Source organism: Pseudomonas sp. B26(2017), assembly GCF_002113045.1.
Lineage (GTDB): Bacteria > Pseudomonadota > Gammaproteobacteria > Pseudomonadales > Pseudomonadaceae > Aquipseudomonas.
Map to the genome: position 1 here is coordinate 1 of NZ_NEJJ01000022.1, position 57,671 is coordinate 57,671.

Genomic DNA, 57,671 nt, shown 5'->3' on the forward strand with positions numbered 1-57,671 from the left:
ACCGGAACATACGCTTATCCTTAAGCAAAGAGGAAAAGAGCGCGATGTCCAAACCGTCCGTGGTTCGTGCTCGCGAGAATTGGCGGGCACGCTATCAAGAGCGCTTTGCGGGTAATGTAGGCAGTTTCTTCAAATGGAGTGGGAAAGGTCGCTTATGCGCGATGCCCTGCTCAACAACGCTCCTTGAATGCAGGGCACAGGGCACAAAAAAGCCGACATCACTGTCGGCTTTTTTGGATCACTGTTTCGGCGCGGGCGCCGGTGCAGTGGCCGGTGCAGCAGGTGCCGGGGCTGGCGCTGCGCTGCCCGGTTCGGTCGGTTTCGGCAGCGGGTCGTCGAACAGGTTCAGCCGTTCGCGCAACTCGTGGGCCGGCACCGGTTGCTGATCCGCCGGCAAGGCGTTCGGGTCGACCGGGGTGGCCGGAGCCCCGCCGTTCTGACCTTGGTCTGCCGGTTTTGCGGTATCGGCACCTTGCGCACCTTCGATGGCCGCCTGGGCTTTTTTGGTCAACACCACGATGTCGATGCGGCGGTTGACCGGGTTGAACGGGTTCTCCTTGTCAAACAGCGCCGACGAGGCGTAACCCACCACGCGAGCCACTTGAGCGTCCGGATAACTGCCTGCCACCAGTGCCCGCCGCGCGGCGTTGGCACGGTTGGCCGAAAGCTCCCAGTTGCCGAAGTCGCCGTTGCCCACGTAAGGCTTGGCATCGGTGTGGCCGCTGATGCTGATTTTGTTCGGCACCGCTTTGATGGTGTCGGCCATGGCCAGCAGGATGTCTTCGAAGTATGGCTTCAGGCGTGCAGAACCGGAGTCGAACATCGGCCGGTTCTCGGCGTCCATGATCTGGATGCGCAAGCCGTTCGGCGTGATTTCGAACAGGATCTGGTCCTTGAATTTCTGCAACTGCGGGTTCTCGTCGACCTTGTTCTGCAGTTCTTGCAGCAGCAGCTCCAGGCGTTCCTTCTCGACCTGCTCGGCCATGCCTTCGACCTGATCGGTGTCGACCGTGACCTTGTCCGGTTGCGGCTGAGACTTCACTTCAGGGTTGAGGGTGTTTTCCGGCGCCAGGGTCGGCGTGCCGCCCAGATCGATGATGTACGGCGTACCGCTCTCGGAAAAACCGACCGGGTCCTTGAAGTAACCGGCGATGGCGATCTTCTGCTCCGGGGTCGCGGTGGACAGCAGCCACAACACCAGGAAGAACGCCATCATCGCCGTCGCGAAGTCGGCGAAGGCAATCTTCCATGCCCCGCCGTGATGCCCGCCGGCAATGCGCTTGACGCGCTTGACGATTATTGGCTGGTTATTTTCCATGGCTTAACGACCGCGAACGGCTTGTTCCAGCTCGGCAAAGCTTGGACGGTGAGCCGGGTACAGAACCTTGCGACCGAATTCGACAGCCAGCGACGGCGGCATGCCGGAGGCCGAAGCCACCAGCGAGGCCTTGATGGCTTCATAAACGTTCAGCTCTTCCTTGGCATCGTGCGCCAGCGAGTGCGCCAGCGGGCCGAAGAAGCCGTACGCCGCGAGGATACCGAAGAAGGTACCGACCAGTGCCGCACCTACGTGCAGACCGATGGACTTCTGATCGCCGTCACCCAGAGACGCCATGGTCACCACGATACCCAGTACCGCCGCGACGATACCGAAACCCGGCATGCCGTCGGCAATGCCGTTGACGGCGTGCGATGGGTGCTCCAGTTCTTCTTTCAGGCTGTAAAGCTCCATGTCGAACAGGCCTTCCAGCTCGTGGGGAGCCATGTTGCCGGAGGACATGATGCGCAGGTAATCGCAGATGAACGCGGTCATGCGTTCGTCTTTCAGTACCGCCGGGTACTTGGCAAAAATCGGGCTCGCGGCGGCGTCTTCGATGTCGCCTTCGATGGCCATCATGCCTTCACGGCGGCTCTTGTTGAGGATCTCGTAGATCAGGCCGAGCACTTCCAGATAGAACGTGTGGCTGAAACGCGAACTGAACATGCTCAGGGACTTCTTGAGCACGTGCATCGTCATGTAACCGGGGTTGGCCTGCAGGAATGCACCGAGTGCCGCACCGCCGATGATCATCACCTCGAAGGGCTGGATCAGGGCGGCAATCTTGCCGTGGGAGAGCACGTATCCGCCGAGCACGCTCGCGAATACGACGATGATGCCGATAATTTTAGCCATAGGTAGAAAGGTACTTGTTTAAGTCGGGTTCAAGGTCATATTCGGAAGTTAAAAAATCTCTTCTTCTACTTATCGGCAAAACTGCGCCAGACTATAGCCAGTTCAGGCGAAAAGCCAATTTAGCCCATGCCGGGCGCGTCTACAGTCAGTGAAGATCTCGTCCAGACATGGCTAATGAAACGAACGTCCCACACGTGAAACCGACCACACTCGATGGCTGGGTGAAGTTGCTCGACAGCGTTCGCCTGCCAGTACCGCAAGACGCCCATGACCGAGTCTGCCGGGCGATTCGAGATGACCGCCGCTCGCTGCGCGACATCGCCGACCTGATGCAGGACAGCCCGGCGCTGGCCTTGAGCATCATCCGCGAAGCCAACCGCCACACCCATGGCAACATGACCGCGCCGGCGGAAAACCTTGAAGTGGCGATCAATCGCCTCGGCCTTGGCCGCACCGAGGAACTGCTGGCGCGCCTGCCCGCCGAACCTGCCGCGCAAATTCCCCAGGCCCTGCGCCAGCTGCAGATGATCAGCCAGCACGCCACGCAACAGGCCAACGGCTTTTTTGCCAGCCGCCTGGCGCGACTTTGGCAGGACATTCATTGGGGCAGCCTGCTGTTTCTGTCGCCGCTCTGGCCGTTGGCGCTGACCTTTCCCAAATTGCTTGAAGAGTGGGAAGTGCGGGTTATCCACAAAGGCGAATCAGCGCGCGTCGTGGAAAAGCAGCTGTTCGGTGTGCGCCTGCTGAAAATCGGCGAAGCGCTGGTGGAAGCCTGGCGTCTGCCGATCTGGGTGCAGCAAGGCTATCGACTGCTGCTGAACGAGCAGCGCGAACTGGTCAAGGTCCTGCGCATTGCCCGCGACGTCGATCATCCGCTGCGCCAGCAAAACCGCCTCGATGACGATCCGACCCTGCGCCGCTGGCTCAATCAACCGGCCAACACCGTGTTGCTGGCCAACGGCCTGGCCCTCTCGGCGCAACAAGCCTGGGACAGTCCGCACAGCGAGCGCTGGCAATACCTGACCAGCCTCTACCTGCAAATCTCGATGGACGAGGTGCAACAGCAGCTGCACCAACAGGCTGCCGTCAGCGCTCGCCTTCATTCCATGCCGGACCTGTGGCACCCGGCGGTTTCGCTGTTGTGGCCATGGGGAACCCGTCGGCTGCCCGCCGGAATGCTCCCGGCGGCGGCGCCGTCCGCTGAAGATCTGACCCAGTGGCGCCGGCAGTGCGCCGAACTGCTGGCCGTGCCAAGCCGTTTCACCAACGCCATGAGCCTGACCGTCGCCGCCCGTGACGCGCTGGTCGCCAGCGGCATGCGCCGGGTGATGATCCTGATGGCCGACCGCAGCCACGCTAATCTGCGCGTCCATCAAACCTCGGGGTTGCCGAAGGAAGCCGCTGCGCTCAATTTCGTCGTCAGCCAGAGTTCGGTGCTGCAACGCCTGCTCGCGCAGCAGGCGCAAGTGCGGATCACCCCAGACAACAACGCCCAGTTTTCCGCCCTGCTCCCACCTTCACTGCGCACGCTGTTTCGTGGCGAGCATCTGTTCCTGCGCTCGCTGGTGAACAACGGCCGGGTGATCATGATCGTGGTCGCCGACCAGGGTGGCGGGCCGTTCGCCGACATCACCGTACAAGCCTTCGGCAAAACCGCGCAGTGCATCGAGAAAGCCCTGCACAGTTTTAGCCAGCGCGGCCAATGACAGCTACAATCCACCCCCTTTGTGCTCTGGAGACCTCACATGTCTGATTTCTCTGGCCTGGCCCTGGTGATCGAGCCGAGCGACCTGCTGCCGCGCCTCGAATCCCGCTATCTGATTCTGGTGGATCTGACCAGTGCCGCCCGCTACGCCGAGGGACATATTCCCGGCGCACGTTTTGTCGATCCGAAACGCACTCAGCTGGGTCAGGCGCCGGCTCCGGGCCTGTTGCCGAGCAAAGAAAAACTCGAAGAACTGTTCGGTGAGCTCGGCCATCGCAAGGATGCGGTCTACGTGGTCTATGACGACGAAGGCGGCGGCTGGGCCGGGCGTTTCATCTGGCTGCTCGACGTGATCGGTCACGACAAATACCACTATCTCGACGGCGGTCTGCCGGCGTGGCTGGCGGAAGGTTCGCCGATGTCGATCCAGATTCCTCCGGCGGCGGGCGGCCCGGTTGCCCTGACCCTGCACGAGGAACCGACCGCCACCCGCGAATACCTGCAAAGCCGTCTCGGCGCTGCCGACCTGGCGATCTGGGACGCCCGCGGGCCGCTGGAATACTCCGGCGAGAAAGTCCTCGCGGCCAAGGGTGGACACATCCCCGGCGCGGTCAATTTCGAATGGACGGCGGGCATGGATCAGGCGCGCCAGTTGCGCATCCGTACCGACATGCCGCAGATCCTGGAAAACCTCGGGATCACCAAGGACAAAGAAATCATTACCCACTGCCAGACCCATCACCGGTCCGGTTTCACTTATCTGGTGGCCAAGGCCCTCGGTTATCCGCGGGTCAAGGGCTACGCCGGTTCCTGGGGCGAATGGGGCAACCACCCCGATACCCCCGTCGAGCTTTAAGGATTTTTAAGGACAGTCATGAAAGAGCGTTTGTTTATCATCAGCCAGTACCTGCTGCCGCATCACCTGCTGTCGCGCCTGGCCGGCTGCGTCGCCGAGTGCCGTGTGCGCTGGTTCAAAAATGCCTTCACCACCTGGTTCGCCAAGCGTTATCAAGTGGACATGTCCCAGGCGCTGGTTGAAGACGTAACCGCTTACGAGCACTTCAACGCCTTCTTCACCCGTGCCCTGAAAGACGGCGCACGTCCGCTGGACCAGACCCCGGGCGCGATCCTCAGCCCGGCCGACGGCGCGATCAGCCAGCTCGGCCCGATCGAGCACGGCCGCATCTTCCAGGCCAAGGGCCACAGCTTCAGCGTGCTGGAGCTGCTGGGTGGCGATGCGGCGAATGCTGCGCCGTTCATGGGGGGTGAATTCGCGACTGTTTACCTGTCGCCGAAGGACTACCACCGCGTGCACATGCCGCTGGCCGGCACTCTGCGCGAAATGGTCTACATCCCGGGCCGGATCTTCTCGGTCAACCAGACCACCGCGGAAAACGTCCCTGAGCTGTTCGCCCGCAACGAACGCGTGGCGTGCATCTTCGACACCGAGCGCGGGCCTATGGCCGTGGTGCTGGTGGGCGCGATGATCGTGGCCTCGATCGAAACCGTGTGGGCCGGTCTGGTCACGCCACCGAAGCGCGAACTGAAAACCTTCCGCTACGACGAAGCTGCCCGTGCGCCAATCCATCTGGAAAAAGGTGCAGAACTGGGGCGCTTCAAGCTGGGTTCGACCGCGATCGTGCTGTTCGGGCCGGATCAGGTGAAATGGGTTGAAGAAATCAAGGCCGGCTCGCCGGTACAGATGGGTCAGGCCCTGGCACTGTCCAACGCCTGAATCCGTTGATCCGCCCTTTCACACGTCTGCGAAGGGGCGGACACAGCCTGAGTGGCGTCGTTACTCCATTTGCCCACGGAAGCCGATCGGCCCTTCGTTGGCGCAGGTATGGCTGCCGCCGAGGTTGTTCCCTCCGTCACTGGACGTGACGTTCAACGCGATAACGTTCTGGTTATCCCGCCCGCCGATCACCCACTTGCCACAAGCCTGGTAGTGCCTGCCGAAAATGGCACCAGGCCAGCAGGCCAGCGGTAAAAAAGCCTGACAATCGCCTGCGAAACAGGCCACAACTGCTAGAGTTTTTGGCATTGCCCTATTCGCCGCCGGAGCTTGCCACGGCATGAGTGAGCCACGATCACGACCCCAACTGAGCGCCCCGACGCCCACGCAGTTGCGCCTGTCCTTCTGTGAAGCCACCCCGCGCGACCTCAAACGCTGGATCGCCAACCTGCCCAAGGCCAACATCGGCGAAACCGCGCGTCTGCTGTATCAAGGCCTCGGCGAACTCAATCAACTGCTGACGCCCAGCGACAACCGCCTGCATCTGCTGGAACTGTTGCGGCCCGAGGTTTATTTCGTCTGCCAGCACCTGGAGCGGCACTTTCTGCATCAGGCGATCATGCTCGATGAGCGCTCGCGCAAGATCAGCAATCTATGCCAGGCCCTGCAAAGCCAACTGGCCATCGGTTACAAACAAATCATTCTGCGGATCGCGCCCAAGTACTCGCGGGATCGCGCAGCCCTGGTGAGCGAAGCGCTGCAACGCGCGGCTCATGCACTGAAAGCGCAACTGGTTCGAGCCACGCAGCTGTACAGCGCCGCGCCGGAACAGCTGTGGTTCGAGTTGCATCAATTGTTTCGCTGCGCCTGCGAGCTGCAACTGCAACATCGCCGGGTGCGCGACGACCTTGCCAGCCTGACCGGCGAGTTGAGCGTCGAGCAGACCTACCTCGCCGCCCTGTTGCTGGGCAGCGCCCGTTGTAATCAATTGCGACAGAACCAGATCGCACGCCTGGCCCAAGTAGTGGAACCGTGGAGTGCCTGGCTGAAACTGCACCCCGCCAATCAGGGCGAGGGGCTGTTCGCGGTTTCGGCCGAGATCGACGCCGGCCCGCGTTACCGCTCCCAGTTTCGCAGCGAGCAACAGGCCCTCCTGCTCGGCTTCGATCCGCAACCGCTGGTGAATGCCATCGAAGCCCACCTGCTGCATCAGGATGCGACCACGCCGCTGCCCGTACCGGCCGGTCTGACCCTCGACACCCTGCAACATTTGCACGCTACCTGGGGCGAAGCCGCCGAACGCAGCTTCCAGCGCACCGTCGGCCAGGGCAACCTGACCGTATGCGTCGGCATGAGCGCCCTGCACTTCTACCTCGGCGGCGAACGCACCTTCAGCGAACTGCTCAAGCACCCCGGCGCCCGTGCGGCGAATTTCAGCCGCGCGGTGGTTCAGGGCGAAAAGGACAGCTGGAGCCAAGCCTTCGATGCCGCGCCGCAGAGCACGTCCGATGAATTGTTGCCCTACGAGGAAATCCGCTATGAACCACTGATCGACGATGAAGGCGACACTGACAGCCCGCCGCATTACCCGACCTACGCCTTGCCCGTCATCAATCACAGCCCCGGTGGTTATTGCCTGGCCTGGCCAAAGGACGTACCGGCCGAATTGCAGGCCGGGGAAATGGTCGGGATTCAGGACAGCCTCAATCAGGGCTGGAGCATTGCCGTGGTGCGCTGGATCCGCCAGGTGCGCGGCGCCGGCACGCAAATGGGCATCGAACTGGTAGCTCCGCATGCCCGGCCATGCGGGTTGCAACTGGTGCGTTCGCGGGATGATCACAGCCAGTATCTGCGCGGTTTGCTGTTGCCGGAGATCAGCGCAATCGACTTGCCGGCGACGCTACTGGCGCCGCGACTGCCGTTTCAGGAGGGCAATAAAGTGCTGATCAACACCCAGGGCGAAGAGCACCGCGCCGGACTGGATCGGCGGGTGGCCAGCACTCACAGTTTCAATCAGTTTGCCTATCGCTCGCTGGAGGGCGCGCAGAATGGCGGGGGCGAAGAGGATTTCGACTCGTTGTGGAAATCCCTTTGAGCCAGGATCGCAACCGAGGGCTGCGATCCCGTGCCCGGGTCAGAGCTGCCCGTCGCGATCCCGGAAACCCAGCAGGTACAGCACGCCATCCAGACCGAGGGTCGAGATCGCCTGCTTCGCCGACTGCTTGACCAGCGGCTTGGCGCGGAACGCCACGCCCAGACCGGCGATGGCCAGCATCGGCAGGTCGTTGGCGCCGTCACCCACGGCGATGGTCTGCTCCAGGCGCAAACCTTCTTTTTCAGCCAGCTGCTTCAGCAGATCGGCCTTGCGCTGGGCATCGACGATCGGCTCGATGGCCACGCCGGTGCACTTGCCGTCGACCACTTCCAGTTCATTGGCGAACACGTAGTCGATGCCTAGTTTGGCCTGCAGTTGCTTGGCGAAGTAGGTGAAGCCGCCCGACAGGATCGCGGTCTTGTAACCCAGGCGCTTGAGTTCGGCGAACAGGGTTTCGGCGCCTTCGGTCAGGCGCAGGGAGGCGCCGATCGAATCCAGCACGCTGACATCCAGGCCCTTGAGCAATGCCAGACGCTCCTTGAAGCTGGCGCGGAAATCCAGCTCGCCGGCCATCGCCCGCTCGGTGATTGCCGAAACCTGGTCGCCGACGCCGGCGGCTTTGGCCAGCTCGTCGATGACTTCGGCTTCGATCAGGGTCGAGTCCATGTCGAACACCGCCAGACGACGGTTGCGACGGAACAGCGAATCTTCCTGGAAGGCGATGTCGACGTTCAGCTCCTGGGCCACGCTGAGGAATTCGGCGCGCAAGGCCTGCGGGTCGGCCGCTTCGCCGCGCACGGAAAACTCGATGCAACCCTTGCCCTTGTCCGCCGGAGTGTCCAATGGCATGCGACCCGACAGACGGTCGATATGGTCGATGTTCAGGCCGTATTTGGCGGTGATCGAGCTCACGGCCTGCAACTGGCCGGCGGTGACCTTGCGGGTCAGCAGGGTAACGATGTGGCGTTTCTTGCCCTGATTGCCCACCCATTGCTGGTAATCCTCTTCGGATACCGGGGTGAAGCGCACCTGCTGGTCGAGCTCATAGCCCTTGAACAGGATGTCCTTGAGCACCGACTTGCCTTGCAAGGAGTCGGGAATTTCCACCAGGATGCCGAACGACAGCATGTCGTGGATCACCGCCTGACCGATGTCGAGGATATTCACACCACCCTGCGCCAGTACACCGGTAATGGCCGCCGTCAGACCCGGACGGTCGACTCCCGTGATGTTAATCAGGACGATTTCGCGCAACGCGCACCCCCGCAACTGGAAAAAAACCGCATTCTACCCACTTTCAGTGACCATCGGGCACCGCCAGCGCTTTGCCGGTCTAGGGCCTGTCGCTATACTGCGCGTCAACTTCACGGACAAAAGAGCCGAGCTCAGTGAACCGGCCCACGCCAGTTAAAACCGATAACTTCTTTCTGCTGATCTTCCGTGCACTGCGCCACCGCCGTGTACCGATTGCATTGCGCATTGCCAGCCATAACGTGATCCTGGTCGCCCTGGCCCTGGTGATCTATGCCTGCGTGATGGGCCTGCAGTTCAAGCAGGCCATGCACGAGCAGGCCGATGCGCTGGGCGAAAGCCTGACCACGCAGACCGCCACCTCCGCGACCGAGCTGCTGGTGTCCAACGACATCCTCAGCCTCAACGTGCTGCTCAACAACCTGACCAAGAACAAGCTGGTGGCCCACGCCGCCATCTACAGCGTGGACAACCGCATCCTCGCCGAGTCCGGTCAGCGGCCCAAGCACGGCCTGCTGGGCGAAGCCGAGGGCATGTACGAGAGCAAGATCACCTTTCAGGACGTGACCGCCGGGCAACTGCGCATCAGCCTGGACATGGATCAGTTCCAGCAGCCGATGACCATCAGCCTGCAAAGCATGGGCATCCTGAGTGCGATTCTGCTGGCACTGTCCCTGGCCCTGAGCCTGCGTCTGGGCCGGCACCTCTCCACGCCGCTGCTGCAACTGCGCGTGTGGCTGCGGCGGATCGACGAATACACGCCGGGAATCGAGCGTCAGGACGAGATCGGCGATCTTGCCCGCCAGTTACACGCCAGCTATGCCCCGGAGCCGGCCGAACCGGAGCCCGAACCGGAACCCGAGTTCGACGACGAGCCGGAATTCGAAGTGCGCAACCTGCGTGATCCGAGTTTCGACGAAAGCCGCCCGATGGCCGCGCACAAGCCTGCCCCACGCCATGTGGTCAGCACCGTTGAAGACGACGATGACGAAGATCCGTTCGCCGACCTGCGTGACGAGTCGCTGAGCGAAACCGCACAACCGGCCGTGCGCCGACCGAACCCGAGCGTGCCGCAACATACGGCGGTGCTGGCGGTGCAACTGGGCTCGCAGGAACAACTGCGCCGCTTGCCGCGTGCGCGCCTGGAAGAGTTGCAGGATCGCTATCGCGACTGTCTGGAACAGGCCGCTTCGCTGTATCAGGGCGAAATCGAAACCCTGAACGATGGCAGCACGCTGATGCTGTTCCACACCGAAGACAGCGGCGACGATTACCTGACCAACGCCATCTGCTGCGGCGAGCTGCTGCGGGCGCTGGGCCACCAGTTGCAGATCGAAGTCGCCGACAGCGGCATCACCCTGCAATTGCAGCTGGGCCTGACTCTTGGTGACGAACTGTTCGGTCTGAGCCAGATTGACCTGCTGTTGACCGACAGCGCTCAAGACGCCCTGGCGCTGTCGCAACACAGCCGCAACCTGCTGCTGGTGGAGCGCAAGATCGGTGACGACGCGCTGATCCGTCAGCGTGCGCGGATCCGGCCGATTGCCAGCCCTGAAGGCGCCTGCTGCGTGGAGCGTTTGATGGAGCCATATCCGTCGATGCTCGAGCGGCAACTGGCGCGGATGCATGAGCGTCGGGCCTGAGGCCTTGATGTAAAGAAGCCCGCAGATGATCACTCGTCTGCGGGCTTTTTTGTGTGTGGCGTTCTGGATTTTTTATGCACTCTCGACAGCCCCTCACCCTACCCTCTCCCTCCAAGCGGTCCGACGTTTCGGGAGGGTTCGGGTGAGGGGCTTTTGATCGTCCACTCAGAGCCCAGACACAACAAAGCCCGCACAAGGCGGGCTTTGTCCTGACTCGTTCCAGCCTTAAAAGCGGAACACTTCCATATCGGTACGAATCGGCGAAGCCATCGGGATCTTCGGCTGCTTCTCGGCTTCCGCCGCCGGTGCTGCCGGCTTCGGTGCCGGTTTGCGTGGCGCTTCGGCAACCGGTGGCTGGTTGGCCAACGGCTTGAGCGCGACCGACAGTTGCTCGGCCAGACGCTGCAGCAGAATGCCTTGCGCCTGAACCTGGGAAGCCGTGCTGCCACTGTGCAGTTCTTGCAAGTGGACGATGCGGTTGTCACGCACCTGGCCACGACGGTCGAGCAGTCGCCACTGCGCGTCAAGAATCGCCGGCTGTTTTGCGCCGGAGTCCAGACGAGTGATGGTCAACAACACTTGAACATCGGGCGTGAAGCCGGTGGTCGCCGGTGCCAGTACCACCCGCTGGCTGTCCAGACGACCGGCAACCTGACGCAGCAGCAATTGATCGATATCCGACGAAAGGCTACCAGCCCAGCGACCATCGACCGAGGCTTGCAGGCTGCCGTCCGGTTGACGCTGCAACAGGGTTTCCCGCTGCAGGTAATCGGCAACGATTACAGGACCCAGCAGAACTGCCATGCCTGAGCTTTGCGCAGGCTGAGCCGGACTTCCGCTGTCCAGCTGATACAGCGACACCGGCTGGTGAACGCTGCAACCCGCCAGGCCAAGAACGCCGGCGAGCAGGAAAATAAGGGGGCGCAGAGAAGTCATCATCCCGTCCAGGTGGCCGCCACAAGGCTGACCACAGTGAAAATACTCAGCAAATATGAAGAACGCTCGGCCACGCCGGCGCTTGGAAAGGCCATATCATCCGTGAATATGCGTTCCGACTCCAGCGCCAAAGCGCCGATCTACGGGTTAAATCGAAGATCGGACGCTCTAGAGAGGCGTTCTCACTCATTTTCTCCGCCGGAGAAATCAGTACGAACGCCCCCTGGCCGCTTAATTGAGGTTTTCGACGAGCAGCGCATCCACCCGCTGGAAGCCACGTGGCAGTTTGTTACCACGGCGACCACGCTCACCTTTGTAGTGTTCGAGGTCGTCGGCCTTCAGCGACAAGGTACGTTTTCCGGCCTGCAGCACCAAGGTGGCGCCTTCCGGAAGAACGGCGATGTCCGTGACATATTCTTCGCGACTGGCCACACGCTCACCGGAAATACCGATGATCTTGTTGCCTTTGCCCTTCCCTAATTGTGGCAGGTCGCTGATCTTGAAGATCAGCAGGCGACCCTCGGTCGTTACCGAGGCCAGCCAGTTGTGCTCGCGGTCGGCCACCGGACGCGGCGCGATCACCTTGGCGTTGTTCGGCAGGCTCAACAGCGCCTTGCCGGCCTTGTTCTTGGCCTGCAGGTCTTCACCTTTCACCACGAAACCGTAGCCGGCGTCAGAGGCGATCACGTACAGCGAGTCCTCTTCCGGCATCAGCACACATTCGAACGTTGCGCCCGGCGGCGGCGTCAGACGGCCGGTCAACGGCTCGCCCTGGCCTCGTGCCGATGGCAGGGTATGGGTGGCTAGCGAGTAACTGCGGCCCGTGGAGTCGATGACCACGGCCGACTGGTTCGAACGTCCCGCTGCCGAGGTCTTGAAGCCGTCGCCAGCCTTGTACGACAGGCCGGTGGCGTCGATATCGTGGCCCTTGGCCGAACGGATCCAGCCTTTTTCCGACAGCACGACGGTGACCTTCTCGTTCGGCAGCAGATCGTGCTCGGTCAGCGCCTTGGCTTCAGCGCGCTCGACGATTGGCGACCGACGGTCATCGCCGTAGGTTTCGGCGTCTTTCAGCAGCTCACTGCGAACCAGCTTCTTCAGCTTGGCTTCACTGCTCAGCAGCGCTTGCAGCTTGGCTTGTTCCTTGAGCAGTTCATCCTGCTCGTCGCGCAGCTTCATCTCTTCCAGTCGCGCCAACTGACGCAGACGGGTATCGAGGATGTAATCGGCCTGGATTTCGCTGAGGGCAAAACGCTCGATCAGTTTGGCTTTCGGCTGATCCTCGGTGCGGATGATGTGAATCACTTCATCCAGATTGAGGTAGGCAATCAGCAAACCGTCCAACAGGTGCAGGCGGCGCTCGACCTTGTCGAGGCGGAATTGCAGCCGGCGACGCACGGTCAGCACGCGGAATTCCAGCCACTCCACCAGCAACGCACGGAGGTTTTTCAGCTGCGGCTTGCCGTCCAGACCGATGATGTTGACATTGACCCGATACGTCGACTCCAGCTCGGTGCTGGCGAACAGGTGCTGCATCAACGCTTCGTGATCGACACGGCTGTTGACCGGGATGATCACGATGCGGCACGGGTTCTCGTGATCGGATTCATCGCGCAGGTCGGCGATCTGCGGTGCTTTCGACGGCTTGGCCTGCATCAGCGCGGCGATCTGCTCCAGCACTTTGGCCCCGGAGACCTGGTGCGGCAGCGCGGTGATGATGATGTCGCCGTCCTCGACGTGGTACACGGCGCGCATGCGCACCGAGCCCTTGCCGGTTTCGTACATTTTCAGCAGGTCGGCGCGCGGAGTGATGATTTCCGCTTCGGTCGGGTAGTCCGGGCCCTGGATGTGTTCGCAAAGCTGTTCGACCGTGGCTTTCGGCTCGTCGAGCAGGCGCACGCACGCGGTGGCGACTTCGCGCAGGTTGTGCGGCGGCACATCGGTGGCCATGCCCACGGCGATACCGGTGGTGCCGTTGAGCAGGATGTTCGGCAAACGTGCCGGCAACACCAGCGGTTCCTGCAGGGTGCCGTCGAAGTTCGGGCCCCAGTCTGCGGTGCCCTGGCCCAGTTCGCTGAGCAGCACTTCGGAATAACGTGACAGCCGCGCTTCGGTGTAACGCATGGCGGCGAAGGATTTCGGATCGTCCGGCGCACCCCAGTTACCCTGGCCGTCCACCAGCGTGTAGCGATAGCTGAACGGCTGGGCCATCAGCACCATCGCTTCGTAGCACGCCGAGTCGCCGTGGGGGTGGAACTTGCCGAGCACGTCGCCGACGGTACGCGCCGACTTCTTGTGCTTGGAATCGGCATCCAGCCCCAGCTCGCTCATGGCGTAGACGATACGCCGCTGTACCGGTTTCAGACCGTCGCCGATATGCGGCAAGGCACGGTCCATGATCACGTACATGGAGTAGTTGAGGTAGGCATTTTCGGTGAAGTCAGCCAGCGACCGGCGTTCTACGCCATCTAAGCTGTCTGCAAGGTTGTCGCTCATGCGGGCCTCATCGGTTCGTTGTCTGGCGCAGCAGCATGGTGCCGCCGCGCTGAGTAAATTCAAGTTTGTTCAGGGCGCTCATGCCGAGCAGCACCTGATCGCCATGCAGGCCGGGCGCCACCAGTGCGCGGACATCCCGCAGCACGATGTCGCCCAGTTGCAGGCGGTCGATCCGGGTGCGATAGCCCTGGCTCAGGCCATTGGCCGTGCTCAGGGTCACACCGAAACCTTCTTCCAGCCGAAGGTTTTTCGCCACTTCGGCCGGGATTGCCACGTCGGTCGCGCCAGTGTCGAGCATGAACTCCACCGGCCGACCGTTGATCAGGCCGCTGGCGACAAAATGTCCCTGGGCGTTGCCGATCAGTTTCACTTCGATAAAGCCGTTACCCTGCTGCGAAGCCACTTCCACATTGGGATTGCGCTGGCGCTCTTCCCACTGGCCGAAGAACCGCGTGGCCAGAAACAGCGCCGCGCACCAGGCCAGAATCATCAACACCCGACCGGCGCGCCTGCCCGGCGGTTGCTGGCTCATGGCTTGGCGCTCCAGCCACCCTCGGGCGCGGCGAATCGCCAGATGATCGGGCGGACCTCGCCATCGGCCCGGGGACCAAAATTGTTGTCGACGCCGATCCAGGCACCTTGAGCATCGACCACAAGCGCCTCTTCCAGCCCGAAGTTCTGCGAATAACGACGATTGGCCTGCAACAACTCGGCCGCATACGACCAGCAAAGCTCGACCTTGGCCGTCAGCGCATCGCGACGACAGATCTGGTACGCGTTGCGCTCAAGGGTAAACAGTTTGCCGTTGAACAGGGACACGTCGGAAAAATCCCGATTGACCGGGCGGGCTTTCGGGAACTGCGGCGGTTGCATTTCCATCCCGCCCTCGCTGAGCAGCACGCAGCGCCCGTCACAATCCCACACCGTCTGCTGACGCTTGATCATCAGCAAGCCACGGCTTTGCCGCTCCGCAGCCAGCCACATCTGATCGCCCGCCGGATTGATCGCCAGGCCTTCGAATATCGCGTTGAACTGCAGCAACATCCCGCTGGCCCGCGCCTCGCGGACCATCATCGGCGAGATTTTCAGCCACGACGACGGCCCCTGAGGCGGCACTTGCAGCACCGCTGCGTGGGCTTCGCTGACAATGTAGCGGTTGCCGGCGCTGTCGCAGGTGATGCCTTCGAAATCCAGATCGCCGCCCCGAATGAACGAAGCCGCCCAGGTGCGCGAGCTGATGCCCCACGGCAAGCCGCTGTCCGGCACTTTCGGCGGATCGATGCGCACGGCCGTGGCCTGCCAGACCCGGTCGCGGATATCGAGACGGTAGATCTGGTCATCGTCGCGATCCGAAACGGTCCACAGATCATTGCCACACAAGGCCAGCCCCGACAGGTTGCCGCCGCGCATGCCTTCGACCGGGTGCTCGGCGAGCACGCGCAGCTCTTGCGCAGGCTCTGCCGACACCGTCATCGAACCCAGCAGCAACGCACCCGCCAAGGCCCAGCCAAACCGCATCAGGCCAGAACCTCGGCGAGGTTGCCCTTGGATTCGAGCCAGGTCTTGCGGTCGCCGGCGCGTTTCTTCGCCAGCAGCATGTCCATTATTTCCGAGGTCTGGGCGAAGTCGTCCCCGAGGGTCAACTGCACCAGGCGCCGAGTGTTCGGGTCCATGGTGGTTTCACGCAGTTGCGGCGGGTTCATTTCACCCAGACCCTTGAATCGGGTGACCTGCGGCTTGCCGCGTTTCTTCTCGGCCACCAGACGGTCGAGGATCCCGTCGCGCTCGGCCTCGTCGAGGGCGTAGTAGATTTCTTTGCCCAGGTCGATGCGGTACAGCGGCGGCATCGCGACGTAGACGTGACCAGCGTCCACCAGCGGGCGGAAATGCTGGACGAACAAGGCGCAGAGCAAGGTCGCGATGTGCAGACCGTCGGAGTCGGCGTCAGCGAGGATGCAGATCTTGCCGTAGCGCAGCTGGCTCATGTCCTCGGCGCCCGGATCGACACCGATGGCCACGGCGATGTTGTGCACTTCCTGGCTGGCCAGCACTTCGCTGCCGTCGACTTCCCAGGTGTTGAGGATCTTGCCGCGCAACGGCAGGATCGCCTGGAATTCCTTGTCCCGCGCTTGCTTGGCCGAACCGCCGGCGGAATCACCTTCCACCAGGAACAGCTCGGAACGCATCGGGTCCTGCCCCGCGCAATCGGCCAGTTTGCCCGGCAGTGCCGGTCCCTGGGTGATGCGCTTGCGCTCGACTTTCTTGCTGGCCTTCAGACGACGGCCGGCGTTGCTGATCGCCAGTTCTGCCAGCGCCAGACCGGTTTCCGGGTTGGCGTTGAGCCACAGGCTGAACGCATCCTTGACCACGCCGGAGACAAATGCCGCCGCTTCACGTGACGACAGACGTTCCTTGGTCTGGCCGGAGAATTGCGGTTCCTGCATCTTCATCGACAGGACGAAAGCGATGCGTTCCCAGACGTCCTCCGGGGCCAGTTTGACGCCACGCGGCAGCAGGCTGCGGAATTCGCAGAACTCGCGCATCGCATCGAGCAGCCCCTGACGCAGACCGTTGACGTGGGTACCGCCCTGCTCCGTCGGAATCAGGTTGACGTAGCTTTCGGTGACCGAAGTACCGCCTTCAGGCAGCCACAGCAGGGCCCACTCGACCGCTTCCTTGGCGCCCGCCAGGTTGCCGCAGAACGGCGCGTCCGGCAGACGCTCGAATTCGCTGACCGCATCCACCAGATAGGAGCGCAGGCCGTCTTCGTAGTGCCACTCGACCTTTTCGCCGGTGCCTTTGTCTTCGAAGCTGATCAGCAGCCCCGGGCAGAGAACGGCCTTGGCCTTGAGCACGTGCTTGAGGCGGCTGATGGAGAATTTCGGCGAATCGAAGTATTTCGGGTCCGGCGCGAAGTACACGCTGGTCCCGGTATTGCGCTTGCCAACGGTGCCGATGACTTGCAGATCGGTGGCCTTGAAGCCATCGGCGAAGGTCATTTCGTATTCGTTGCCGTCACGTTTGACCCGCACCCGCACCTGGGTCGACAAGGCGTTGACCACGGAAATACCCACCCCGTGCAGACCGCCGGAGAACTGGTAGTTCTTGTTGGAAAACTTGCCGCCCGCATGGAGCTTGGTGAGGATCAGTTCGACGCCCGACACGCCCTCTTCCGGGTGAATGTCGACCGGCATGCCACGGCCGTCGTCGCAGACTTCCAGCGAATGGTCGGCGTGGAGGATGACCTGGATCGATTTGGCGTGGCCGGCCAGGGCTTCGTCGACACTGTTGTCGATGACTTCCTGGGCAAGGTGGTTCGGCCGACTGGTGTCGGTGTACATGCCGGGGCGCTTGCGCACCGGGTCGAGGCCCGAGAGGACTTCGATGGCGTCGGCGTTATAGGAGCTAGCGCTGGGAGTGGCCATAGGGTCTCGTCGTCAGTGATTCAATGAAAATGGGGCAAGACTTCACAGTGCGGTGAAATCGACTGCCTGATAGATATCGGCGCCAATCCCGGCAAAGCTGAGCAATGCCGGCAATTGTGTAACAAATCCCTGGAAACTGTGGTCGCCGCCAGCCTGGATGCGCAAGGCACAGGCCCGGTAATACTGCTGGGCAAGGCGATAATCCAGTGTTTCATCGCCGGTCTGCAACCATACCTGATAACGCTGCGGATCCTGTGGCGCCGGCACTTCCAGCTCGGCCAGGGCCGTCACGTAGTCGTGGGTCAGTTCCCAGGTCTCGTCGGTGTACAGGTTTTTCTGGGTGCCCAGGTATCCGTCGAACATCCGGTGCGGACTGACGGCCGGGTTGACCAGCAGGGCTTTCAGGCCATGGCGCTCGGCCAGGTGAGTCGCATAGTAGCCGCCGAGCGAACTTCCCACCAGCAACGGCCGGCCGAGTTCGGCAATTGCCTGTTCCAGCTGACCGATGGCTTCGCGCGGGTGGTGATGCAGCGCGGGGACACGCAGTTGATCGCTCAAACCCAGCCGCTCCATCACCTCGACCAGCTGACAGGCCTTTTTCGAAGCCGGCGCGCTGTTGAAACCATGGATATAGAGAATCGAACCGGACATTTGAGCTCCCTGGGCGTCGGCTGAAGATAGCGGAGTTTACAGGGAGTCGAGGGGTGTTGGGCCAGCACCCGAGGAAAACAGCGCTGTGCCCGTCAATCAGTAACCGTCGGAGCCGTAATCGACAGTGAACCGGAAATCAGTGACACGCTCCACACCAGTCTCGATCCGCCCGTCCGGCAGCAATCGCAACCAGCGATACCCCGGCGCCTGTTCGCCAACCTTGAAATCTTCGCTGCCCGGCTCGAACTGGATGCAGGTCGACGGCGAGGCGATCAGCCTTACGCCGTTGCGTTCGCGGTCGATTTCCTGATGGACATGCCCCCACAGCACGGCGCGGGCCTGCGGGAAACGGTCGAGCACTTCGAAAAACGCTTCCGGATTGCGCAAGCCGATCGGCTCCATCCAGGCGCAACCGATCGACACCGGATGGTGGTGCAAGCACACCAGATGATGGCGATCCGGCGCTTCGCTCAGGGAGCTGGCGAGCAATTGCAGTTGGTCGTCCTGCAGATACCCCGGCACCGATCCGGGCACCGCCGAATCGAGCAGGGTCACGCGCCAGTTGCCGACATCCACCACGGACTCCAGCAACGCACTCTTGACCGTCGCCTGAGCCATGATCTGGGGTTCATCGTGGTTGCCGGGGATCCAGCGGGCCGGCGCATCGATCTGCGCCGTCATCTGGCGGAATTGCTGATAGGACTCCAGCGTGCCGTCCTGGGACAAGTCGCCACTGGCAACGATCAGGTCGATCCGCGATTGCTGTTCGAGCACCAACTCGATGACTTTCTGCAGACTCTCGCGGGTATTCATGCCCAGCAGCGTTCTGTCCGCCTCGGCGAACAGATGACTGTCAGAGAGCTGCACCAGCAACGCCGTGTCGGCGGTGGTCAAAGTCGATACGCTCGGCAAGGCGTTCTCCCCCGGGATCGCGGGACTGGATAGGTGCGGCAATTATGCGGGGGGACAGCGTAAAGAGAAACCGGCGAAACGGACGCAGTTCACAACTTGCGGTGGTTATCGGACCGCCGCGTATTCGTGTCCGCACGCCAGGCAGTGACTCAGCCATTCGCCCAGGAACAGATTGAGCTGGGCCTTTTCGTCCGGCTGATGCATCGCCGCATTCGGGTAAGGATAGACGCCGCGAAAACGTCGCGCATGCTCGGCGCTGATCACCTCGGCCATGCGCGCGTCGTGATAGACCTGCACTTCCAGTTGCGGCACCGGCAGCCACGGCAGGCTGTGTTCCTGGCGCACTTGCAGGGTCGTGGTGTACGGACAGGTCTGCAGCACCTCGAGCGTCAGAACGCCGAGCATCTGGTCGCCCTGGGTCACGGCAATGCGCCGGGCCTGCGGGTCGTTGCGCATGTCCGGCAACAGTCGCATGAGGCGCGCGTAGTTGGCCTCGCAGGCGGCTTGCAGTCCCACGAGGTCGACGCGGTAGCGATCGCGCAACTTGTTTACGACCATAGCCCCCTCACTTCGGCGCGGTTGAGCGCCAGCCACTGCAAGGCGATGATGCTCGCCGCATTGGCAATCTGTCCGTCGCGTACAGCCTGCAAGGCATCTTCGAAAGCCCAGACCGTGACGCGGATATCTTCGGCTTCTTCCTCCAGACCATGCAGGCCGCCTGCGCCTTCCGTGCTGCAACGCCCCAGGTACAGATGCACGAATTCGTTGCTGCCGCCCGGCGATGGAAAGTATTTGGTCATTGGCCACAGGGCCTTGATGTCCAGCCCAGCTTCCTCCTGCGCTTCGCGGTGAGCAACTTCTTCCGGCTGTTCATCCTTGTCGATCAGACCGGCGACCAGTTCCACCAGCCACGGGTTGTCGGCCTTGCCCATGGCGCCGACACGAAACTGCTCGATCAGCACCACTTCATCGCGCTGCGGATCGTAGGGCAGCATGCACACGGCATCATGGCGCACGAACACTTCACGATTGATTTCGCGGCTCATGCCACCGGCGAACAGTTCATGGCGCAAATGCACGCGATCGAGCTTGTAGAAGCCCTCGTAGCATTGCACCCGCTGCACGATATCGACGGCGGTTGGAATGGCATTGGCAAAATCGGTCATGGGCATCCTCGTCTACTGCAGATTCCAATACGAGGTTCGTCTTGCTAATGGCGACCTCGACTTCGCGCCATCCTAACGCGCCCGTGACATTTGATGCAGCCCCTTTACTGTCAGCGGGATGGACGGTGAAGGCGAAACCCACTCTAATTAGCTTAGTGGCGAACTGACCGCTTCGTTGAGAGTCGAAGCGGTAACTTTTTGCCTTCCCCTGCTTCAGAAAGGACGCCCATGTCGCTTTTCAAAATTGCCTCCGTGGCCGCCATCGCCCTGACCCTGGGCGCGTGCGCCAGCCTGTTCCAGCCCAACTACCGCACGCCGCTGGAAACCACCCGCGACGCCTCGGAAACGCTGAAACCCGGTTGCTCCAACCCGGACTGCCCGCTGGTGAACATCGATACGTTGCGCTTTCCGGCAGAACCGGCGCTGGACGGCATCATCGAAAAACGCCTGCTGCAAATGACCCGCACCGCACCGAACGCCCCGGTGGCGCCGACGCTGGCAGCGTATCGCGAGCAATTCCTGGCCAACGCCGGCCCGCGCAACAGCAGCTATTTGCAGGCGAAAGTACGCGAGCAGCATGACGGTCTGGTGATCATCGAAACGTCGAGCTACCTGGACACCGGCGGTGCCCACGGTACGCCGGGACGTGGTTTCATCAACTATTCGCGTCAGCAGCACAAGGTGCTGACCCTGGCGGACATGTTGCTGCCGGGTCAGGAAGAAGCGTTCTGGAAAGCCGCGCAAGTGGCCCACAACAGCTGGCTGATCAGCACCAAGCTCGATCAGGAACCGGAGTTCGTGAAGAGCTGGCCGTTCGTCAAAACCCCTAACGTGGCGCTGACCTACGGCGGCGTGATCCTCAAGTACGACGTGACCACCATCGCGCCTTATGCGCTGGGCCACGTCGAACTGAAAATCCCTTACCCGCGCCTGAATGGCATTCTCAAGCCCGAGCTGTTTCCCGGCCGTAACTGAAAGCCCGGCCGAGCACGAGTTGCAGCAGCCCTGCCAGCACCAGCGCCGGCAGGGTAGCGCCGACATCCGGATACAGGTTGGCCAGCAAGTGATAGGTGCTGATGCCACCCAGCCAGGCCAATAGTGCCGGCCAGCGCAACGCGGCCGATGCCACCTGGGCACTGCGCTTACGCAGGATGAAGTGATCCACCAGCACCACGCCGAACAGCGGTGCGAACACCGAACCGATCAGCAACAGGAAATTCTGGTATTGCGCCAATGGCGCGAGCAAGGCGATCAGGGTGCAGATCACACCGATGGCCAACGCCAGATGCTCGACTTTCAGACGCAACAGAATCCCGCTGGAAACCGCCGCCGAGTGAATGTCGGCGAAAGCGTTTTCCGACTCATCCAGCAGAATCAGCAACAGCGGAATGCCCAGACCTGCGCCAGCCAGCGCCAGCAGCAGCGCGTTGACCTCACCGCTCGGCGCAAAGGCCAGGGTGTAGGCCACGCCCAGGCTCATCAGCCAGAAATTGCCGATGAAGAAACCGATCGCCGTGCCGCCGAATACATTCTTCGCCCGCTGACCGAAGCGCGAGTAGTCGGCGATCAGCGGCAGCCACGACAGCGGCATCGCGATGGCGATATCGAAGCCCACGGCGAGCGGCATCGAGCCATCCCCGGCCTGTGCCCACAAGGCGGCGAGATCGGCCTTGGCAAACAGGTTCCAGGTCAGCCAGATGCACGCGCCCAGAATCAGCCAGATGCCCCACTTGCGCAGGATCTTGCGCACGAACGTCAACGGCCCGCTGACCGCCAGCAACGTCGCCAGCGCACCGAAGCACAGGGTCCACAACATCGGACTGGCCCACAGCGAACCTTCGCTGAATGCACGAGTGCCGAGCAGGCTGGCCGCATCGCGCATGACGATGATTTCGAAAGAACCCCAACCGATCAGTTGCAGCAGGTTGAGCAGCGCCGGCAGGCTCGCGCCTTTGCTGCCGAGGCTGAGTTTCAGCGCGGCCATCGACGACAGGCCGGTGTCGCTGCCGATCACGCCAACGGCGGCCAGCAACAAGACGCCGACCAGGGTGCCGAGGAAAATCGCCAGCAGCGCTCCCGACAGGCCCAGCCCCGGCGCCAGCAGTGCACCGGTCTGCAAGACCATCAGGCCGATGCCGAGGGAGAACCACAGGGAAAACAGATCGCGACCGCCGAATACACGCTGGCTGGCGGGCACGGCGAGGTCGGGGGAATAAGTACCGGGTTGAATGCTCAAGGGTGTTATCTCAGAGGGACATTTGTTGTTGTGTCGACCGTATTCGCGAGCAAGCTCGCCCCCACTTTGGAATGCATTCAAATGTGGGAGCGAGCTTGCTCGCGAAGGGGCCATTACAGGCCCCACCCTTTCAGGTCAGATCAAACCTTCTTGTACAGCTGACTGCCTTCCTTCTTGAACCGCTCGGCCTGTTCCGCCAGGCCCTGGGCGACATCCACGTCGACCGCGTCGATCCGCTGGTTGGCCGCGTATTCGCGGACTTCCTGAGTGATCTTCATCGAGCAGAATTTCGGCCCGCACATCGAACAGAAATGTGCGACCTTCGCCGAATCCTTCGGCAGGGTTTCATCGTGATACGAGCGGGCGGTGTCCGGATCCAGACCGAGGTTGAACTGGTCTTCCCAACGGAATTCGAAACGCGCCTTGCTCAAGGCGTTGTCGCGGATCTGTGCGCCCGGATGCCCCTTGGCCAGGTCCGCTGCGTGAGCGGCGATCTTGTAGGTGATGATCCCGGTCTTCACGTCATCCTTGTTCGGCAAGCCCAGGTGTTCCTTCGGCGTCACGTAGCAGAGCATCGCGCAACCGAACCAGCCGATCATCGCCGCACCGATGCCGGAAGTGATGTGGTCGTAACCCGGTGCGATGTCGGTGGTCAGCGGACCGAGGGTGTAGAACGGCGCCTCGTCGCAGCACTCCAGCTGCTTGTCCATGTTCTCTTTGATCAACTGCATCGGCACGTGGCCCGGGCCTTCGATCATGCATTGCACGTCGTGCTTCCAGGCGATTTTGGTCAGCTCGCCGAGGGTTTCCAGTTCGCCGAACTGCGCTTCGTCGTTGGCGTCGGCAATCGAGCCCGGACGCAGGCCGTCGCCCAGCGAGAAGCTGACGTCGTAGGCCTTCATGATTTCGCAGATTTCCTCGAAGTGGGTGTAGAGGAAGTTCTCTTTGTGGTGCGCCAGGCACCACTTGGCCATGATCGAGCCGCCACGGGAAACGATGCCGGTCACCCGTTTGGCGGTCAGCGGCACGTAGCGCAGCAGCACGCCGGCGTGGATGGTGAAGTAGTCGACGCCCTGCTCCGCCTGCTCGATCAGCGTGTCGCGAAACAGCTCCCAGGTCAGGTCTTCGGCCACGCCATTGACCTTTTCCAGCGCCTGATAGATCGGTACGGTGCCGATCGGAACCGGCGAGTTGCGGATGATCCACTCGCGGGTTTCGTGGATGTGCTTGCCGGTGGACAAGTCCATCACGGTGTCCGAGCCCCAGCGAATGCCCCAGGTCAGTTTCGCCACTTCTTCTTCGATGGACGAACCCAGCGCGCTGTTGCCGATGTTGCCGTTGATCTTCACCAGGAAGTTACGGCCGATGATCATCGGTTCCAGTTCGACGTGGTTGATGTTGGCCGGAATGATCGCGCGGCCACGGGCGATTTCTTCGCGCACGAATTCAGGAGTGATTTCTTTCGGGATGCTCGCGCCGAAGCTGTGGCCGGCGTGCTGCTGATTCAGCAGACCGGCAGCGCGGGCCTCTTGCAGTTTCATGTTTTCGCGGATGGCGACGTATTCCATCTCGGCGGTGATGATGCCTTTGCGCGCGTAGTGCATCTGGCTGACGTTGGCCCCGGCCTTGGCGCGGCGCGGGTTGTTGACGTGGGCGAAACGCAGCTTGGTCAGTTCCGGATCGGCCAGGCGCTCCTGACCGAAATTCGAGCTAAGGCCCGGCAGGCGCTCGGTGTCGCCACGGTCGTCGATCCATGCCGAACGCACGTCACCCAGACCTTTGCGCACATCGATCACCACGTTCGGGTCGGTGTACGGGCCCGAGGTGTCGTAGACGGTGACCGGCGCGTTGATTTCGCCGCCGAAGTCGGTGGGGGTCACATCGAGGGTGATTTCGCGCATCGGCACGCGGATGTCCGGGCGGGAGCCCTGAACGTAGACTTTTTGCGAACGGGTGAACGGTTGAACCGACTGTTCATCGACCTTGGCCGAGTCACTCAGGTTGATCGCGTTTTTAGATTTTGTAGTCATCACGGGCTCTCCAGACAGCATCCAGGCAGTGGATTGTCGGAGCAGAACCTGAAAGGCACGGACGCACCAGGACTGGTGCTGTGCCTCGTCGTCGAGCGTTCGATTGTCGAACAATTTCCCGGACGAAGCACAAGAGGACTCGCCGGGTGACGAGAAATCTTGTTCCCTACGCAGGCGCTAACCTGATCAGGTTCAACGGGATCCGAAATTATTCGATCTCAGCCTCATAGCAAGGCACCCCGACAAGAACCCGGCCAGTCTAGACACAACCGGCAAAGAACGCCAACACCGCTGCAAACACCATGATGAATGGCGCAATTGGCAGATTGTTGCCTGCCGCCTGCGCAACTACACTCGCTACGCCATGCTGCGCCTTGACGCTGCATGGGCCGCGCCTTACCTTTGGCGCCCGGATTATTTCCATAATATTCATGCTAGGGATCGCCTCATGCTGCGCAAACTCTCACTGGCTGTCGCCGTGTCTTGTGCGTCCACCGCAACGGTATGGGCAGCAGAAGCGCCTTTGTCGACCAGAACGGATCTGGTCAGCGTCTATCAAGAAGCCGTCGACAACAACGCCGACCTGGCCGCCGCCCGCGCCCAGTACGGTGCGCAGAAAGAAGTCGTGCCCCAGGCCCGCGCCGGGCTGCTGCCTAACCTGTCCGGTGGCGCCCAGGTGGCCAATGTGCGCACCGACATCGATCAGCCGTCGGCGGTCGCCAACCGCAGTGCCCAGTCGTATCAGGCGACCCTGGCGCAACCGCTGTTCCGCGCCGACCGCTGGTTCCAGTACCAGGCCGCCAAGGACGTCAACGAGCAGGCCGCGCTGCAACTTTCGGCCACCGAGCAGAACCTGATCCTGCAAACCGCCGAAAGCTACTTCAACGTGCTGCGCAGCCAGGACAACCTGGCCTCGACCAAGGCCGAAGAAGCCGCGTTCAAGCGCCAGCTCGACCAGTCCAACGAGCGCTTCGACGTGGGCCTGTCGGACAAGACCGACGTGCTGCAATCGCAAGCCAGTTACGACACCGCGCGCGCCAACCGGATCGTCGCCCAGCGTCAGGTCGATGATGCGTTCCAAGCGCTGGTCACCCTGACCAACCGTCAGTACAACTCGATCCAGGGCATCGTCCACACCTTGCCGATCCTGCCGCCGGCGCCGAACGACGCCAAGGCCTGGGTCGATACCGCCGCGAAACAGAACCTCAATCTGCTGGCCAGCAACTTCGCGGTCAGCTCTGCCGAACAGACTTTGAAACAGCGCAAGGCCGGCCACCTGCCGACCCTCGACGCCGTGGCGAAGTACGAGAAAGGCGACAACGATTCGTTCGGTTTCAGCAACCCGAATGCCTTCGGCACGCCGTATGGCGGCAACGTCGAACAGCGCACCCTGGCGTTGCAGGTGAACATCCCGCTCTACAGCGGCGGCCTGACCAGCTCCCAGGTGCGTCAGTCTTATGCGCAACTGGACCAGACCGAACAGCAACGTGAAGGCCTGCGCCGGCAGATCGTCGAAAACACCCGCAACCTGCACCGCGCGGTGAACACCGACGTCGAACAGGTACAGGCGCGCCGCCAGTCGATCATTTCCAACCAGAGCGCAGTGGAAGCCACGGAAATCGGTTATCAGGTGGGGACGCGCAACATCGTCGACGTGCTCGACGCCCAGCGTCAGCTCTACACTTCGGTGCGCAATTACAACAACACCCGCTACGACTACATCCTCGACAACCTGCGCCTGAAGCAGGCGGCGGGGACGTTGAACCCGGGCGACCTGCAGGATCTGACCCGCTACCTGAAAGCCGACTACAACCCGGACAAGGACTTCCTGCCCCCGGATCTGGCCAAGGCCGCCGAAGCCCAGCTCAAGGCTCGGCCTTAAACAAAAAACGCAGCCCTGAGGCTGCGTTTTTTATGGGCGGTCGATCAACCTTCCCAGTCCATCGAGCAAGCGCTGCAACGCGCCCTGATTGCGGCGCATCACGCTCAGCCCGTTTTCTGCCATGCGCTGTGCGTCGCGCGGCAGTTCAAACAGACGCTGCACTTCTGTCGCCAGACCTTCAGCGTCATCCACCTCGGCCAATGCCCCGGCGCTGCGCAGTTGCGCGGCGATGTCGAGGAAGTTGAACAGGTGCGGGCCGCTGATCACCGGTTTCGCCAAGGCTGCCGGTTCGAGCAGATTGTGCCCGCCGTTGGGCACCAGGCTGCCGCCGACGAACGCGCTGTCAGCCAGGGCATAGAGAAACAGCAGCTCGCCCATGGTGTCGCCAAGCAGCACCGAAGTCTGCGCATCGACGCTCGCGCCAGTGGAGCGACGCACCGTGGCAAAGCCTTCACGCTGGCACAACTCGAACACCGAGTTGAAACGCTCCGGGTGACGCGGCACCAGAATCAGCAACGCATCGGGATGGTTGGTCAGCAAGCGACGGTGAGCATTCAGCACCACTTCGTCTTCGCCTTCATGGGTGCTGGCGGCGATCCACACCGGGCGCTCCTGAGCCTGCCACTGGCTGCGCAGCTCAGCGGCGCGTTGCAGCAGTTGCGGGTCGATGGTCAGGTCGAACTTGATCGAGCCAGTGACTTCGACTGTCTCCGGGCGCGCACCGAGATCTCGGAAGCGCTGGGCTTCGGCCTCGGTCTGCACGGCGAACAGGCTCATCTCGGCGAGCATCGGCGCGGTCAGTTTGCTGAACCGGCCATAGCCCTTGGCGGAACGCTCGGACAGTCGTCCATTGGCCAACGCCACCGCAATCCCGCGTTTGGCACACTGATGAATGTGGTTGGGCCACAGTTCGGTTTCCATGATCACTGCCAGTTTCGGCTGCACGCGATCCAGAAAACGCGCGGCTGCACAGGGCAAGTCATACGGCAAATAGCAGTGCTGGATGCGTGGCTCGTTGGCGAACAGCGCATGGATACGTTCCGAACCGGTTGGCGTCATGCAGGTCACGGTGATCGGAAGCGTCGGATAGCGTTGCAGCAGTGCGCGGATCATCGGCGCGGCGGCGATGCTTTCGCCCACCGACACGGCGTGAACCCAGATACCACCGGGTTGCAGGGTCGGCATCCCGTAGGAGAAACGTTCGCCAATCCGTTGGGCATACGCCGGCGCCTTGCGTGAGCGCAGCCACAGCCGAATCGCCACCAATGGCAGCCCCAGGTAAAACAGCGCGGTGTAAAGAGTTCTATTCATGGCGGCGGAGTTTATCGGCTTTTGCCGCCGATCGCCCGCAGGTGTATGGCAAATCGCTCCGCCAGCCAACGAGCTGCCGGCCCCAATGGTTCGTCGCGGCGCCAGACCAGTTCCACCACCAGTGCCGGCGGCGTCCATTCGCTGTCCAGCTCCACCATCAGGCCCTGATACGCCGAGTACTGCACCACATGGCGCGGCAGCCAGGCCCAGCCAAGGTCGCGCACCAGCCATTCGGCCATCACGTAGAAACTGTCGGCGCGCCACACCTGTGGGCTGGCCGGCTCGCTGCCGGGGTAGACGCTGGTCTGGGTCGACATCAGCAGCTGCCGATGCTGGGCCAGTTGCTGGCAATTGACCCGGGACTGCGCGGCCAGCGGATGATTGACGCCGCAGACCGTGACCATCTCCACGCTGCCCAGCACCCGGCGCTCCAGCGCTTCGGGAATTTCGTCGTGATAGAACAGCAGCCCGAGATCGGCCCGGCGCTCCACCAGTTTGCGTGAAACCTCGCCCTGGGCGGCGCTGGTCAGTTGCACCTCCAGACTCGGGAACTGCTCGGCCAGCGCACCGAAACTTTCCACCAGCGCCTGATAGGGCATTGCCTCGTCCTGCGCCACCCGCAATTGCGCCTCCTGCCCGCGCATCATGGCCACGGCCCGGCCGTTCAGGCGTTCGCACTGACGCAGCACTTCGCGCGCCTCCTCCAGCAATGCCTCTCCCGCCTCGGTCAGACTCGGCTGACGACCGCTGCTACGCTCGAACAGGCTGACTCCGAGATCGTCCTCAAGCATCGCAATCGCGCTGCTGATCGCCGACTGTGCCTTGCGCTGCTGACGCGCCACAGCGGAAAACGAACGCTGCTCGGCCACCGCAACGAACACCCGCAACTGCTCCAGATTCCACTGCATGCTCATTGACCAACCCATCTTTCAAACAGATAGGTAATGACTTTACCCCATCTGGGGAGTCACTAGAATGCCGCCTCAGAAAGCAACGCTTCACATGAGGAATTGAACATGAACGCTTACGTCTACCTGGCCATCGCCATCTGTGCCGAAGTGATCGCGACCGTTTCGATGAAAGCCGTCAAAGGCTTCAGCACGCCACTGCCACTGGTGCTGGTCATCGTCGGCTACGCCATCGCGTTCTGGATGCTGACCCTGGTGGTACGCAGCGTACCGGTGGGCGTGGCCTACGCGGTGTGGGCCGGCATGGGCATCGTGATGGTCAGCGTCGCGGCGCTGTTCATCTATGGGCAGAAGCTGGATCTCCCGGCGATGCTCGGGATGGCGCTGATCGTGCTCGGCGTGGTGGTGATTCAGCTGTTCTCGAAAACCGCCGGCCATTGAAACACTGACGAGCATCAAGCCATAAGCTGCAAGCTCGACCGATTTACAGCTTCGGGTTGCAGCTTGCAGCTTGAAGCTTGAAACTTGCGACTTCTTCAAACCCTGAGGTCGTTGCATGCCATCTCCAATTTCCACCGACGTGCTGATTGTCGGCGCGGGTGTCGCCGGTCTCTGGCTGAACGCGCGTCTGCGTCGCCAAGGTTTCTCGACCGTGCTGGTGGAAAGCGCCAGCCTTGGTGGCGGACAGAGTGTGAAGTCCCAGGGCATCATCCACGGCGGCGCCAAATACGCGTTGCACGGGGCGCTCACCGGCGCCTCGGAAGCCATCGCCGACATGCCGCGTCGCTGGCGTGAAGCTCTGGCCGGCAACGGCGAACTGGATCTGACCGGCGTGCGCCTGCTGTCCGAAGCCCATTACCTGTGGTCGCCGGGCACCCTGGCCGGCAACCTCACCAGTTTCTTCGCCAGTAAAGCCGTGCGTGGCCGGGTCGATCAGGTCAAGGGCGATCAACTGCCGCCGGCCCTGCAAGACAAACGCTTCAAGGGCAAGGTCTACCGCCTCGCCGAACTGGTGATCGATGTGCCGAGCCTGATCCAGCGTCTGGCCGACCTGTCCGGTGACGGTCTGCTGGCCGGACAAAACATCGAGCCGTTGCTGGAAAGCGGCGTGCTGGTTGGCCTGAAGGTCGACGGCCGTGAGATTCGTGCCCAGCGCATCGTCCTCAGCGCCGGTGCCGGTACAGCCGATCTGCTGACTGCTTTGGGCCTGACCCATCCGGCCATGCAACGCCGGCCGCTGCACATGATCATCGCCAAAGGCCCGGGCCTGAAGCCGCTATATGCGCACTGCCTCGGTGGCGGCACCAAACCGCGCATCACCGTAACCACGCACCCGGCCGCCGACGGCCAGTGGGTCTGGTATCTGGGCGGCGACATTGCCGAATCCGAAGGCGTGGCCCGTGAACCGGCCGAACAAATCGCCACCGCCCAGAAAGAACTCGGTCAGCTATTGCCATGGATCGACCTGAGCACGGTGCAATGGGCCACCCTGCGCGTGGATCGCGCCGAACCGTTGCAAACCGGCCTGACCCGCCCGGACAACGCCTTCCTCGCTGAAGAAGGACGCCTGCTGGTCGGCTGGCCGACCAAACTGGCCCTGGCGCCGGACTTTGCTGACCGGGTGATGGCATCACTTCAACGCGACGGCATCCAGCCGAGCCATACGACCCCGCTGCCAGAACTGCCAAAACCACCGATGGGCGTTCCCGCCTGGGAGCAACTGCTGCCATGAGCCTGCCGACCCTGCACGACCTGCATCGCCCGCTGGGCAGCACCGGCCTGCTGGTTTCGCCACTGGGCCTGGGCACCGTCAAACTCGGCCGCGACCAGGGCGTGAAATACCCCAACGGCTTCCAGATCCCCGATGACGACGCCGCGCGCATGCTGCTCAAGCAGGCGCGGGAACTGGGCATCAACCTGATCGACACCGCACCGGCCTATGGCCGCAGCGAAGAACGCCTCGGCCCACTGCTGCGTGGTGAGCGTCAGGACTGGGTGATTGTCAGCAAGGTCGGCGAAGAATTTGTCGACGGCCAATCGACCCATGATTTCAGCGCCGCTCACACCCGGATGTCGGTGGAGCGCAGCCTGCAACGTCTGGAAACGGATTTTATCGACCTGGTGCTGGTGCACTCCGACGGCAACGACCTGGCGATCCTCAACGACAGCGAAGTCTACGCAACCCTCGCGGCGATGAAGGCCGAAGGCAAGATTCGCGGCTTCGGCTTCTCCGGCAAAACCGTCGACGGTGGCCTCAAGGCACTGGAGCAAGGCGACTGCGCAATGGTCACCTACAATCTGAACGAACAAAACGAGAAGGCGGTCATTGACTATGCTGCTGCCCACGGCAAAGCCATTCTGGTGAAAAAGGCGCTGGCCAGCGGTCATGTGTGCCTGAGTCCCGGTGTGGATCCGGTGCGCGCCAGCTTCGAGTTGCTGTTCGCCCAGCCCGGCGTGGCCAGTGCCATTGTCGGGACCATCAATCCGCTGCACCTCGCCCATAACGTTGCGACCGTTGCCCAGGTCCTTCGTGGTCACTGACGCCGCCTCGCGGCCTTAAGCAGGAGCCGACATGCCGCGTACGCTCATCAGAAAGAACCCGAGCAACTTCAAGACGCTGCCGCTGTTCGTCGAAGCCACGCCGGAAGGCCTGACCTATCAGAGCGTCGGCATGCCGCTGAATTTCACCCAGACCCTTCAGCGGCGTAAACCGGTCAACGTGGCTGACGCCGAGCGCTTTGCGCTGGAGCTGGCCAACCTTGGTGTTTCGGTGCGTCTGACCCTGCACTGGCAGAATCGCGATTACTGGGTGCTGGTGCGTCAGCGGCGGCAGGATCGCGGCGACGTCGTGCTCAAGTTGATTTCCGGTTACGTGCCAGCCCATGAACTGAATATTCCGCTGCACACGGCGATCCAGGAGATCGCCGAGGAATGCCTGCTGGAAACCCCGGAAGGCTGGCTCGGCGGGCGCTTCAACGACACCTGGCTGCCGGCGCCATACGCTTCGGCGCTGCATTATCGCGAGGCCCTGCCCTTTCGCCTGACGCCGCTGTCCGGTTCAGCCAGGCCGGTGCGCTGCGCCAATCTGCAATTGCTTGAACGGCCACGGGCTTACGTGCACTTGCCGACCGCGTCACTGCAATTGATCTATGACCTGCGGCTGGATGTACCCAAGGAAGCCAAGAGCCTCAGCCTGTTCCATGTCGATGAACGACTGGAAGGCGATCAACTGGTGGCCCGGCTGGACCGCAAGCGCCCCGATCTCTACCTGATGCCGCTCAAGGACGGCGCGCCCTTGGCCGAGTTGTATACCCTCAAGCGCGACAAACTCCTGCCGGCCGGCACCCGCGGGCTTTATCTGGCCGAAAGCTTTGCGACCCAGACGGGCTGGGTCGTGCGTGAAGAGCGGATTCGCTGGAAAGACTGGGTCGTGCAACAGGGCCTGCAACCGGCGAAGCCGCCTCGCGCGGGACTCAAGCAATTGAGTCTGAAGGCGCTGCGTCTGGTTGGCATCGGCAAGAAACGCGCGAGCAAATAGCCGACTAGCGCCGACGATCCATCCAGGTGCGCAAGGTCGCGAAGAAATGGAAATAGCGGTTTTCACGCTTGCCCATGCCGCGCTTGGGCGAAAACGACTCTTCGGCAAAAGCGCCGGTGATTCGCACCCGAGAGGCTTGGGTCGGTAGCGTGCAGACTTTGGCACCGGCCTGCTGTAGTGCGTACTTGAGCAAGCGCTCGGAGTGCAGCTTTCTTCCCGTGGCTTTGCAGAATTGGAAAATGCGCTCGATCCGCTTGCCATAGGCGACATAGGTATCGCGCCCGCAAATGGCAAAGCGGTCGTTCAACCCGCCCCACCACTGCCAGTCCGGAATGTAGGCAAAGTGCCTCCGGGCCTCTGAATGATTGAACACATAGGCGGGCAGCGGATTGTGGAAGAAATTGTCCGGGCGCACGAACACGACGAAATCGGGATTGAAGGTTTCGATCATGCTGGTCACTGTGTGCAGTGAATTGAGCTGATAGATCAGGTTGCGCAGCGACGCATAGTCATCGGCCCAAGTATCGCCCTGCGCTTTGACCTGCTCGAAATCCCAACGCTCCAGTACCCCGTCAGTCGAAGTCAGGGCCCCGATCATCGGCTCGAATGGCTGATAGTTGTCAGCCCTCAACTCGCCTTTTTCGCCCGAGCGGAAGTTCTGTACTTCATCGATTTTGTACAAATGATAGAAGCACTGTACGTCGCTGCCCGCCGGAAACTGCGCCAGAACGTTCTGTTCAATGGAAGGGAAGCAAATCTGCGAATTTCTCGGGATCCCGAAAAAAGCGACGGCAATTTTCAACACTCAACAGCACCTTCTATTTTTGGCAAAAGAGCTTTTGCCACCAGCGACGCGGCTGCAAAGGCACCACAATGACGTCCGACTGCTGCAGCCAGTCGCGCTCGTAATCCCAGGCATGCCCACCCCACAGTTTCCCCGATTCGTTGGAAAACCCCAGGGTCATGAGCTGATAGGAATAACCGGCGTGACCGCGCAACCAGTCTAAAACCACCAGCGTATTGAAACCGGTAGATGGCCCAACGTAGCGCTTGCCGCCCGGACGGTCGACGGGATAGTTCCACAGAGCCGGCAGCGGGATACGATCCCAATACATGGCCACCCGTGGCAACGGACACATCGGTGCGGCGCAGCCGACCAGCATGGTGAAACAACGCTCGCCCGCATGCTCGAACAACCGTTGCACGTCCGGGCCGTAAGGCAGACCAAAAAAATAGGCGTCCGGCGCGTTATAGCCATGCACGAAGACGTTCAAGCTGTGCTCGTTGAGCAGCGGCGCCTTGATGCAGGTGTTGAAACTGACGACGACGTCATTGGCGCTGATATTCAGCGCCTGAAAATCCGCCGCCGTGATGGCCGGATTATTCGCGATCAGGATGACCCGGTGCGCGCGGCTCAGGCATTCGCGCAATGGCTCGGGCAACGCGTCCAACACCGACTGGTCACCGCCGGGGAGCGCATCCAGCGCCATATGTTCATCCTTCATTCAGACCGGCACCTTCATGCCGAAACGCAGTTTCACCCAGAACCGCGTGAATGCTGACGGCGGCTGCCATGGGCGCATCTCGCGCTGTATTTCAGTGGCGAGGGCCTGGCCGACACGGGCGAAGGAATAGCGACTTTCTGCAAAGGCCTGACCATTGCTGGCAATACGCTGCGACAGCTCCGGATCGCCCTGCAACAGCTTGATCTTTTCCACCGCCTCGTCTTCGCTGCGATAGAACACGGTGTTGTGCATGTCTTCGAAGCCAAGCAACTTGTCTTCTTCGCCCTGACTCCAGGCCAGCAGCACACAACCGCAGGCCATGGCTTCGTAGTTCTTGATCATGAACTCGTTCATGCCGATGTCGGCGCTGACGAAAATCTTGATGCGATTGAGCGTTTCCAGGTATTCGGAGCCGGAGCGGGTACGGGTCACCAGCATACCGGTACGCTGCGCCAGCGATTCGAGCAGTGCCTTGCGCTGGGCGTACTCGGTACTTTTCAGGCTGCCGAGAAAACCGATGGGAATGTCGCGCTCGGACCCGGTGTTGCGCAGCATCTGCTCGTCGTAACCCTTGGAGACGAACACCGTGTCGATGCCTTCAGCGAGCATCTTGCGTGCGACCACCGCCCCGGAAACCAGCGCCCGGCAACTCGGCAGGCGCCTGTAGAGACGCGAATAAACGCCACGATATTTACTGGCGGGCATGTAGTTCTGGTAGGCATCGTGTTCGAGAAAGACCAGCCCGGGGATGCACTTGAGCACCCGCAGTTGCGAGACCAGGCGCTTGACCCTGGAGAAGATAACGACACGATCAAAGGTCTGGTAATCAACCGAGGCCAAAAAAGGCCCCAGGTTCATCTGTTGCTGTTTGCTGAGCCGATAGATGACACATTCATCACAGTTCTGCTGCACGATGTCGTAGAGCCGGTCGAGAATGACCCGCTGTTCATTCATCACCAGGAGCATGACTTTCATAGGTTAAATGACCACACGATGCAGGCAGGCAAGCGCAGCGGATTCAAACCTGCCAACATCAACGGAAACGGTTAGATCCCCAAGGCAAAATCCGTTCACACGCAGTCCAAAACAATAAAGTTCCATCTGATCAACGACTGCGGATTTTTTCGACAATCGCGGTGGTTGAACTGTTTTCCACCAGTCCCAGCACTTTCACGGTGCCGCCATAAGCCGTCACGATGTCGGCGCCGACCACCTGGTCAATCCCGTAATCCCCGCCCTTGACCAGCACGTCCGGCTTGACCTCACGCAGCAGGTTTTCTGGCGTGCCTTCAGGGAAGCTGATGACCCAGTCCACCGCCCCAAGCCCCGCCAGCACAGCCATACGTCGATCGACACTGTTGATCGGACGGCCAGGCCCCTTGAGGCGGCTGACCGAAGCATCGTCGTTGACCGCGACAATCAAACGATCGCCTTGAGCCCGCGCCTGCTCCAGGTAGGTCACATGACCTGCATGGAGGATGTCGAAGCAGCCATTGGTGAAAACGATTTTTTCGTTGTGTGCACGGGCATCGGCCACCGCCAGCAGCAGTTGCTCCAGACCCAGCACGCCGCGCTCGGAACCTTCTTCACGCTGAATGGCGCGACGCAGCTCCGGAGCGCTGATCGCCGCCGTACCGAGCTTACCAACGACGATGCCCGCCGCCAGGTTGGCCAGCGCCACCGCGTGTGGCAGTTCCTCACCGGCAGCAATCGCCGCCGCAAGGGTGGAAATCACCGTGTCGCCGGCACCGGTCACGTCGAACACTTCACGGGCCCGCGCAGGCAAATGCAAAGCCGGATGATCCGGACGCAGCAGGGTCATGCCGTGCTCGCCACGGGTCACCAGCAATGCGCCGAGATCCAGGTCGTGCATCAGCTTCGCGCCCTTGGTCACCAGCTCGTGCTCATCGGCGCAACCGCCGACGATTGCTTCGAACTCGCTGAGGTTCGGGGTGATCAGGCTCGCGCCCCGGTAGATCGAGAAATCCTTGCCCTTCGGGTCGGCCAGCACCGGAATGCCTTTGGCACGGGCGGCCTGGATCAGCGCCTGATGGTTTCTCAGGGCGCCTTTGCCGTAGTCGGACAGCACCAGCACCTTGATGCCTTCAAGCAGGTCATCGACCTGCGCGCCGAGGGCCAGGGCGTCGGTGGCGAACGGTTCTTCGAAGTCGATACGCAGCAATTGCTGGTGCCGGCTCATGACCCGCAGCTTGACGATGGTCGGCTGGTGCGCAATGCGCTGGAACAAGGCTCGCACGCCCGCACCCTTGAGGCTGTTGCTCAGGCTGTCGGCGGCTTCGTCGTCACCGGTCACACCGACCAGCGACGCCGGCGCACCCAGCGCAGCAATGTTCAAGGCAACGTTGGCGGCACCGCCCGGGCGGTCTTCGATTTGCTCGACTTTAACGACAGGAACCGGCGCCTCAGGGGAAATCCGTGAGGTACCGCCATGCCAGTAACGGTCGAGCATGACATCGCCGACCACCAAGACAGGGGCTTGATCGAATCGCGGCATGGACAACTTCATGGAGCAACCCACATACAAAATGAACAGGGGCGCGATATTAACACAGGGTCAAGGGCCGTCCGCCTCAATCTGAAAGGTCGCGCACCCAGAACAACTCGTGGCGCCGCACAGCCTTGCGGAAAAACTCATTACTGCCAGTGACAGGCCAGCGACGCCCCGCCAGTCCCTGCTGGATCCAGCGGCGCAATTGCCGTTTGAACACTTGCCCGCCCTGCAAGTCGTGCTCCATGGCTAACGCCATGGCCTTATCCAGTTGCACGTCCGGCGACAGCACCGGACTCCACAAGCGGTTGGCCGGCAATGGTTCGATGGCTGGCGGCAGCGCGATTCCGCCACCGGCAGGGCCCATTGGCCAGCGGTCGTTGTCATGCAAATGATTGGCGTACAGCAACATCGTCGTCGGCTTCCAGCTACTCAGGCCAACGGCCTCAAGCAGCGCTTGAGTCGAGGCGACGTGATCGCTGTGTGGATCCAGCTCGGGATGCGGCGTGACGACGACCTCTGGACGGTAATGCTTCAGAAGCGCCGTCAGGTCTTCGACAAGGTTCTGCCAAGTTGGCTGCCCGTCAACATCGGCGGGCAAGGTCAGCGGATTGTGACGGCGCACAGTGCGCACATCGCCTTCCTGCGACTCGAGGGAACCGAAAGCCGTGGCCGGTTCAGCGGCCATCGCAGGCAATTGCAGGCAGTAATAACCCAGCTGCACGCAACGTTCGGCCGGCACGCCACCCCACAGAGGAATCACCAGACTGTCCCAACTGCGCAAACGCCCCTTCAACCGCGCTGCGGCGGCCTCATCAAGGCCCATACGCTGGAAATCTTCAGCTTCGATCTCGCCTTGGGTCAGGGTGACGATGCTGACGTCTTCACTACGGCTGTAAAGACCGAATGCCGCAAGCTCGGCATCGTCGGCATGAGGAGCGATGACCATAACGCGCTGGCGGCTGTAATCAGGGTTCGCCATGACCCAAAGCGTGCCCATGGTACCCGCCGTGCAATATCGTCCGCGCAGGGTCAGCACGCCCTGCGCCAAAGCATCTGCCTGCCCGGAAAGGTTTAGGTAACGCCGCCCTTTCACCCCGCGCTCGAAGTCCTGGCGATCATCCCCCACCGCAACGTAGGGATCGAGCCAGCGACCCAGCCAGCCAGCCTTCAATTCAAGTTCGAGAATGAGTGTCTCGCCCGGCGCCAACGGCTCGCTCAGACGCACCACACCGCCGTCCAGACTGACAGTCTGTCGCGCGGTGTCCGCAGGAAAGTCGTATTGGTAGTCGTCGGACGGCCGGTAAAACAAGTGATCGGCAAACCACGCTTCGTGGGCAACCCAGGCCAGTACCAGCAACAGCGGCACCAGCGACCAGCCGACCAGAAAGCCGACCAGAAACAGCGCAACCACGAAGGCGATGAGGAACAGACGCTTGCCGCGTCGGTGTGCCTTGAGAAGCTGTTGCTTGCGAGCGCTCATCAATTCAGACCTTGTAGACCGGCACCGTGTGGCACCAGCGATCCTTGTACTCACGGTCGGCACGACCGAATGAATAACGCAAAGGCTTACCCAGTGCCTGCGCGTCTGCCCAGGCCTGCTGGGTATTGACGAAACTCAACACGCTACCGGGGCTGAACTCGCGACTCTGCGGGTCGACGCCACCATTGATGTATTCCAGCGAGACCCATTGCGGCGCTTCGACGCGGTACAAAACCTGAATGGCCACGGGTGCCGATTCGAGCATGACCACGGAACCGGTCATGAACTCACGCAATAGAGTGAATACCTCAACGAGCCCGGCCCTGCCAGGTACTTCGAAGCCCCAGCGGCGTTCGAACAGATCACTGTAAGTCTGCGCCTGCTGCGCCGCAGTAAAGTCCGACATCGGCACCAGCGAACCACCCGCCTCTTCCAGCAGGCGCTGTTCGCGACGCTGGTTGTAGCGAAATTTCTTCGAATACTCTTCCGGCAACCGGGCCAGGGCCAAGCCCTCCGGCTGCACTTTCAAGGTACTGATCTGCTCGGCATTGAGCTGGGACACATAGGCCATGCGCTGGCGAACCGGCACGACGACATCCGGCGCGATCGGCAGAATGATTTCGGCATTACCCATGTCGAGCAATCCGCGTTTGCCCTCGCGCTTGAGCACTTCCTTGGACAAGGCCACATGACGGCCCCAGCAAGGAATCGCAGCTACTACCTCGTCGCCAACGACCCAGCCCAGATAACGCAGTTCGATGCCCACGAACATCGACAGCCGCTCGACCACCTCGGGATGCGTGGCAAAGCTGCCGCCGAAGCGCTGCCAGGCGCGGGCGTAAGCATCCTGGTCTATCTCCGTCCAGCCACGCTCACGAATGCTGCGAAACACCTTCAGCATACGTTGGTCGCGTGGGCTGGCTGGAGCTCGTCACCTTCTTCAAACTCCTTGGCATGCAGACGGGAGTAATAGCCGTTCTGCTCCAGCAGTTGCGCGTGGGTTCCGCGCTCGACGATCCGGCCTTCATCCATGACCAGAATCAGGTCGGCCTTCTCGATGGTGCTCAAGCGGTGAGCGATCACCAGGGTCGTGCGGTTTTGCACCACGTGATCCAGCGCCGCCTGAATATGCCGTTCCGACTCGGTATCGAGGGCAGACGTAGCCTCGTCGAGAATCAGCAGCGGCGCATCCTTGAGCAGCGCCCGGGCGATGGCAATGCGCTGGCGCTGGCCGCCAGACAGCAACACGCCGTTTTCACCGACCAGGGTTTCGTAACCTTCCGGCATCTTGATGATGAATTCATCGGCATAGGCCTCGGAGGCGGCCCGTTTGACCTCCTCGAACGGCGCACCCGCCAGGTCGCCATAAGCGATGTTGTTGGTCACCGTATCGTTGAACAGCGTGACCTGCTGGGTCACCAGCGCAATCTGGCGACGCAGACTGTGCAAGGTAAAGTCCTGCACACGGATGCCATCGAGCAGAATCTCGCCCTGTTCATGCTGATAGAAACGTGGAATAAGGCCGGCAAGCGTCGACTTGCCGCTGCCCGAACGCCCCACCAGCGCGACCATTTGCCCCGGTTCAACGACAAAACTGATGTCGTTGAGCACCTGCTTGTCGGTGTCCGGGTATTGGAAACTGAGGTTGCGCACTTCCAGACGCCCCTCAAGGCGATCCTGTTCGACCGTGCCCTCATCCACTTCAGCCGGTTCATCCAGTTGCTCGAAAATACTTTCGGCACCGGCTACGCCTTTCTGAATGGTCGAGCTGACTTCCGAGAGCTGGCGAATCGGTTTTGGCAACAAACCAGCCATGGTGATGTATGCCACCAGGTCCCCCGGTGAGGCATCGCCACGAAGGTACAGCACGAGGAACATGACCACGGCCATGGCGCTGTAAGTCACCAGTTGCAGCATCGGTGTGTAAACTGCGCCGGTCTTGGTCATTGTCAGTTGCTTGTCGGTGTTGCTCTGGCTGGCCTCGCGAAAGCGGGTCTTTTCATAGAGTTCGCCGCCGAAACTGCGCACAACGCGATAACCATGAATCGTCTCGGAGGCAACGTGCGTGACGTTGCCCATCGACACCTGGATCTTTTTGCTTTGCTTGCGGAATTTCTTGCTGGTGCTGTTCACCATGATGCCGATCACCGGCAGGATGGCCACCATCACCAGCGTAAGCTTCCAGTTCATCCACAACAGGGTGAAGAACAGGAAAATCACGGTCATGCCTTCGCGAATGACCACCTTGATCGCGTCCGTTGCCGCGCCGGTGACCATGGTCACGTTGAAGGTAATCCGGGAAATCAGATGGCCGGAGTTGTTCTTGTCAAAGAACCGGTTAGGCAACTCCAGCAGCTTGTTGAACAGCACCACCCGCAGGTCATGCACCAATCCCAGGGAAACCCGGGCCAGGAAGAAGTTGCCAAGGTACGAACCCACGCCCTGTAACAGCGCGATGAGCACGATCATCAACGGCACGGTTTCGAGCAACTGCAATTTGCCCAGATAAGGGTTGCCTGGAAACAGACTGGCTTCAGGATTGGCCAGACCATCGACGAAATACTTGAGGATGTAAGCGAGCATCGGTTGAGTCGATGCGAAGATCAGAAACCCGACGATGCTGAGAAGAAAGAGGCCGGCATAAGGCCGCACGTAAGCCAAAAGGCGGAAATAGATCGCCAGCGTTGACTGGGCTTTCGGTTCAGGACTGCTCATGGTGATCCGCACAATTCAGTGAGGCGGGGATGATATCACACGCATTTTTACCCCGATAAACATGACTTCAAGCCAGCCCTTGATCAAGTCGGTTAAGATACGCCGCTAATGATGGGGAGCCCGATAATGCAATCGATTGATCACAGCACCTACGAGGCACTGCGCGCCGGTGCACACGTACTGGAAGCCGACGGCTCCGGTGACAAGGTGCTTCGATTGGCCGATGGATGCATGCTCAAGCTGTTCCGTCGCAAACGCCTGCTCAGTTCGGCACTGTTCTATCCGTACGCACAACGCTTTGCCGACAACACCAGAGCACTGGAACAGCGCGGCGTTCTTTGCCCAAAAGTCATCGCTGTATACCGCATCCCGAGTATCGAGCGCGACTGCGTTTATTACAGTCCACTGGCGGGCAAGACCGTGCGCCAGCTGCAAGGCTCCAGCGAAGGGACGGACACACTTAGATTTCAACTGGGCGCGTATTTCGCGCAATTGCACGAGAAAGGTGTGTACTTCCGATCGCTGCACTTCGGCAACGTCGTGCTGACCCCGGACAACCAATTGGGCCTGATCGATATCGCCGACCTGCGCTGCCAGAAGCGCGCACTCAGCGACAGCAAACGCCTGCGCAACTTCGCCCACTTGCTGCGTTACAAGGAAGACCGGCAATGGTTGCTGGGGGAAGACGCCGGCGATACGTTTATCGAGGGTTACCGGCAGGCCCTGCCGAGCAACCGGCAGGCACCTCTGATCTCGCGCCTGCGCCCGCTGCTGGGTTGAGCCTTAGCGGCCGATGACCACCACCGTGGCACCTTTGCGATTGGCGAAATGCTCGATGACGCGCAGCTTGTGCGCCGCCAGCCACTCGTTCAGCCATGGTTCGTCACCCTTTGCTTCAATGACGAAATAACGAAAGTCACTGGCATGAGCTGCCGACATGGCTTCTTCCTGAGTCAGAACAGGCATTACATAGCCGCGACCGGCGTAGTAGCTGATCCGCCCATCCTCGAAGTAAGTCGGCGCACCCGGCTCGACGTGGGAGGACATCCAGCGTCCCGCCTCGACATAGTGGGTTTTGCCGGCCCCAGTGGAAATGACGTTGGCCAGCATCACCAGCAACCCTACGATCACCAGCCCCTTGCCCCATCGCGGAAACTCGCGGACAAACGCCGCCAGCCCCATCGCCAGCACCGGCACAAACAGAAGATTCAGGAAGCTCAGGTAGCGTGTATTCATGAACTGCTGCTTGATGAAAAACAGCACCAGAACAAGCAGGTAACACAGCGCCGCCCAGGCGAAGGGACGGTAGTCGCGCCAGTAAATGCCCAGCACCACCCAGTTGCGACGCAATATGAACGGCACAGCAAAAGGCCCCATCAACTTCACGAAAGTGATGGCCATGGTCGCCAGGATGCCGAAGAAAATGATCCGCCCGGCTTCGTCCTGGGAGTACTTGTTGATGAGTGAATTGGCGAACTGGTCGCATAGCATCTGAAACGACGACAGCACGCCACGAGGTTCAATCATGTTCAGATAGAGCATCACGCGGGCAGACAGAAGCACGCCGGACACCGAGATCACCAGCAGACCCAGGATCGGCAACAGTGAAAACTGGAAGAATTGCAGGCGCCGAGTCGAAGACCAGAGATTGGGCAGTTGCCACAATCCCAATGCCACCACCATCAGTAACGCCTCCAGGCGAAACAACGCCGCCGCGACAATCGCCAGATGAATGAGAGCAGCACGCAACCAGCCGCCTCGCGTCTGCCAGCGAAACGCGAGCCACAGCGCAAGCGTGCAAAAAAACCAGAAACCGCACTCACGAATGATGTCGTTACGAAAGGCATTGACCGCAGGCATTGCCAGCACCACCAGACAAGCCCAGCGAGTGATGTGGGGGGTACGCTGGCGGATGCAATCAACCATCAACGCGCTGGTGCCGGCAAAAAACAGTCCGCACCAGAGATAGGCACTCAGCTCCAGTGGCAGATGCAGGACGGCATGGGTGCCTGCCAGAAGTAAGGAAAACCAGGGCCAATCGAACGCTGCCCACGCCACATTGGGCCCATGCTCGGTGACTTGCTGCGCAATATCGATGTACAGCGCCGCATCACGCCCGACGGTTGCAGTACCCATGACTGCGATCAACGAGAGCAGAACACTGCCCCAAAATGCCAGCCAAACTGGGTATTCGTCGATGATTCTGGATACTCGAGTTCCCACTTTACTGCCCGTACCTTTCACCCAGCCACCTCATCGACACTCGTTACCAGGTACGCGCCTGTTCACCGCGAACCATTTACCGAAACAGCAACCGCAAAGCCTTGCGAGTGTATGACCAGCGCGAGAACGTGCGCCAGTCTGCACGCAACGCCTGAAAATAGAACCCTTTGGCCAGAGCGTATTCGCCGTGAGAGTAACAATCACGAAACAACGACAGGCAGCGCTGCGCCAGAAACGCCTGACGCAGGTCAAGCATCTCTTCAGGCATGCGTCGACTGGAGAACACTTCACTCACAACCTGCTCTGTACCGGCGGCAAGGCTTTGACGCAAATCATGTCGCATGCTGTCAGCGTGCTTGTAGATAAGGGCCAGAGGCTTGTCCAGAACGCTGCACGGGAAACGCGCCAGCACTTGGGCAAACACTGGCAGATCCTCGACGTTGCGCAAATGCTCAGGATACGTGCCAGGAACGAACACTTCGCGATGCATCGCGCAGGCCCCGTTGGAAATCGACACGGTCTTGTCCAGCAGGTAGCCCTGTAATCGCTGCCGGGGGGTTAAAGGCAGAGGTTTGGCTGGCTGCAGGCTGTGCCTGCCATCAGCAAACACCGACCAATGGGCACCAATGACCATCATGGTTTGAGGGTTATTGGCAATATGCTCCGAAAGCGCAGCCAGCGCGCCGGGCGCCATTTCGTCGTCGGAGTCGAGGAAAATCAGATATTGCCCGCTCGTCTCCTCAAGCCCGCGATTGCGCACGGTAGACAACCCGCCATTGCTTTTGCGCAACGCACGAAAACGCCCGCCATGCTCGAGCAGAAGCCTCTCCACTACCTCAGGCGTCTCATCCGTCGACCCATCGTCGATGACCAACAGATCCGCCGCAGCCTCATCCAACTGCGCCAACACCGACTCCACTGCACGAGGCAGCGTTCGTGCGTAGTTGTAAACCGGAATAACGACGCTGATCAGTGTCTCAGTCAAGACCGTATCCCTTCACACCCTCTTTAACGACCAGAATATCTTCCATGATCAGGTACTGCAGATCCGAGCCGAAGAACATGTTCAGGGCATCGGTCGGCGAGCAGATCATCGGTTCACCACGGCGGTTGAGCGAGGTGTTCAGGGACACGCCGTTGCCGGTCAGCACTTCCAGCGCCTTCATCATGTCGTAGTAGCGCGGGTTGTATTCGCGCTTGAGCACCTGGGCCCGGGACGTACCGTCTTCGTGGACGACTTCCGGCACTCGGGTCTTCCACTCTTCCGCCACTTCGAAGGTGAAGGTCATGAACGGCGCCGGATGATCGATCTTGATCATCTGTGGCGCAACGGTGTCGAGCATCGACGGGCAGAAAGGCCTCCAGCGCTCGCGGAACTTGATCTGGTGGTTGATGCGATCAGCCACGCCAGCCACGCTCGGGCAACCGATGATCGAACGACCACCCAGTGCACGCGGACCGAATTCCATGCGGCCCTGGAACCAGGCCACCGGGTTGCCATCGACCATGATTTTGGCAATCTGCTCCGGCATGTTGTCGAGCTTGCGCCAGGTCGGCTTGTTCTCGTGACGGGCGCACGCGGCGATCACGTCTTCGTTGCTGTACGACGGGCCGAGGTAGACGTGTTCCATCTTCTCGACCGGCACGCCACGGGCGTTCGACACATAGGCTGCTGCGCCGACTGCGGTGCCGGCATCGCCGGAAGCAGGCTGCACGAACAGCTCCTTGACGTCGTCACGGGCGATGATTTTCTGGTTGAGCTTGACGTTCAACGCACAGCCACCGGCGTAGGCCAGCTTGCCGGTTTCCTTGAGCACGTCGCCCAGATAGTAGTCGATCATCTGCAGCGCGATTTTTTCGAACAGCGCCTGAATGCTGGCGGCGTAGTGGATGTACGGCTCGTCGGCGATGTCGCCCTCGCGCTTCGGACCCAGCCACTCGATCAGCTTCGGCGAGAAGTAGTAACCCTTGCCCTTCTCTTTATAGCGACGCAGGCCGATCACGTTGGCGTAGTCAGTGTTGATCACCAGCTCGCCGTTCTCGAACGAGGCCAGACGCGAGAAATCGTATTTGCTGGCGTCGCCGTATGGCGCCATGCCCATGACCTTGAACTCACCGTCGAGCATGTCGAACCCGAGGAACTCGGTGATCGCGCCATACAGGCCGCCAAGGGAGTCCGGATCGAAGAATTCCTTGATCTTGTGGATCTTGCCGTTTTCGCCATAACCGAAGAAGGTCGTGGCGTACTCGCCCTTGCCGTCGATGCCGAGGATCGCGGTTTTCTCTTTGAAACCCGAGCAGTGGTAGGCGCTGGAAGCGTGGGCCAGGTGGTGTTCCACCGGTTCGATCTTGATTTTCTTCGGATCGAAGCCCAGTTGCTCCAGGCACCAGACGATCTTGTTGCGATAGCGCTTGTAGCGACGGTTGCCCATCAGGATCGCGTCGAGCGCGCGATCCGGGGCGTACCAGTAACGTTTGGCGTATTGCCAGCGAGCCTTGCCGAAAATGCTGATCGGGGCGAACGGAATCGCGACCACGTCAACGTCGGACGGCTTGATGCCAGCCTGCTCCAGGCAGAACTTCGCCGATTCGTAGGGCATGCGGTTCTTTGCATGTTTATCGCGTACGAAGCGCTCTTCCTCAGCCGCCGCGACCAGCTTGCCGTCGATGTACAAGGCTGCTGAAGGATCATGGCTAAGGGCGCCGGACAGGCCAAGAATCGTCAATGCCACAGGGGTCTAGCCTCTTTAGTCTGCATTCAGGCGCGATGCGCCTTGAAAAATGATGTGCCCCCGCACCGGGCGAGAGACAGCTAAAGGGCGGGATTATAGCTTAAAAACGCCGACAAACCTCTAGCGGAACTGGCCGGCCGGTGCGTTGACACTCAAGCAGCGTCGACATAGACTCCAGCACAAATGGACTGGGAGATCCCGGTCGGCGCTAATGCCTCGGTGAGATCATCGGGGCTTTTCGCTTTCTGGGGATGGGAAAAGCTTCAAACCCCAATTCTCGAAACCCTCTCCAACTTTGCTCCGCCCCCCCGCTGCAATAGAACTTGCGCTTAAGCACGTCAAAAGCACGGTTTCCCTGACCCGCCCTCAAAAAGCTCATGCCAATGGGCCTCGCAACAAGATCGGCTAGCTGCAGGCCGGTGGAGTTCACCTGTTTGGTTGCAAAAACGATGTCTAACGGCAGTTGAATACCCCATCGATTCGCCTCACCACACATCCTGCGAAACTCCAACTCAAGCTCGTTATCCTCTCGCTTTCCTCGACGCTCGAAAATCACATGCGTCAGCGCCCCCTGCTGATTCTTCTCTTGCAAAAACTCGTAGAGCGTTTCCAGACAAAAGCCGAGAGCAAGGTGATAAGGATTGTGTCCCGTGCCTTGTTTTTCGCGGAGGGAAGCCTTGTCTACGACGCAACTGATCAAAACAAAGTTGCTGGCTTCAATGATGCAAGTCAGCTCCTCAAGAAAAGCATTTTTGTGATCTCTGGACATGAAGAGACCAGAAAACGATCCTTTTTCTTTACGAATTTCGAGTTCATGCAGACCGATCAGATCGTGCCCCATATGTGCAAACTTGAATTTCTGTAGAGCAGGAATGACTTTCTCGCAGTAATGCCTTTTATGAAAGGCACAAAACGCGAGCACGAAGACTGGATAGTTGGGATCCAGTGTCTGCATTCCGTGATCACCGCTCTCATCGACATAAACGATGATATCGCTGTATTCACTGATTGGGGACAACGTGATTACCCACGGCCTGATCGCCAATAAACACCGACATTCCCGTCCACCGCCTGGCGATAGATCGTATACGGCAGGCAAGCCGTGTCGAAGACGCCGGACAGAGTCAGGTCAAGCAGGAAGACCGGCACCAGAATGCCGGTAGGATCGGGCGGCGCGTGCAGCAGACAGAAATCATGGGCGAGTTCACTGTAGATGCGCGGAATTAACTGACAGTAAGTTTTCTGTTTGCGCAGACAGCGCGTGGCGGCTTCGTCGCCCCGCAACACCGTAACGGCGGTGCCACAGCCGGACAGCGCCAGGGAAAATGCCCCGATAGCGATAGAGGTTTCGATGGTCAAGATTTGCCCTCCGGGTACGTCGGGACAAACTAGCACCGGGGTTTTGCGAGGGGTAGTTCATGGGTTCTGGCAAGGCTGTAGGAGAAATCACAAGGATTTGTCACCACGAACCTCGCCAGATTTTTATTACAGAAATGTCTTATGCTCAGGCGAAAACAATCACGCAGCGTCCAATGCATCCTTGGGCAAACGCTGATCAATCACCCGATACAACGCACTGCTCTCGGGCCAGTTGCGCATGAAGCGCGCGCGATCCCGGGCATAGGCCGGAGCAAAGCTGCCCGCCGAGCCGTGCTGGCACATCGAATCCAGATCGATCAGCGCCCAGCGATCTTCCTGCCAGAACAGGTTGTGTCCCTTGAAGTCGCCATGGCTGATGCGCTCGGCAATCAACCGCGCAAACAACTGATCCAGCGCCTGCAACTCGGCTTCCGGCGCCTCGCCGCTTTCGACGTACGGCGCAAAGCGCTCGATGATGTCCGGCCCGGCCAGGTATTCGGTGATCAGATACGCCTTGCTGCGCAACCAGAAAAACCGGGTTTCCAGCACCGCCAGCGGTTTGGGCGTGGCGATGCCGAGGAATGCCAGGCGATTGCCTTCGCGCCAGGAATGCCAGGCGCGGCTCGGACGCCAGAAGCGCTTGAGCCAATGGGCAAAATTCTTGATGTTGTAACGCTTGATCACCAGCGTACGCCCGGCAACCTCGACCTTGCCGACACTGGCCGCGCCACCGGTCTTGTACAGATGGCCCTGATCGAGCAGGGCATCGGCCTGCTCCAGCACCGGCAGCATCGCGGGCTCTTCCTCACGGCGAATCGACCGCAGACCAAATGCACCACGCTTGACGCTGAACAGCGTGCATTCACGACCGACCTTGATCAGGTAATCCCTCAAGCGCCAGGCGCGCACCTTGTCGATCTGCTTTTGCAGGGCTTCCAGCGGCAGCGCGTGTTCGCTGTTGCTCAGCAGGTAATACACCAGCAATTCTTCGGTGAACGGCTCGAGCGACTTGGGCAACTGAGCGAAGAACACCCCGAGATTTTCCAGCACTTTCTGCCGGGACAACGGCTGGCCGGCGGTTTCCACACAGATGCCGGCACCATCGATCAGATACAGCTGGCCGCCATGGCGCAACAGATTGTCCAGGTGCAGGTCTTCCTGCCACAGGCCTTTGCCGTGCAATTGACCGATGGCGCCGAGCGCTTCGGCCAGCACCGCCGATTGCTCGTCGGCCAGCACCGGCAAGGACTCGACCTTGTTCCAGGCATCGCCCAGGCTTTCGGCGCCTTCAAGGAACTCGAACAGCAGCCAGCCGCCCTCACCATCCTTCAGCCCATCGGCCAGCAGCAACGGCGTGGTCATGCCCTGAGCGGCGAGCAGTTTCACACCCTCCAGTTCACGCTGAAAGTGCCGCGCAGCCTTGTTGCCGACCAGCAACTTGGCCAGCACCGGACGCCCGCGCCACACACCGGCACCCACATAACGCTGACCCGGCAACACCCGCAGCAGACTGAGCAATTGCAAATCGGCAGCGCCCGCCGCATCGGCCAGCGACACCGTCAGCGGCAGGCTCGGCGTGCGCCCGGCGTTTTTCAAGTCCGACAGCTGCATCAACGGGTCTCCTTGTGACTGCGCCGCGCGGTCAGTCGCATGATCCAGCTGTCGACCAGCGAGCTGTCTGTCGATTGATCGAGATACGCCGCCAGCAGCTCACGCAATTGCGCTTCGCTCCACTCTGGCGCACGACGCTGCAGCGGCTCCAGATCCTTGACCCGGTCACGCATACCGAACCACAGGGGCCGGGTCTTTTCCAGGTCGATCAACTGCGCCTGATAGCCATCGCCTTCGGCGCGCAAGAATATGTGCTTGGGATAGAAGCAGCCGTGCACCTGACGCATACCATGAAGATGACGCGCCAACAGGCCACAAGACTTGAGAATCGCCGATTGCTGCGCGGCATCGAGGTCCGACCAGCGCTTCAACAACGAGTCGAGATCGTCCCAGCCATCCAGCGCGCGGGTCAGCAGGATCGCACGGACCTCGCCATTGACCTTGCGCTCACCGAAGAACGCCGCCTGCAACGCCGGAATACCAAGTTTGTTGTAACGACTGATGTTGCGAAATTCCCGGGCGAACGTCGGCTCGCCGAACGGCGCGTGCAACGTGCGGGTCAGGTAATTGCACTGGCGCTTGAGGTAATAGGCATGCCCTTCCAGCTCCAGACGAAACACGCTGCTCCAGCCGCCACCGTCGGTGTTGGGCTCATCCACGGCCTCGAGCTGCTTGGACCACAGCGCATCGAACGTGCCGAGACCGTGGCGCTCCAGCAGCGCACGGTCTTCAGTGGCCAGAAAATCAGTCATTCGCGTCCCTCGAAAAATCTCACCACGTGGCGAATCCGTTGCTTGTCGGCGGCATTCAGCCGATCACGTCCACGATATTGCAGGTAGAAGCGCAGGCGCTGGGTGTTCGACAGGTGATACTTGGCCACCTTGTCGAGACAGGCCAGATCCTTGGTGATCCGGTACTTGAGCCAGAAACCGCGCCAGAAATCGCCGTTCGGGCAGTCGATCAGATACAACTGCGCCTGATCGTCGATCAGCAGATTGCGCCACTTCAGATCGTTATGGGTGAAGCGGTGGTCGTGCATGACGCGGGTATAACCGGCCAATTGCCGGCTGACGCCGTCAACCCAGGCACGATCCTTGAGCTTGGGATCGTTGCGTTCGGCCAGCGCCGACAGGTCTTCGGTGCGCGGCAGTTCACGGGTGATCATCGCCCCGCGATCGTAAGCCATGCCATTGCGCTCCAGGCCCCACGCCACTACTTCGGCGGTAGGAATGCCCCACTTGGCGAAGCGTTTGAGGTTCTGCCATTCCATCTTCACCCGGGGTTTGCCCAGATAACGCCGCAAGCCTTTGCCGGCGCCGACGTAACGCTTGACGTAATAGTTGACGTCATTGAACTGCACGCGAATGACCTCGGACAATGGATCGCGGGTCAGGCGCTCGCCTTGAAGGGCAAAGACCGCTTCGAGGCTACCGAAATGCTGCGCAAGCTCACTGTACTCAGGCTCCAGATTCCAACCCGCCATCAGAGCGCATCCCCGTAACGTTGCTTGCGCGCGTAGAGCTTGTTGGCCTTGCCTTCGAGCCAGCTCAGCAACGGCGCCTCTTCGGCCAGGATCTGGTGCAGCGGTTGCTGGAAGTAACCTTTGAGGAAACGCAGCTTGTCACGTCGGGTCAGGCCGATGTCCAGCGCGGAAAAGTACAACGCCGCCAGATCCTTGTTGCGCCAGCGCCGGGTGATCGCCGGACGGGTCTGGGCACGGTGCAGGTCGATCACCGAGAGTTTGAAATCTTCGGGAGTCACCGGTTTGTCGGTGTGCAGCAGAAAGTGGCAGATGTAGCAGTCGCGGTGATTGACGCCGGCGCGATGCATCATGCCGGTCATGCGCGCAACCTCGGCGATCAGCGCCCGCTTGAGTTTCGGCTGCGGCGGTTGCTTGACCCAGTCGATGCTGAAGTCTTCAAGGCTGATGGTCGGCGCCAGCTCTTCGGTGACGATGAACGAGTGCTGATCCGCCGGGTTGCTGCCCTTTTCGCCATACGCGACGGCGGTCATGGTCGGCACGCCGACTTCCTGCAAACGCTGGATGGCTTTCCATTCCTGACCCGCGCCGAGCACCGGCAGTTTGGCGGTCAGCAGGTTCTTGAAGATCTCGCCCCAACCGATGCCCCGGTGGATCTTGACGAAAAAGCCATTGCCGTCGACTTCCGTGCGCAACGTCCGGCGGGCTTCCAGCTCGCGGTACACCTCGCCCTGCAAGCCCTCGACTTCCACGAACGCATCGCGGCCAGCCCACAGGCTCTTGAACGGTTCAGCCAGCATCAACTTCATTTAAGCGTGCTCCGCCAGAATCACATCGGCCGCGTGCTGCGGCATGCTGTACAGGTCGGCCGTCTCGGCGAAGGCCAGACCGTTGCGGCTCCAGGCCGCCCGTGCAGCGTCGTCGTTCAACATGTCAGTCAGGTATTGCGTCAGTTGTGCCTGATCGAACGGTTCGTCCAGCACTCGCCCGGCATCGGCCTCGGCGATGTAATGGGCGTAACCGCAGACCGCGCTGACCAGCACCGGCAGCCCGGCGACCAGCGCTTCAAGCAGCACCGTGCCGGTGTTTTCGTTGTACGCCGGGTGGATCAACAAGTCGGCGCCGAGCAGGAAACGCGGAATATCGCTACGGCCCTTGAGGAACGTCACGTTGTCGCCCAGACCCAGTGTTGCACTCTGCATCTGGAACAATTTGGGGTCATCCTGGCCGATTACAAACAGCCGGGTGCGTTTCTTCAGCTCGGCAGGCAGTGCGGCCAGCGCTTTCAGGCTGCGATCGACGCCCTTGGTCTTGAACCCGGAGCCGATCTGCACCAGCAGCAGTTCGTCGTCCTTGAGGTTGAATTCGGCGCGGAAACCGGCGCGAATCTCATCGGCATCCGCCGGACGGCGGCGATCCTGGGCGATGCCCGGCGGCAGCAGGTGGAAGCGTTCCAGCGGCGTGTCGTAATGCTTGATGAACAGCGGTTGCTGCACTTCGGAAATCATCAGCACTTCGGTCTTCGCGTCTTTGGCGAACACCGCGCGCTCGTACTCGGCGAAGTGGCGGTAGCGGCCCCAGCGGCGGTACAGCGAATGGCGCAGGTTCTGCGCCTTGTCTTCGAAGCAGCCGTCGGCGGCGTAGTAGACGTCCAGCCCCGGCATCTTGTTGAAGCCGATCAGGCGATCCACAGGACGCTTGGCCAGGTCCGCTTCCATCCACGCGCTGAGTTTTTCATTGCGCCGATGATTGAAGAACGCCTTGACCGGCGCCACCAGCACTTCGAAGCCGGGCGGCACGTCGCCTTCCCAGATCAGGGTGTAGACGCGGATCTGGTGTCCGCGCTTCTGGCATTCGAGAGCGATGCGCATGAAATCGCGCTGCAAACCGCCGAACGGGAAATATTTGTATAGGACAAAAGCCAATTGCATCAGCGCAGCTCCTCAGCCATCAACAACGTGCTCAGTCGGCTGGCCACACGCTCGGGATTCAGACGCGTGAAGCACAGGGGCCACTCGCGTTTCAGGTCAAACTGACGGGCATCCTGCGCGGTCGGTTGATACGTACATTTCTTTTGCAGGCACGGCGCGCACGGGAAATCGCTGCCGAGATGAATCTGCAGCTTGCCGTAGGCGCCGGTCAGGCCCGGGTTGGTCGGGCCGAACAGCGAAATCGTCGGCACATCCAGTGCCGCGGCCAGATGGCCGAGACCGGTGTCCACCGCAACGCAGGCCTGGGCCCCGGCCAGCACCTTGCCGACCCCGGCCAGGTTCAGCTTCGGCAGCACTTCGGCATGTTTGAAACCGGCGGCGATACGCTCGGCCCGTGCCTTTTCCAGCGGGTTGCCCCACGGCAGCCTGATGCCGACGCCGAGGTAGCCGACCCGTTCGGTCAGCTCGCGCCAGTAGGCTTCCGGCCAGTGTTTGGTGTCCCAGGTGGTGCCGTGGAGGAACACCACGTAAGCATTCTTACGCGGCAACTCGACCAGACGCTCGACGTTGAGGCCGTAATCGCCCAGGCCTTTGGGCAAGTCGTAACCCAAGGCGATAGCGAACAACTGACGCACGCGCTCGACGGCGTGCTGACCACGGGCCACCGCCAGTTTGCGGTCATAAAAACGCGCGGCGATCGGCTCGCGGGCCGAGCCCTTGTCGAGACCGGCCACCGGGGCTTTGACATAGCGGGTCAGCCAGGCGCTTTTCAGCAGGCCCTGAGCGTCGATCACCAAGTCATATTTGTTCGCCCGAACGGACTGCTTGAAGCGTTTCCACTCACCGCTCTTGATGGTTTGCCAGATGTTTTTGCGCCAGCGACGGATCGCCACCGGAATCACTTTGCCTACGGCCGGGTGCCAGGTCGGAATCTCGGCGAAACCTTCTTCCACCACCCAGTCGAACTTGATCCCGGGAATGGCCCGGGCGGCATCGGTCAGCGCCGGCAACGCGTGAATCACGTCACCCAGCGATGAAGTCTTGATCAGCAATACCCGCAAGTTAATGAACCTCGACCACAGAGCCCTGCAAACGCTGCAAGGCATCGTTGACCGCGTCCGGCATCAGCTGGCGCAGGCAGTTGTAATGGCCGAAGCGGCAGGTGCGGTCGAAGCAAGGGCTGCAATCGAGGCCCAGACGGACGATTTCCACGTGCTCGGCCAACGGCGGGGTGAAACCCGGCGAGGTCGACCCGTAGACCGCCACCAAAGGACGATTCAGCGCAGCGGCCACGTGCATCAGGCCGGAGTCGTTGGAGACGACTGAGTCGGCGCAGGACATCAGGTCGATGGCCTCGGCCAGCGAAGTGCCGCCGCTGAGGTTCACGGACTCTTCGCGCAAGCCCGGAATCAACCGCGCGCGGATGTCTTCGCCCACGGCGTGATCGTTCTTCGAGCCGAACAGCCAGACCTGCCAGCCTTCGCGAATCCGCGCCTCGGCGACCTTGGCGTAATGCTCGGACGGCCAGCGTTTGGCTTCACCGAATTCGGCGCCGGGGCACAACACCAGCACCGGGCGGTCGAGGGTCAGACCGAACTTGGCCAATGCAGCCTCGCGGGTCACCGGATCGATTTGCAGACTCGGACGCGGATAGGGTTTCGGCAGTTCGGCATTCGGTTCAAAGGCCAGCGCCATGAAACGCTCGATCATCAGCGGATAACGTTCTTTATCCAGCGTGCGCACGTCATTGAGCAGGCCGTAGCGGAATTCGCCGCGCCAGCCGGTGCGTTTCGGGATGCCGGCGAAGAACGGCACCAGCGCCGACTTCAGCGAGTTCGGCAGCAGGATCGCCTGGTCGTACTGGCCTGCCAGGGATTTGCCAATCCGCCGACGGGTCGCCAGCTCCAGCGCGCCGTGGCCGAGCGGGAAGCTCAAGGCCTTGCGCACTTCGGGCATGCGTTCGAGGATCGGCCGGCTCCACTCGGGGGCCAGCACGTCGATTTCGCACTGCGGGTGGCGCTGCTTGAGACACTGAAACAGTGTCTGCGCCATCACCATGTCACCGACCCAACTGGGCCCAACGATCAGAATATTCATGTGGTTTCCATAAACGAACCGGGGAGGCTTTACGCCTCCCCGTCTCGAGAATCAGCTTAGCCCCAGCTCTCGCCAGATCCGCATCACCTGCCGCCGTTCGTCCGCGAACTGATCGCCCGGTATCACCCCGGCGTCCTTCTGCAAGGCCTGCCGGTGGGCGGCGGAACGATAGGCCTTGTAGGCCTCGCGCAACAGGCTGGCGTCTTCGGCAGCCATCAGCCCCTCGTGCTCCAGCTCTTCCAGAATGCGGATATTGTCCGTCCAGCGCAGCAACGGCGGGTGGGTCTGCGACCACGCCAGGGCCGCGTATTGCACCATAAATTCAATATCGACGATACCTCCGGCGTCCTGCTTGAGGTCGAACGGCGCCGTGGCCTCGAAGGCATTCGCCCCGGTGCCGGCGGCGGTGCTCTTGCTGCCGAGGTTGTCGCGCATCTTGGCACGCATCTCGCTCACTTCCTGTTGCAGCTTCGTCAGATCCCGCGCCTTGCCCAGCACCTGGGCCCGGACGTTCTCGAAGGCCTGCCCGACATCCTTGCTGCCCACCAGCACCCGCGCCCGCACCAGGGCCTGATGCTCCCAGGTCCAGGCTTCATTTTCCTGATAGCGCGCAAACGCGCCGAGCGAACTGACCAGCAGCCCCGACGCCCCGGAAGGACGCAGACGCATGTCCACTTCGTACAACTGACCGGAGTTGGTCTGCGCCGTCAGCAGGTGGATGATCCGCTGGCCGAGCCGGGTGAAGAACTGCGTGCCATCGATGGGCTTCGGCCCATCGGTTTCGGCCTGCTGGTCGCCATCGTGGATGAACACCAGATCCAGATCCGAACCATGCCCCAACTCGATCCCGCCGACTTTCCCATAACCGACAATGATGAAGCCGGGATCGCACAGCGTGCCATCGGTGCGCAGTGGCGTGCCGTACTTGGCCACGGTCTGGCGCCAAGCCAGGGCCAGCACTTGCTCCAGAATCGCCTCGGCCAGCCAGGTCAGGTAATCGCTGACTTTCATCAACGGCAAACTGCCGGCGATTTCCGAGGCGGCGACGCGCAAGCGGTGCGCCAGCTTGAAATGACGCAGGGCTTCCATCTGTTGTTCGAGGTCGTCTTCCGGGATCCGGGTCAGGCGCTCACGCAACTCGGCGGCCAGTTCCGGCGCCAGCGGCGGTTTGAACAGGCGACCTTCGTTGAGCAGTTCATCGAGCAACAGCGGGAAACGGGTGATCTGCTCGGCGATCCACGGGCTCGCGGCACATAGCGTCAGCAAGCGACGCAGCGCACCGGGGTTTTCCGTCAGCAAGACCAAATAAGCCGAGCGCCGGGCCACGGCCTCGACCAGCGGCAGAACGCGCTCCAGCACCAGATCGGGACTTTCGTGTTCCACCGCCTGAGCCAGCAGGCGCGGAATAAAGGCATCGAGACGCTCGCGCCCCAGACGTTGCATCGCCCGCAACTGCGGGCTGGCACGCAGGCTCGCCAATGCTTTCAAGGCCTTGGTTGCGTCGGCGAAACCGCCCTCTTCCAGCTGGCGACGGGCCGCCTCTTCGTCCTGAGCCTCTTCCCACAGCGGCAGCCATTCACCGCCGACCACCACTTCGCTCTCGGCACCTTCGTCCTCATCGGGATCGGCGATCACTTGCGCGAAGTGCCAGGCCACGCGGCCGCGCCAGAACATCAGTTTCTCGTGGAACGCCTCCCAGTCGGCGAACCCGAGCATGAACGCGATACGCGCCTGATCCTGAGCGCTGTCCGGCAGCATCTGGGTCTGACGGTCGGCAATCGCCTGGATCGCGTGTTCGGTGTAACGCAGGAATTCGTAACCTTCGCGCAGTTCGCTGATGACCGCCGGCGGCAGATAGCCCTGCCCTTCGAGCGTGCCCAACACCTTTAATAGAGGGCGCTGTTGCAGACTCAGGTCGCGTCCGCCGTGAATCAGTTGAAAGGCCTGGGCGATGAACTCGACCTCACGGATACCGCCGGAGCCAAGCTTGATGTTGTCGGCCATGCCCTTGCGCCGCACTTCCTGCTGGATCAACTGCTTCATGGTGCGCAGCGCTTCGATCGCCGAGAAGTCCAGATAGCGACGGTAAACGAACGGCCGCAGCATCTCCTGCAACTGCTCACCCGCCACCTGATCGCCAGCCACCACCCGCGACTTGATCATCGCGTAGCGTTCCCAGTCGCGGCCTTGGTCCTGGTAATACTGCTCCAGTGCATTGAAGCTCAGCACCAGCGCGCCGGACGAGCCGTACGGGCGCAGGCGCATGTCGACGCGGAACACGAAACCGTCGACGGTGATCGGGTCGAGAGCCTTGATCAGGCGCTGGCCGAGACGGATGAAAAACTCCTGATTATCCAGCGGGCGCTTGACGCCGACGGTTTCGCCGCCTTCGGGGTAGGCGAAGATCAGGTCGATGTCCGAAGACAGGTTCAGCTCGACCGCGCCAAGCTTGCCCATGCCGAGGATGACCATCTGCTGCGGTTCGCCGCTGCGCCGGCCGGTCGGCGTGCCGAACTGGTCGCAATGGCGGCGGTACAACCATTGATAGGCTTGATCGATGCTGGCGTCGGCCATGTCCGAGAGGTCGCGGCAGGTCTGCACCAGATCGGCCTGGCGATTGAGGTCGCGCCAGATGATCCGCACCTGATGCTGGGTGCGCTGACGGCGCAGGACGCGGCCCAGTTCATCTTCGGTCTGTGCGCTGCTGACCGCAGCCGCAATCTGCCCGCACAACTCACCGGGGGCGAACGGCCGGTCCAGCTCGCCGGACTGCACCAGCGACAACAACATCAAAGGGTCACGAACGCACTGTTCAATGACAAAATCGCTGGCGGCGCTGACGCGGGCGAACTGCGCCCAGCGTTCCGGCGTCCAGGTGGAGAAGCCAAGATCATCTTCAAGTCCGGCGACGGCCGCACGGAACGACTGCTCCGATCGGCTGACCAACGGCAGGAGAATGGCGGGCAGTTCGGCAAGCGCGGGCAGGGTCATGGTCTATCCTTGATCGGCGTGTAAATGGCCGCTTGTAGTGATAATTGAAAAACCGCTACGCGAAGGACTGTCGAACAAAAGTGAGAAATAGCTGAAATTTCTTTTTCTTTGGCAGCCAACATCAAACTTTCACCTTTTTCGGATGGCTAAAGACCAACCTTAACGATTATTCTCACAACGCAGTCGGAGGCCACAAGCCTTTCATCTGTAGTTTTACTACTCGTCTATACATTCGAAAGGCTGAAATGCCGGATGATTTGTAGTAAAACTACACGCCGCCGGAACAACCTGTCGGCAATCCAAGAATTTTAAATCGTCTGCCCACAAGGCCAGTCGCAAACTCAGGCAACCGATTCTGGAAGCCTTTCCGCCCTGGAGCAAGCCATGCAAGACCTCGATCCCGTCGAAACCCAGGAATGGCTGGACGCCCTGGAATCGGTTCTCGACAAAGAAGGCGAAGACCGTGCTCACTATCTGATGACCCGTATGGGTGAACTGGCGACCCGCAGCGGTTCGCAGCTCCCTTACGCCATCACCACGCCTTACCGCAACACGATCCCCGTTACCCACGAAGCACGCATGCCTGGCGACCTGTTCATGGAACGCCGCATTCGCTCGCTGGTACGCTGGAACGCGATGGCCATGGTAATGCGTACGAACCTGAAAGATTCTGACCTGGGTGGTCACATCTCCAGCTTCGCTTCCAGTGCGACCCTGTACGACATCGGCTTCAACTACTTCTTCCAGGCCCCGACCGATGAACACGGCGGCGACCTGATCTACTTCCAGGGCCATACCTCGCCAGGCGTTTACGCCCGTGCGTTCATGGAAGGCCGCATCACCGAAGACCAGATGAACAACTTCCGCCAGGAAGTCGACGGTCAGGGCCTGTCGTCCTACCCGCACCCTTGGCTGATGCCTGACTTCTGGCAGTTCCCGACC

50 protein-coding genes, 1 pseudogene and 1 riboswitch (1 of these 52 running past the window's edge) are annotated in these 57,671 nt (G+C 61.2%); of the genes and pseudogenes, 13 read left to right on the forward strand and 38 right to left on the reverse strand.

Annotated elements, in window-relative coordinates:
- Positions 1-238: 238 nt before the first annotated feature.
- Complete coding sequence (gene motB / locus CAF79_RS26375; RefSeq protein WP_085701024.1) at positions 239-1,318, reverse strand: flagellar motor protein MotB; 1,080 nt, start codon at positions 1,316-1,318, stop codon at positions 239-241.
- A gap of 3 nt (positions 1,319-1,321) precedes the next feature.
- Complete coding sequence (gene motA, locus CAF79_RS26380) at positions 1,322-2,173, reverse strand: flagellar motor stator protein MotA (RefSeq protein WP_085685206.1); 852 nt, start codon at positions 2,171-2,173, stop codon at positions 1,322-1,324.
- A gap of 167 nt (positions 2,174-2,340) precedes the next feature.
- Here motA and CAF79_RS26385 point away from each other — a divergent pair, with 167 nt between their 5' ends.
- Genes CAF79_RS26385 through asd form a run of 3 tightly spaced genes read left to right on the forward strand, consistent with a single transcriptional unit; the run spans position 2,341 to position 5,613 of the window.
- Positions 2,341-3,879 carry an HDOD domain-containing protein gene (locus tag CAF79_RS26385; RefSeq protein ID WP_085701025.1) on the forward strand — a complete coding sequence of 513 codons (1,539 nt, stop codon included), beginning with the start codon at positions 2,341-2,343 and terminating at the stop codon, positions 3,877-3,879.
- Between the two features lie 39 nt (positions 3,880-3,918).
- Entirely contained in the window at positions 3,919-4,734 is an 816-nt protein-coding gene (locus CAF79_RS26390; RefSeq protein WP_085701026.1) for a rhodanese-like domain-containing protein, read from the forward strand.
- Positions 4,735-4,752: 18 nt separating this feature from the next.
- Positions 4,753-5,613, forward strand: coding sequence for an archaetidylserine decarboxylase (gene asd, locus CAF79_RS26395; RefSeq protein WP_085701027.1), 861 nt, complete (start codon positions 4,753-4,755; stop codon positions 5,611-5,613).
- Positions 5,614-5,673: 60 nt separating this feature from the next.
- Here asd and CAF79_RS29575 read toward each other — a convergent pair whose 3' ends face one another.
- Positions 5,674-5,922, reverse strand: a complete 249-nt coding sequence (locus tag CAF79_RS29575) for a hypothetical protein (protein ID WP_256579508.1) — start codon at positions 5,920-5,922, stop codon at positions 5,674-5,676.
- A gap of 31 nt (positions 5,923-5,953) precedes the next feature.
- On the opposite strand from CAF79_RS29575, the gene CAF79_RS26405 reads away from it, so the two are divergent.
- Positions 5,954-7,708: a molecular chaperone gene (locus CAF79_RS26405; RefSeq protein ID WP_085701028.1), complete on the forward strand. Its 1,755-nt coding sequence runs from the start codon at positions 5,954-5,956 to the stop codon at positions 7,706-7,708.
- A 39-nt stretch (positions 7,709-7,747) separates the two neighbouring features.
- Here CAF79_RS26405 and serB read toward each other — a convergent pair whose 3' ends face one another.
- Positions 7,748-8,962 (reverse strand): phosphoserine phosphatase SerB, encoded by a 1,215-nt coding sequence (serB, locus tag CAF79_RS26410; RefSeq protein WP_085701029.1) that lies wholly within the window; start codon positions 8,960-8,962, stop codon positions 7,748-7,750.
- 134 nt (positions 8,963-9,096) lie between these two features.
- Here serB and CAF79_RS26415 point away from each other — a divergent pair, with 134 nt between their 5' ends.
- The gene (locus CAF79_RS26415) at positions 9,097-10,602 is read left to right on the forward strand and encodes an AhpA/YtjB family protein (RefSeq protein ID WP_085701030.1); all 1,506 of its coding nucleotides are present in this window, start codon (positions 9,097-9,099) and stop codon (positions 10,600-10,602) included.
- A gap of 225 nt (positions 10,603-10,827) precedes the next feature.
- Here the strand turns inward: CAF79_RS26415 and CAF79_RS26420 are convergent, their stop codons facing one another.
- The 9 genes from CAF79_RS26420 to CAF79_RS26460 all read right to left on the reverse strand — a co-directional run bounded on the left by CAF79_RS26420 (position 10,828) and on the right by CAF79_RS26460 (position 20,188).
- Entirely contained in the window at positions 10,828-11,538 is a 711-nt protein-coding gene (locus CAF79_RS26420) for a membrane integrity-associated transporter subunit PqiC (protein WP_085701031.1), read from the reverse strand.
- A 231-nt stretch (positions 11,539-11,769) separates the two neighbouring features.
- Positions 11,770-14,034, reverse strand: a complete 2,265-nt coding sequence (gene parC / locus CAF79_RS26425) for a DNA topoisomerase IV subunit A (protein WP_085701032.1) — start codon at positions 14,032-14,034, stop codon at positions 11,770-11,772.
- 7 nt (positions 14,035-14,041) lie between these two features.
- Positions 14,042-14,566 (reverse strand): TIGR02281 family clan AA aspartic protease, encoded by a 525-nt coding sequence (locus CAF79_RS26430; RefSeq protein ID WP_085701033.1) that lies wholly within the window; start codon positions 14,564-14,566, stop codon positions 14,042-14,044.
- Complete coding sequence (locus CAF79_RS26435) at positions 14,563-15,552, reverse strand: esterase-like activity of phytase family protein (RefSeq protein WP_085685234.1); 990 nt, start codon at positions 15,550-15,552, stop codon at positions 14,563-14,565. The genes CAF79_RS26430 and CAF79_RS26435 overlap by 4 nt, the downstream gene beginning before the upstream one ends.
- On the reverse strand, positions 15,552-17,459 hold the full coding sequence (gene parE, locus CAF79_RS26440) for a DNA topoisomerase IV subunit B (protein WP_085701034.1): 1,908 nt from the start codon (positions 17,457-17,459) through the stop codon (positions 15,552-15,554). Before parE ends, CAF79_RS26435 begins: the two co-directional genes overlap by 1 nt.
- Positions 17,460-17,501: 42 nt before the next feature.
- The gene (locus CAF79_RS26445) at positions 17,502-18,110 is read right to left on the reverse strand and encodes a YqiA/YcfP family alpha/beta fold hydrolase (protein WP_085701035.1); all 609 of its coding nucleotides are present in this window, start codon (positions 18,108-18,110) and stop codon (positions 17,502-17,504) included.
- Between the two features lie 96 nt (positions 18,111-18,206).
- Positions 18,207-19,022, reverse strand: a complete 816-nt coding sequence (gene cpdA, locus CAF79_RS26450; RefSeq protein WP_085701036.1) for a 3',5'-cyclic-AMP phosphodiesterase — start codon at positions 19,020-19,022, stop codon at positions 18,207-18,209.
- 105 nt (positions 19,023-19,127) lie between these two features.
- On the reverse strand, positions 19,128-19,580 hold the full coding sequence (locus CAF79_RS26455) for a DUF1249 domain-containing protein (protein ID WP_085701037.1): 453 nt from the start codon (positions 19,578-19,580) through the stop codon (positions 19,128-19,130).
- Positions 19,571-20,188, reverse strand: coding sequence for an NUDIX domain-containing protein (locus CAF79_RS26460; RefSeq protein WP_085701038.1), 618 nt, complete (start codon positions 20,186-20,188; stop codon positions 19,571-19,573). Before CAF79_RS26460 ends, CAF79_RS26455 begins: the two co-directional genes overlap by 10 nt.
- A 228-nt stretch (positions 20,189-20,416) precedes the next feature.
- Between CAF79_RS26460 and CAF79_RS26465 the strand changes: the two genes are divergently transcribed.
- Positions 20,417-21,163, forward strand: coding sequence for an RsiV family protein (locus CAF79_RS26465; protein ID WP_085701039.1), 747 nt, complete (start codon positions 20,417-20,419; stop codon positions 21,161-21,163).
- On the opposite strand, the gene cytX is transcribed toward CAF79_RS26465, so the two are convergent.
- Positions 21,132-22,424 carry a putative hydroxymethylpyrimidine transporter CytX gene (gene cytX, locus CAF79_RS26470; protein ID WP_085701040.1) on the reverse strand — a complete coding sequence of 431 codons (1,293 nt, stop codon included), beginning with the start codon at positions 22,422-22,424 and terminating at the stop codon, positions 21,132-21,134. The two genes, CAF79_RS26465 and cytX, sit on opposite strands and share 32 nt — an antisense overlap.
- Positions 22,425-22,564: 140 nt before the next feature.
- Positions 22,565-24,454, reverse strand: coding sequence for a phosphomethylpyrimidine synthase ThiC (gene thiC / locus CAF79_RS26475; RefSeq protein WP_085701041.1), 1,890 nt, complete (start codon positions 24,452-24,454; stop codon positions 22,565-22,567).
- A 146-nt stretch (positions 24,455-24,600) separates the two neighbouring features.
- Positions 24,601-24,706: riboswitch (TPP riboswitch) on the reverse strand.
- 196 nt (positions 24,707-24,902) lie between these two features.
- Here thiC and CAF79_RS26480 point away from each other — a divergent pair.
- Positions 24,903-26,336: a TolC family outer membrane protein gene (locus tag CAF79_RS26480; protein ID WP_085701042.1), complete on the forward strand. Its 1,434-nt coding sequence runs from the start codon at positions 24,903-24,905 to the stop codon at positions 26,334-26,336.
- A gap of 30 nt (positions 26,337-26,366) precedes the next feature.
- Here CAF79_RS26480 and waaA read toward each other — a convergent pair whose 3' ends face one another.
- Together waaA and CAF79_RS26490 are read right to left on the reverse strand one after the other, a co-directional pair.
- Complete coding sequence (gene waaA / locus CAF79_RS26485) at positions 26,367-27,647, reverse strand: lipid IV(A) 3-deoxy-D-manno-octulosonic acid transferase (protein WP_085701043.1); 1,281 nt, start codon at positions 27,645-27,647, stop codon at positions 26,367-26,369.
- 11 nt (positions 27,648-27,658) lie between these two features.
- Entirely contained in the window at positions 27,659-28,561 is a 903-nt protein-coding gene (locus CAF79_RS26490; protein WP_085701044.1) for a LysR family transcriptional regulator, read from the reverse strand.
- A gap of 102 nt (positions 28,562-28,663) precedes the next feature.
- Between CAF79_RS26490 and CAF79_RS26495 the strand changes: the two genes are divergently transcribed.
- From CAF79_RS26495 to CAF79_RS26510, 4 genes are all read left to right on the forward strand, one after another.
- Positions 28,664-28,996, forward strand: coding sequence for a multidrug efflux SMR transporter (locus CAF79_RS26495; RefSeq protein WP_085701045.1), 333 nt, complete (start codon positions 28,664-28,666; stop codon positions 28,994-28,996).
- A 115-nt stretch (positions 28,997-29,111) separates the two neighbouring features.
- On the forward strand, positions 29,112-30,287 hold the full coding sequence (locus CAF79_RS26500) for an FAD-binding oxidoreductase (protein WP_085701046.1): 1,176 nt from the start codon (positions 29,112-29,114) through the stop codon (positions 30,285-30,287).
- The gene (locus CAF79_RS26505; protein ID WP_085701047.1) at positions 30,284-31,096 is read left to right on the forward strand and encodes an aldo/keto reductase; all 813 of its coding nucleotides are present in this window, start codon (positions 30,284-30,286) and stop codon (positions 31,094-31,096) included. Before CAF79_RS26500 ends, CAF79_RS26505 begins: the two co-directional genes overlap by 4 nt.
- A 31-nt stretch (positions 31,097-31,127) precedes the next feature.
- A complete protein-coding gene (locus CAF79_RS26510; protein WP_085701048.1) occupies positions 31,128-32,093 on the forward strand; it encodes a metal ABC transporter ATPase in 966 nt (321 codons plus the stop codon).
- Positions 32,094-32,097: 4 nt separating this feature from the next.
- On the opposite strand, the gene CAF79_RS26515 is transcribed toward CAF79_RS26510, so the two are convergent.
- From CAF79_RS26515 to msbA, 7 genes are all read right to left on the reverse strand, one after another.
- Entirely contained in the window at positions 32,098-32,898 is an 801-nt protein-coding gene (locus tag CAF79_RS26515; RefSeq protein ID WP_085701049.1) for a hypothetical protein, read from the reverse strand.
- A 13-nt stretch (positions 32,899-32,911) separates the two neighbouring features.
- Positions 32,912-33,598, reverse strand: a complete 687-nt coding sequence (locus CAF79_RS26520) for a hypothetical protein (RefSeq protein WP_085701050.1) — start codon at positions 33,596-33,598, stop codon at positions 32,912-32,914.
- Positions 33,599-34,573, reverse strand: a complete 975-nt coding sequence (locus CAF79_RS26525; RefSeq protein ID WP_085701051.1) for a glycosyltransferase — start codon at positions 34,571-34,573, stop codon at positions 33,599-33,601.
- A gap of 130 nt (positions 34,574-34,703) precedes the next feature.
- Positions 34,704-36,125: a bifunctional D-glycero-beta-D-manno-heptose-7-phosphate kinase/D-glycero-beta-D-manno-heptose 1-phosphate adenylyltransferase HldE gene (gene hldE, locus CAF79_RS26530; RefSeq protein WP_085701052.1), complete on the reverse strand. Its 1,422-nt coding sequence runs from the start codon at positions 36,123-36,125 to the stop codon at positions 34,704-34,706.
- Between the two features lie 64 nt (positions 36,126-36,189).
- On the reverse strand, positions 36,190-37,590 hold the full coding sequence (locus CAF79_RS26535; protein ID WP_085701053.1) for a PIG-L deacetylase family protein: 1,401 nt from the start codon (positions 37,588-37,590) through the stop codon (positions 36,190-36,192).
- A gap of 4 nt (positions 37,591-37,594) precedes the next feature.
- Complete coding sequence (locus CAF79_RS26540) at positions 37,595-38,491, reverse strand: GNAT family N-acetyltransferase (protein WP_085701054.1); 897 nt, start codon at positions 38,489-38,491, stop codon at positions 37,595-37,597.
- Positions 38,485-40,305 (reverse strand): lipid A export permease/ATP-binding protein MsbA, encoded by a 1,821-nt coding sequence (gene msbA / locus CAF79_RS26545; protein ID WP_085701055.1) that lies wholly within the window; start codon positions 40,303-40,305, stop codon positions 38,485-38,487. The genes CAF79_RS26540 and msbA overlap by 7 nt, the downstream gene beginning before the upstream one ends.
- A 126-nt stretch (positions 40,306-40,431) precedes the next feature.
- Between msbA and CAF79_RS26550 the strand changes: the two genes are divergently transcribed.
- Positions 40,432-41,085, forward strand: coding sequence for a lipopolysaccharide kinase InaA family protein (locus CAF79_RS26550; RefSeq protein ID WP_085701056.1), 654 nt, complete (start codon positions 40,432-40,434; stop codon positions 41,083-41,085).
- 3 nt (positions 41,086-41,088) lie between these two features.
- Here the strand turns inward: CAF79_RS26550 and CAF79_RS26555 are convergent, their stop codons facing one another.
- The 14 genes and pseudogenes from CAF79_RS26555 to CAF79_RS29580 form a co-directional block, all read right to left on the reverse strand.
- On the reverse strand, positions 41,089-42,549 hold the full coding sequence (locus CAF79_RS26555; RefSeq protein WP_085701057.1) for a hypothetical protein: 1,461 nt from the start codon (positions 42,547-42,549) through the stop codon (positions 41,089-41,091).
- A 55-nt stretch (positions 42,550-42,604) separates the two neighbouring features.
- Positions 42,605-43,513, reverse strand: coding sequence for a glycosyltransferase family A protein (locus tag CAF79_RS26560; protein WP_085701058.1), 909 nt, complete (start codon positions 43,511-43,513; stop codon positions 42,605-42,607).
- Positions 43,506-45,260, reverse strand: a complete 1,755-nt coding sequence (locus CAF79_RS26565) for a carbamoyltransferase (RefSeq protein WP_085701059.1) — start codon at positions 45,258-45,260, stop codon at positions 43,506-43,508. Before CAF79_RS26565 ends, CAF79_RS26560 begins: the two co-directional genes overlap by 8 nt.
- Positions 45,261-45,485: 225 nt before the next feature.
- Positions 45,486-46,272, reverse strand: a pseudogene (locus CAF79_RS26570) (DUF3800 domain-containing protein); the annotation flags it as partial.
- Between the two features lie 11 nt (positions 46,273-46,283).
- Positions 46,284-46,619 carry a YceK/YidQ family lipoprotein gene (locus CAF79_RS26575; protein ID WP_085701060.1) on the reverse strand — a complete coding sequence of 112 codons (336 nt, stop codon included), beginning with the start codon at positions 46,617-46,619 and terminating at the stop codon, positions 46,284-46,286.
- 159 nt (positions 46,620-46,778) lie between these two features.
- Positions 46,779-48,230 carry a lipopolysaccharide kinase InaA family protein gene (locus CAF79_RS26580; RefSeq protein ID WP_085701061.1) on the reverse strand — a complete coding sequence of 484 codons (1,452 nt, stop codon included), beginning with the start codon at positions 48,228-48,230 and terminating at the stop codon, positions 46,779-46,781.
- Positions 48,230-48,982, reverse strand: a complete 753-nt coding sequence (locus tag CAF79_RS26585) for a lipopolysaccharide kinase InaA family protein (protein ID WP_085701062.1) — start codon at positions 48,980-48,982, stop codon at positions 48,230-48,232. Before CAF79_RS26585 ends, CAF79_RS26580 begins: the two co-directional genes overlap by 1 nt.
- Positions 48,979-49,713, reverse strand: coding sequence for a lipopolysaccharide kinase InaA family protein (locus tag CAF79_RS26590; RefSeq protein WP_085701063.1), 735 nt, complete (start codon positions 49,711-49,713; stop codon positions 48,979-48,981). The genes CAF79_RS26585 and CAF79_RS26590 overlap by 4 nt, the downstream gene beginning before the upstream one ends.
- A complete protein-coding gene (gene rfaP / locus CAF79_RS26595) occupies positions 49,713-50,519 on the reverse strand; it encodes a lipopolysaccharide core heptose(I) kinase RfaP (protein WP_085701064.1) in 807 nt (268 codons plus the stop codon). The genes CAF79_RS26590 and rfaP overlap by 1 nt, the downstream gene beginning before the upstream one ends.
- On the reverse strand, positions 50,520-51,641 hold the full coding sequence (locus tag CAF79_RS26600; protein WP_085701065.1) for a glycosyltransferase family 4 protein: 1,122 nt from the start codon (positions 51,639-51,641) through the stop codon (positions 50,520-50,522).
- On the reverse strand, positions 51,641-52,702 hold the full coding sequence (waaC, locus tag CAF79_RS26605; RefSeq protein ID WP_085701066.1) for a lipopolysaccharide heptosyltransferase I: 1,062 nt from the start codon (positions 52,700-52,702) through the stop codon (positions 51,641-51,643). Before waaC ends, CAF79_RS26600 begins: the two co-directional genes overlap by 1 nt.
- A 1-nt stretch (position 52,703) precedes the next feature.
- Positions 52,704-53,738 carry a lipopolysaccharide heptosyltransferase II gene (waaF, locus tag CAF79_RS26610; protein ID WP_011332131.1) on the reverse strand — a complete coding sequence of 345 codons (1,035 nt, stop codon included), beginning with the start codon at positions 53,736-53,738 and terminating at the stop codon, positions 52,704-52,706.
- Positions 53,739-53,789: 51 nt separating this feature from the next.
- Entirely contained in the window at positions 53,790-56,729 is a 2,940-nt protein-coding gene (gene glnE, locus CAF79_RS26615; RefSeq protein WP_085701067.1) for a bifunctional [glutamate--ammonia ligase]-adenylyl-L-tyrosine phosphorylase/[glutamate--ammonia-ligase] adenylyltransferase, read from the reverse strand.
- Positions 56,726-56,851, reverse strand: a complete 126-nt coding sequence (locus CAF79_RS29580; RefSeq protein ID WP_256579510.1) for a hypothetical protein — start codon at positions 56,849-56,851, stop codon at positions 56,726-56,728. The genes glnE and CAF79_RS29580 overlap by 4 nt, the downstream gene beginning before the upstream one ends.
- Positions 56,852-57,113: 262 nt before the next feature.
- On the opposite strand from CAF79_RS29580, the gene aceE reads away from it, so the two are divergent.
- On the forward strand, positions 57,114-57,671 hold the 5' portion of the coding sequence (aceE, locus tag CAF79_RS26620; RefSeq protein WP_085701068.1) for a pyruvate dehydrogenase (acetyl-transferring), homodimeric type. 2,088 nt of this gene lie beyond the right edge of the window; 558 of the gene's 2,646 nt are visible here — the first part of the coding sequence; the start codon lies at positions 57,114-57,116; the stop codon falls past the right edge of the window.

What these genes read in the sequence shown, in the direction of transcription:
- CAF79_RS26520 (WP_085701050.1), bottom strand. Translation starts at nt 33,598, where the DNA reads ATGAAGGATGAACATATGGCGCTGGATGCGCTCCCCGGCGGTGACCAG.
- CAF79_RS26445 (WP_085701035.1), bottom strand. Translation starts at nt 18,110, where the DNA reads ATGTCCGGTTCGATTCTCTATATCCATGGTTTCAACAGCGCGCCGGCT.
- CAF79_RS29580 (WP_256579510.1), bottom strand. Translation starts at nt 56,851, where the DNA reads ATGTTGGCTGCCAAAGAAAAAGAAATTTCAGCTATTTCTCACTTTTGT.
- CAF79_RS26525 (WP_085701051.1), bottom strand. Translation starts at nt 34,573, where the DNA reads ATGAAAGTCATGCTCCTGGTGATGAATGAACAGCGGGTCATTCTCGAC.
- CAF79_RS26480 (WP_085701042.1), top strand. Translation starts at nt 24,903, where the DNA reads ATGCTGCGCAAACTCTCACTGGCTGTCGCCGTGTCTTGTGCGTCCACC.
- CAF79_RS26550 (WP_085701056.1), top strand. Translation starts at nt 40,432, where the DNA reads ATGCAATCGATTGATCACAGCACCTACGAGGCACTGCGCGCCGGTGCA.
- glnE (WP_085701067.1), bottom strand. Translation starts at nt 56,729, where the DNA reads ATGACCCTGCCCGCGCTTGCCGAACTGCCCGCCATTCTCCTGCCGTTG.
- CAF79_RS26390 (WP_085701026.1), top strand. Translation starts at nt 3,919, where the DNA reads ATGTCTGATTTCTCTGGCCTGGCCCTGGTGATCGAGCCGAGCGACCTG.
- asd (WP_085701027.1), top strand. Translation starts at nt 4,753, where the DNA reads ATGAAAGAGCGTTTGTTTATCATCAGCCAGTACCTGCTGCCGCATCAC.
- thiC (WP_085701041.1), bottom strand. Translation starts at nt 24,454, where the DNA reads ATGACTACAAAATCTAAAAACGCGATCAACCTGAGTGACTCGGCCAAG.
- CAF79_RS26585 (WP_085701062.1), bottom strand. Translation starts at nt 48,982, where the DNA reads ATGACTGATTTTCTGGCCACTGAAGACCGTGCGCTGCTGGAGCGCCAC.
- CAF79_RS26430 (WP_085701033.1), bottom strand. Translation starts at nt 14,566, where the DNA reads ATGAGCCAGCAACCGCCGGGCAGGCGCGCCGGTCGGGTGTTGATGATT.
- hldE (WP_085701052.1), bottom strand. Translation starts at nt 36,125, where the DNA reads ATGAAGTTGTCCATGCCGCGATTCGATCAAGCCCCTGTCTTGGTGGTC.
- motB (WP_085701024.1), bottom strand. Translation starts at nt 1,318, where the DNA reads ATGGAAAATAACCAGCCAATAATCGTCAAGCGCGTCAAGCGCATTGCC.
- CAF79_RS26460 (WP_085701038.1), bottom strand. Translation starts at nt 20,188, where the DNA reads ATGACCGATTTTGCCAATGCCATTCCAACCGCCGTCGATATCGTGCAG.
- CAF79_RS26435 (WP_085685234.1), bottom strand. Translation starts at nt 15,552, where the DNA reads ATGCGGTTTGGCTGGGCCTTGGCGGGTGCGTTGCTGCTGGGTTCGATG.
- CAF79_RS26505 (WP_085701047.1), top strand. Translation starts at nt 30,284, where the DNA reads ATGAGCCTGCCGACCCTGCACGACCTGCATCGCCCGCTGGGCAGCACC.
- CAF79_RS26490 (WP_085701044.1), bottom strand. Translation starts at nt 28,561, where the DNA reads ATGAGCATGCAGTGGAATCTGGAGCAGTTGCGGGTGTTCGTTGCGGTG.
- CAF79_RS26405 (WP_085701028.1), top strand. Translation starts at nt 5,954, where the DNA reads ATGAGTGAGCCACGATCACGACCCCAACTGAGCGCCCCGACGCCCACG.
- CAF79_RS26510 (WP_085701048.1), top strand. Translation starts at nt 31,128, where the DNA reads ATGCCGCGTACGCTCATCAGAAAGAACCCGAGCAACTTCAAGACGCTG.
- CAF79_RS26535 (WP_085701053.1), bottom strand. Translation starts at nt 37,590, where the DNA reads ATGAGCGCTCGCAAGCAACAGCTTCTCAAGGCACACCGACGCGGCAAG.
- motA (WP_085685206.1), bottom strand. Translation starts at nt 2,173, where the DNA reads ATGGCTAAAATTATCGGCATCATCGTCGTATTCGCGAGCGTGCTCGGC.
- msbA (WP_085701055.1), bottom strand. Translation starts at nt 40,305, where the DNA reads ATGAGCAGTCCTGAACCGAAAGCCCAGTCAACGCTGGCGATCTATTTC.
- CAF79_RS29575 (WP_256579508.1), bottom strand. Translation starts at nt 5,922, where the DNA reads ATGCCAAAAACTCTAGCAGTTGTGGCCTGTTTCGCAGGCGATTGTCAG.
- rfaP (WP_085701064.1), bottom strand. Translation starts at nt 50,519, where the DNA reads ATGAAGTTGATGCTGGCTGAACCGTTCAAGAGCCTGTGGGCTGGCCGC.
- waaF (WP_011332131.1), bottom strand. Translation starts at nt 53,738, where the DNA reads ATGAATATTCTGATCGTTGGGCCCAGTTGGGTCGGTGACATGGTGATG.
- CAF79_RS26580 (WP_085701061.1), bottom strand. Translation starts at nt 48,230, where the DNA reads ATGCAGCTGTCGGACTTGAAAAACGCCGGGCGCACGCCGAGCCTGCCG.
- CAF79_RS26600 (WP_085701065.1), bottom strand. Translation starts at nt 51,641, where the DNA reads ATGCAATTGGCTTTTGTCCTATACAAATATTTCCCGTTCGGCGGTTTG.
- CAF79_RS26455 (WP_085701037.1), bottom strand. Translation starts at nt 19,580, where the DNA reads ATGGTCGTAAACAAGTTGCGCGATCGCTACCGCGTCGACCTCGTGGGA.
- waaA (WP_085701043.1), bottom strand. Translation starts at nt 27,647, where the DNA reads ATGAATAGAACTCTTTACACCGCGCTGTTTTACCTGGGGCTGCCATTG.
- CAF79_RS26385 (WP_085701025.1), top strand. Translation starts at nt 2,341, where the DNA reads ATGGCTAATGAAACGAACGTCCCACACGTGAAACCGACCACACTCGAT.
- CAF79_RS26495 (WP_085701045.1), top strand. Translation starts at nt 28,664, where the DNA reads ATGAACGCTTACGTCTACCTGGCCATCGCCATCTGTGCCGAAGTGATC.
- CAF79_RS26540 (WP_085701054.1), bottom strand. Translation starts at nt 38,491, where the DNA reads ATGCTGAAGGTGTTTCGCAGCATTCGTGAGCGTGGCTGGACGGAGATA.
- CAF79_RS26590 (WP_085701063.1), bottom strand. Translation starts at nt 49,713, where the DNA reads ATGGCGGGTTGGAATCTGGAGCCTGAGTACAGTGAGCTTGCGCAGCAT.
- CAF79_RS26500 (WP_085701046.1), top strand. Translation starts at nt 29,112, where the DNA reads ATGCCATCTCCAATTTCCACCGACGTGCTGATTGTCGGCGCGGGTGTC.
- CAF79_RS26420 (WP_085701031.1), bottom strand. Translation starts at nt 11,538, where the DNA reads ATGACTTCTCTGCGCCCCCTTATTTTCCTGCTCGCCGGCGTTCTTGGC.
- parC (WP_085701032.1), bottom strand. Translation starts at nt 14,034, where the DNA reads ATGAGCGACAACCTTGCAGACAGCTTAGATGGCGTAGAACGCCGGTCG.
- parE (WP_085701034.1), bottom strand. Translation starts at nt 17,459, where the DNA reads ATGGCCACTCCCAGCGCTAGCTCCTATAACGCCGACGCCATCGAAGTC.
- CAF79_RS26465 (WP_085701039.1), top strand. Translation starts at nt 20,417, where the DNA reads ATGTCGCTTTTCAAAATTGCCTCCGTGGCCGCCATCGCCCTGACCCTG.